This window comes from Nocardioides caldifontis, from assembly GCF_008087345.1.
Classification (GTDB): domain Bacteria; phylum Actinomycetota; class Actinomycetes; order Propionibacteriales; family Nocardioidaceae; genus Marmoricola_A; species Marmoricola_A caldifontis.
Window position 1 is genome coordinate 1 of record NZ_VHIB01000008.1, and the last position, 56,905, is coordinate 56,905.

General features: G+C 73.0%; 53 protein-coding genes and 1 tRNA gene (1 of these 54 cut by a window edge). 16 read left to right on the forward strand and 38 right to left on the reverse strand.

Annotated elements, in window-relative coordinates; translation table 11 throughout:
- The 3 genes from FIP57_RS14290 to FIP57_RS14300 all read right to left on the reverse strand — a co-directional run.
- The coding region (locus FIP57_RS14290; RefSeq protein ID WP_148574231.1) for a HAMP domain-containing protein at positions 1-970 on the reverse strand (970 nt) is incomplete at its 3' end.
- A gap of 74 nt (positions 971-1,044) precedes the next feature.
- Complete coding sequence (locus FIP57_RS14295; RefSeq protein WP_148574232.1) at positions 1,045-1,482, reverse strand: chemotaxis protein CheW; 438 nt, start codon at positions 1,480-1,482, stop codon at positions 1,045-1,047.
- Positions 1,483-1,494: 12 nt separating this feature from the next.
- Complete coding sequence (locus tag FIP57_RS14300) at positions 1,495-3,666, reverse strand: chemotaxis protein CheA (protein ID WP_148574233.1); 2,172 nt, start codon at positions 3,664-3,666, stop codon at positions 1,495-1,497.
- Positions 3,667-3,857: 191 nt separating this feature from the next.
- On the opposite strand from FIP57_RS14300, the gene FIP57_RS14305 reads away from it, so the two are divergent.
- Positions 3,858-5,048, forward strand: coding sequence for an MFS transporter (locus FIP57_RS14305; protein WP_148574234.1), 1,191 nt, complete (start codon positions 3,858-3,860; stop codon positions 5,046-5,048).
- A 10-nt stretch (positions 5,049-5,058) separates the two neighbouring features.
- Here FIP57_RS14305 and FIP57_RS14310 read toward each other — a convergent pair whose 3' ends face one another.
- Entirely contained in the window at positions 5,059-5,526 is a 468-nt protein-coding gene (locus tag FIP57_RS14310) for a universal stress protein (protein WP_148574235.1), read from the reverse strand.
- A 221-nt stretch (positions 5,527-5,747) separates the two neighbouring features.
- Between FIP57_RS14310 and FIP57_RS14315 the strand changes: the two genes are divergently transcribed.
- Positions 5,748-6,254: a YflT domain-containing protein gene (locus FIP57_RS14315; RefSeq protein ID WP_148574236.1), complete on the forward strand. Its 507-nt coding sequence runs from the start codon at positions 5,748-5,750 to the stop codon at positions 6,252-6,254.
- A 7-nt stretch (positions 6,255-6,261) separates the two neighbouring features.
- On the opposite strand, the gene FIP57_RS14320 is transcribed toward FIP57_RS14315, so the two are convergent.
- The 3 genes from FIP57_RS14320 to FIP57_RS24080 form a co-directional block, all read right to left on the reverse strand.
- Positions 6,262-6,510, reverse strand: coding sequence for a hypothetical protein (locus FIP57_RS14320; RefSeq protein ID WP_148574237.1), 249 nt, complete (start codon positions 6,508-6,510; stop codon positions 6,262-6,264).
- A 31-nt stretch (positions 6,511-6,541) separates the two neighbouring features.
- Positions 6,542-8,227, reverse strand: a complete 1,686-nt coding sequence (locus FIP57_RS14325) for a sodium:solute symporter family protein (RefSeq protein ID WP_148574238.1) — start codon at positions 8,225-8,227, stop codon at positions 6,542-6,544.
- Between the two features lie 122 nt (positions 8,228-8,349).
- Positions 8,350-9,702: a bifunctional adenosylcobinamide kinase/adenosylcobinamide-phosphate guanylyltransferase gene (locus tag FIP57_RS24080; RefSeq protein ID WP_148574239.1), complete on the reverse strand. Its 1,353-nt coding sequence runs from the start codon at positions 9,700-9,702 to the stop codon at positions 8,350-8,352.
- A gap of 43 nt (positions 9,703-9,745) precedes the next feature.
- Between FIP57_RS24080 and cobT the strand changes: the two genes are divergently transcribed.
- Both cobT and FIP57_RS14340 read left to right on the forward strand, forming a co-directional pair.
- The gene (gene cobT, locus FIP57_RS14335) at positions 9,746-10,795 is read left to right on the forward strand and encodes a nicotinate-nucleotide--dimethylbenzimidazole phosphoribosyltransferase (RefSeq protein ID WP_148574240.1); all 1,050 of its coding nucleotides are present in this window, start codon (positions 9,746-9,748) and stop codon (positions 10,793-10,795) included.
- The gene (locus FIP57_RS14340; protein WP_238993489.1) at positions 10,792-11,556 is read left to right on the forward strand and encodes an adenosylcobinamide-GDP ribazoletransferase; all 765 of its coding nucleotides are present in this window, start codon (positions 10,792-10,794) and stop codon (positions 11,554-11,556) included. The genes cobT and FIP57_RS14340 overlap by 4 nt, the downstream gene beginning before the upstream one ends.
- 83 nt (positions 11,557-11,639) lie before the next feature.
- Here FIP57_RS14340 and FIP57_RS14345 read toward each other — a convergent pair whose 3' ends face one another.
- Positions 11,640-12,857 (reverse strand): polysaccharide biosynthesis protein, encoded by a 1,218-nt coding sequence (locus FIP57_RS14345; RefSeq protein ID WP_162529818.1) that lies wholly within the window; start codon positions 12,855-12,857, stop codon positions 11,640-11,642.
- 69 nt (positions 12,858-12,926) lie between these two features.
- Between FIP57_RS14345 and FIP57_RS14350 the strand changes: the two genes are divergently transcribed.
- The 7 genes from FIP57_RS14350 to FIP57_RS14380 are packed head-to-tail and all read left to right on the forward strand — an operon-like array spanning position 12,927 to position 19,429.
- A complete protein-coding gene (locus FIP57_RS14350; protein WP_148574242.1) occupies positions 12,927-13,949 on the forward strand; it encodes a Gfo/Idh/MocA family protein in 1,023 nt (340 codons plus the stop codon).
- Positions 13,946-14,422 (forward strand): acyltransferase, encoded by a 477-nt coding sequence (locus tag FIP57_RS24340; protein ID WP_148574243.1) that lies wholly within the window; start codon positions 13,946-13,948, stop codon positions 14,420-14,422. Before FIP57_RS14350 ends, FIP57_RS24340 begins: the two co-directional genes overlap by 4 nt.
- A 13-nt stretch (positions 14,423-14,435) precedes the next feature.
- Entirely contained in the window at positions 14,436-15,542 is a 1,107-nt protein-coding gene (locus FIP57_RS14360; protein ID WP_148574244.1) for a DegT/DnrJ/EryC1/StrS family aminotransferase, read from the forward strand.
- A gap of 1 nt (position 15,543) precedes the next feature.
- Positions 15,544-16,533 (forward strand): GDP-mannose 4,6-dehydratase, encoded by a 990-nt coding sequence (locus FIP57_RS14365; protein ID WP_148574245.1) that lies wholly within the window; start codon positions 15,544-15,546, stop codon positions 16,531-16,533.
- On the forward strand, positions 16,530-17,675 hold the full coding sequence (locus tag FIP57_RS14370; RefSeq protein ID WP_148574246.1) for a DegT/DnrJ/EryC1/StrS family aminotransferase: 1,146 nt from the start codon (positions 16,530-16,532) through the stop codon (positions 17,673-17,675). Before FIP57_RS14365 ends, FIP57_RS14370 begins: the two co-directional genes overlap by 4 nt.
- Positions 17,676-17,678: 3 nt before the next feature.
- Complete coding sequence (locus tag FIP57_RS14375) at positions 17,679-18,464, forward strand: sulfotransferase family protein (protein WP_148574247.1); 786 nt, start codon at positions 17,679-17,681, stop codon at positions 18,462-18,464.
- The gene (locus tag FIP57_RS14380) at positions 18,461-19,429 is read left to right on the forward strand and encodes a glycosyltransferase family 2 protein (protein ID WP_148574248.1); all 969 of its coding nucleotides are present in this window, start codon (positions 18,461-18,463) and stop codon (positions 19,427-19,429) included. Before FIP57_RS14375 ends, FIP57_RS14380 begins: the two co-directional genes overlap by 4 nt.
- Before the next feature lie 5 nt (positions 19,430-19,434).
- On the opposite strand, the gene FIP57_RS14385 is transcribed toward FIP57_RS14380, so the two are convergent.
- From FIP57_RS14385 to FIP57_RS14450, 15 genes are all read right to left on the reverse strand, one after another.
- On the reverse strand, positions 19,435-21,618 hold the full coding sequence (locus FIP57_RS14385; RefSeq protein ID WP_148574249.1) for a hypothetical protein: 2,184 nt from the start codon (positions 21,616-21,618) through the stop codon (positions 19,435-19,437).
- A gap of 32 nt (positions 21,619-21,650) precedes the next feature.
- A tRNA-Ala gene (locus FIP57_RS14390) sits at positions 21,651-21,723 on the reverse strand.
- 55 nt (positions 21,724-21,778) lie between these two features.
- Positions 21,779-22,435 carry a histidine phosphatase family protein gene (locus FIP57_RS14395; protein ID WP_162529819.1) on the reverse strand — a complete coding sequence of 219 codons (657 nt, stop codon included), beginning with the start codon at positions 22,433-22,435 and terminating at the stop codon, positions 21,779-21,781.
- Positions 22,432-22,824, reverse strand: coding sequence for a ribosome silencing factor (rsfS, locus tag FIP57_RS14400; protein WP_148574251.1), 393 nt, complete (start codon positions 22,822-22,824; stop codon positions 22,432-22,434). The genes FIP57_RS14395 and rsfS overlap by 4 nt, the downstream gene beginning before the upstream one ends.
- Positions 22,821-23,489 (reverse strand): nicotinate-nucleotide adenylyltransferase, encoded by a 669-nt coding sequence (nadD, locus tag FIP57_RS14405; protein ID WP_275266166.1) that lies wholly within the window; start codon positions 23,487-23,489, stop codon positions 22,821-22,823. Before nadD ends, rsfS begins: the two co-directional genes overlap by 4 nt.
- A 25-nt stretch (positions 23,490-23,514) precedes the next feature.
- Positions 23,515-23,679 (reverse strand): hypothetical protein, encoded by a 165-nt coding sequence (locus tag FIP57_RS23715; RefSeq protein WP_203231273.1) that lies wholly within the window; start codon positions 23,677-23,679, stop codon positions 23,515-23,517.
- A gap of 5 nt (positions 23,680-23,684) precedes the next feature.
- Positions 23,685-24,323, reverse strand: a complete 639-nt coding sequence (locus FIP57_RS14410) for a CDP-alcohol phosphatidyltransferase family protein (protein WP_148574252.1) — start codon at positions 24,321-24,323, stop codon at positions 23,685-23,687.
- On the reverse strand, positions 24,307-25,563 hold the full coding sequence (locus FIP57_RS14415) for a glutamate-5-semialdehyde dehydrogenase (protein ID WP_148574253.1): 1,257 nt from the start codon (positions 25,561-25,563) through the stop codon (positions 24,307-24,309). Before FIP57_RS14415 ends, FIP57_RS14410 begins: the two co-directional genes overlap by 17 nt.
- 42 nt (positions 25,564-25,605) lie before the next feature.
- Positions 25,606-25,950 (reverse strand): hypothetical protein, encoded by a 345-nt coding sequence (locus FIP57_RS14420; protein WP_203231274.1) that lies wholly within the window; start codon positions 25,948-25,950, stop codon positions 25,606-25,608.
- A 109-nt stretch (positions 25,951-26,059) separates the two neighbouring features.
- Positions 26,060-27,178: a glutamate 5-kinase gene (proB, locus tag FIP57_RS14425; protein ID WP_148574254.1), complete on the reverse strand. Its 1,119-nt coding sequence runs from the start codon at positions 27,176-27,178 to the stop codon at positions 26,060-26,062.
- Entirely contained in the window at positions 27,175-28,764 is a 1,590-nt protein-coding gene (obgE, locus tag FIP57_RS14430) for a GTPase ObgE (RefSeq protein ID WP_148574255.1), read from the reverse strand. Before obgE ends, proB begins: the two co-directional genes overlap by 4 nt.
- A gap of 89 nt (positions 28,765-28,853) precedes the next feature.
- Positions 28,854-29,111, reverse strand: a complete 258-nt coding sequence (rpmA, locus tag FIP57_RS14435; protein WP_148574256.1) for a 50S ribosomal protein L27 — start codon at positions 29,109-29,111, stop codon at positions 28,854-28,856.
- 28 nt (positions 29,112-29,139) lie between these two features.
- Positions 29,140-29,451 carry a 50S ribosomal protein L21 gene (gene rplU / locus FIP57_RS14440; protein ID WP_148574257.1) on the reverse strand — a complete coding sequence of 104 codons (312 nt, stop codon included), beginning with the start codon at positions 29,449-29,451 and terminating at the stop codon, positions 29,140-29,142.
- A gap of 182 nt (positions 29,452-29,633) precedes the next feature.
- Positions 29,634-32,771 (reverse strand): Rne/Rng family ribonuclease, encoded by a 3,138-nt coding sequence (locus tag FIP57_RS14445; RefSeq protein WP_148574258.1) that lies wholly within the window; start codon positions 32,769-32,771, stop codon positions 29,634-29,636.
- Positions 32,772-32,970: 199 nt separating this feature from the next.
- Positions 32,971-33,711 (reverse strand): TIGR03936 family radical SAM-associated protein, encoded by a 741-nt coding sequence (locus FIP57_RS14450; protein WP_148574259.1) that lies wholly within the window; start codon positions 33,709-33,711, stop codon positions 32,971-32,973.
- Between the two features lie 74 nt (positions 33,712-33,785).
- Between FIP57_RS14450 and FIP57_RS14455 the strand changes: the two genes are divergently transcribed.
- Complete coding sequence (locus FIP57_RS14455) at positions 33,786-34,523, forward strand: hypothetical protein (protein WP_148574260.1); 738 nt, start codon at positions 33,786-33,788, stop codon at positions 34,521-34,523.
- Positions 34,524-34,539: 16 nt separating this feature from the next.
- Here the strand turns inward: FIP57_RS14455 and FIP57_RS14460 are convergent, their stop codons facing one another.
- From FIP57_RS14460 to FIP57_RS14510, 11 genes are all read right to left on the reverse strand, one after another.
- On the reverse strand, positions 34,540-36,498 hold the full coding sequence (locus FIP57_RS14460; RefSeq protein ID WP_148574261.1) for a TIGR03960 family B12-binding radical SAM protein: 1,959 nt from the start codon (positions 36,496-36,498) through the stop codon (positions 34,540-34,542).
- Between the two features lie 93 nt (positions 36,499-36,591).
- Positions 36,592-38,271: a S8 family peptidase gene (locus FIP57_RS14465; protein WP_148574262.1), complete on the reverse strand. Its 1,680-nt coding sequence runs from the start codon at positions 38,269-38,271 to the stop codon at positions 36,592-36,594.
- 85 nt (positions 38,272-38,356) lie between these two features.
- The gene (gene rodA, locus FIP57_RS14470; protein WP_148574263.1) at positions 38,357-39,577 is read right to left on the reverse strand and encodes a rod shape-determining protein RodA; all 1,221 of its coding nucleotides are present in this window, start codon (positions 39,575-39,577) and stop codon (positions 38,357-38,359) included.
- Complete coding sequence (gene mrdA / locus FIP57_RS14475) at positions 39,574-41,757, reverse strand: penicillin-binding protein 2 (protein ID WP_148574264.1); 2,184 nt, start codon at positions 41,755-41,757, stop codon at positions 39,574-39,576. The genes rodA and mrdA overlap by 4 nt, the downstream gene beginning before the upstream one ends.
- Positions 41,758-41,764: 7 nt before the next feature.
- Positions 41,765-42,280, reverse strand: coding sequence for a rod shape-determining protein MreD (mreD, locus tag FIP57_RS14480; RefSeq protein WP_148574265.1), 516 nt, complete (start codon positions 42,278-42,280; stop codon positions 41,765-41,767).
- Between the two features lie 3 nt (positions 42,281-42,283).
- Positions 42,284-43,192, reverse strand: a complete 909-nt coding sequence (gene mreC, locus FIP57_RS14485; RefSeq protein WP_148574266.1) for a rod shape-determining protein MreC — start codon at positions 43,190-43,192, stop codon at positions 42,284-42,286.
- A 3-nt stretch (positions 43,193-43,195) separates the two neighbouring features.
- Entirely contained in the window at positions 43,196-44,221 is a 1,026-nt protein-coding gene (locus FIP57_RS14490; RefSeq protein WP_148574267.1) for a rod shape-determining protein, read from the reverse strand.
- A gap of 89 nt (positions 44,222-44,310) precedes the next feature.
- Positions 44,311-44,745 carry a nucleoside-diphosphate kinase gene (gene ndk, locus FIP57_RS14495; protein ID WP_148574268.1) on the reverse strand — a complete coding sequence of 145 codons (435 nt, stop codon included), beginning with the start codon at positions 44,743-44,745 and terminating at the stop codon, positions 44,311-44,313.
- 27 nt (positions 44,746-44,772) lie between these two features.
- Positions 44,773-45,120 (reverse strand): DUF4233 domain-containing protein, encoded by a 348-nt coding sequence (locus FIP57_RS14500; RefSeq protein ID WP_148574269.1) that lies wholly within the window; start codon positions 45,118-45,120, stop codon positions 44,773-44,775.
- Positions 45,120-46,478 carry a bifunctional folylpolyglutamate synthase/dihydrofolate synthase gene (locus FIP57_RS14505; RefSeq protein WP_148574270.1) on the reverse strand — a complete coding sequence of 453 codons (1,359 nt, stop codon included), beginning with the start codon at positions 46,476-46,478 and terminating at the stop codon, positions 45,120-45,122. The genes FIP57_RS14500 and FIP57_RS14505 overlap by 1 nt, the downstream gene beginning before the upstream one ends.
- Positions 46,479-46,490: 12 nt before the next feature.
- Positions 46,491-46,973 carry a DinB family protein gene (locus FIP57_RS14510; protein WP_203231275.1) on the reverse strand — a complete coding sequence of 161 codons (483 nt, stop codon included), beginning with the start codon at positions 46,971-46,973 and terminating at the stop codon, positions 46,491-46,493.
- 64 nt (positions 46,974-47,037) lie between these two features.
- Between FIP57_RS14510 and valS the strand changes: the two genes are divergently transcribed.
- Positions 47,038-49,671 (forward strand): valine--tRNA ligase, encoded by a 2,634-nt coding sequence (valS, locus tag FIP57_RS14515; RefSeq protein WP_148574271.1) that lies wholly within the window; start codon positions 47,038-47,040, stop codon positions 49,669-49,671.
- A gap of 72 nt (positions 49,672-49,743) precedes the next feature.
- Here valS and FIP57_RS14520 read toward each other — a convergent pair whose 3' ends face one another.
- Both FIP57_RS14520 and FIP57_RS14525 read right to left on the reverse strand, forming a co-directional pair.
- On the reverse strand, positions 49,744-50,547 hold the full coding sequence (locus FIP57_RS14520) for an ABC transporter permease subunit (protein WP_148574272.1): 804 nt from the start codon (positions 50,545-50,547) through the stop codon (positions 49,744-49,746).
- A complete protein-coding gene (locus tag FIP57_RS14525; RefSeq protein WP_148574273.1) occupies positions 50,544-51,443 on the reverse strand; it encodes an ABC transporter ATP-binding protein in 900 nt (299 codons plus the stop codon). The genes FIP57_RS14520 and FIP57_RS14525 overlap by 4 nt, the downstream gene beginning before the upstream one ends.
- 159 nt (positions 51,444-51,602) lie before the next feature.
- Here FIP57_RS14525 and FIP57_RS14530 point away from each other — a divergent pair, with 159 nt between their 5' ends.
- Genes FIP57_RS14530 through FIP57_RS14540 form a run of 3 tightly spaced genes read left to right on the forward strand, consistent with a single transcriptional unit; the run spans position 51,603 to position 54,684 of the window.
- Positions 51,603-53,600 carry a S9 family peptidase gene (locus tag FIP57_RS14530; RefSeq protein ID WP_148574274.1) on the forward strand — a complete coding sequence of 666 codons (1,998 nt, stop codon included), beginning with the start codon at positions 51,603-51,605 and terminating at the stop codon, positions 53,598-53,600.
- A gap of 51 nt (positions 53,601-53,651) precedes the next feature.
- Positions 53,652-54,170 carry a cupin domain-containing protein gene (locus FIP57_RS14535; protein WP_148574275.1) on the forward strand — a complete coding sequence of 173 codons (519 nt, stop codon included), beginning with the start codon at positions 53,652-53,654 and terminating at the stop codon, positions 54,168-54,170.
- A 28-nt stretch (positions 54,171-54,198) separates the two neighbouring features.
- On the forward strand, positions 54,199-54,684 hold the full coding sequence (locus FIP57_RS14540) for a pyridoxamine 5'-phosphate oxidase family protein (protein WP_203231276.1): 486 nt from the start codon (positions 54,199-54,201) through the stop codon (positions 54,682-54,684).
- Between the two features lie 30 nt (positions 54,685-54,714).
- Here the strand turns inward: FIP57_RS14540 and FIP57_RS14545 are convergent, their stop codons facing one another.
- Entirely contained in the window at positions 54,715-55,356 is a 642-nt protein-coding gene (locus FIP57_RS14545) for a nucleoside/nucleotide kinase family protein (protein WP_238993490.1), read from the reverse strand.
- A gap of 3 nt (positions 55,357-55,359) precedes the next feature.
- Positions 55,360-56,905, reverse strand: partial view of a M3 family metallopeptidase gene (locus tag FIP57_RS14550; RefSeq protein WP_148574276.1) — the 3' portion only. The gene runs 407 nt beyond the window's last position; the window shows 1,546 of its 1,953 coding nt (coding positions 408-1,953); its start codon lies off the right edge, out of view; it ends in the stop codon at positions 55,360-55,362.

The window sequence follows — 56,905 nt, forward strand, 5'->3', positions numbered from 1 at the left end:
GCACGTTCCGCGTCACCTGCTCCGCCGCCGCCGAGACCAGCTCCGACTGCGACGCCGACTCCTGCGCCGACCCCGACATCTGCATCGACACGCTCGACAGCTCCTCCGACGCCGACGCCAACGCCTGCGAGTTCGCATCCATCGCCCGCATCGCCTCCGACAACGAGTCGACGGCGTCGTTGTACGCCGTCGCCATCGCCCCGATCTCGTCGGTGCTGTCGACCTCGACCCGTTCGTCGAGCCGGCCCTCGGCCAGGCTGGCGAGGGTGGTCTTGACCCGGGCCAGGCGGCCCGAGATGCCGCGCGCGATGACGACGGCAAGGAAGGAGGCGACCAGGAGGCCGACGACCAGGACCACCACGACGCTGCGCGTCGTGGCCGACTGGAGCGCCTCAAGCTGCTCACGCTCCCCCTCGACGAGCTCGTCGACGTCGGCGCGGATCTCGTCGACGATGTCACCCAGCGCGCTGTCCTTCTCGACGATCTCGGCCACGAGCGGCGTGTCCGCTGCGCCCGCGCGCGACTTCTCGATGACGGCGAGGATCGAGCTCTTGTACTCGTCCAGGTGGCCGCTCAGCACGTCGAGGTCGTTCTCCAGCTCGCGAGTGAGCGCGTCGGTGCCGGTCAGGTCGATCGACGCCAGCTCGGCGTTGACCTCGTCGACGGTGGCGACGTCCTCCTCCGCCTCGGCGACGAGGTCCGCGATCGTCCTGGCGTCGGTGGCGACCATGACCTTGAGGGCATCGACCTTGAGCTCGCTGTTGCGGTTGTCGAGGTGGTACAGCTTCGCGGAGACCTGCTCGAGCGACTGCGCCTCCTCGCTGGCGACGTCGAGCTTCTGCAGGCTGGTCAGTCCGAAGGCGCCGACGACCACCCCGGGGGCCATGCAGGCGGCGCCCAGGACGAGCAGCTTCTTCGTCGTGCTGAGGTTCCGGAAGCCGAAGGACTTCCGCGTGGTGCTCTTGATCATGGCGCGCCCCTTCAGTGGCGTGGATGTGGGATGGTGTGCGGCCGTTCGAGACGGCGTGGAGAGGGGTACGGCGGTCAGGCGACGAGCTCGGTCACGGTGACCGCACGCTCGGTGTCGAGGAGGAGCATCAGCCGGTCGTCGAGCTTGCAGATGCCCATGACCAGCTCGCGGACCTCGTGGGGCACGGTGTCCGGCGGCGGCTCGAGCAGGCTCTCCTCGGCCTCGAGGACGTCACCGATCTGGTCGACGACGAGGCTCACGGGGCCGCCGTCGGCGGCTCGGACCACGACGCTCACCGAGCTGCTGCCGGCCTCACGCGCGGACAGCCCGAGCCGGGCGCGGAGGTCGATCGTGGTGACGATCTGCCCGCGCAGGTTGATCAGCCCGGAGACCTCGCGGGACGCGAGCGGGACAGGGGTGACCTCCTGCTGCTTGAGGACCTCCTGGACCGACGCCACGGGGACGCCGAAGAGGTGACCGTCGAGCACGAAGGTGCAGTACTGGTGCGACATGGAAGCCTTCCGTCAGTGCGTCGGCGCGAGCAGCGCCGGGTCGAAGGAGCCGATGGCCCGGTCGATGTCGATCAGCTCGGTGACGTGGCCGCTCACCACGGCGGACCCGTGGTGGCCGCCGGTGTCGAGGTGGCTGCGGACCGCGAGCTCCTCCTCGACGATGTCGAGGATCGCGTTGACCACCACGCCGATGATCCGGCCGCCGCTGTGGCAGACGACCACCTGGAGCCGGGCGGCCGCGTCGTCGCCGTACCCGCCGTGGAGCGCCGCGTCGAGGCGGAGCAGCGGCAGGATCTGGCCGCGGTACTGCACGACCTCGTGGCCGCCGGTCCGCTCGACCCGCGCGGGGTCGAACTCCTCGAGCCGGTCGACGGTCTCCAGCGGGATCGCCGCGCGGCGTCCGTCGGCGAGCCCGACGACCAGCAGCGCGCTGCGCTCGGCGGCACCGGACTCGGCGGCCGAGGAGCTGACGGAGTCGCGGCCGTCGAGGGCCATGCCCGCCTTGCGGGCCAGCGCCATCGTGTCGAGGATCAGCGCCACGTTGCCGTCGCCCATGATCGTCGCGCCGGCGTAGAGGTCGATGCCGCGCAGCTGCTTGCCCAGCGGCTTGACGACGATCTCCTCGGTGTCCTTGATGTCGTCGACCACCAGACCGAACTGGCGGTTGTCGGCCTGCAGCACCGCGATGTAGGTCGTCGGCCGCTCCACCGGCGGGAGGTCGAGCTGCTCCCGGAGGTCCACCAGCGGCAGCAGCCGCCCGCGGAGCCGGTAGACCGGCGCCCCCTGGACGCTCTCGACCTGGGCCCGGCTGCTGCCCTCGAGGCGGACCAGCTCCAACAGGTTGACCTGCGGGATCGCGTAGCGGTTCTCCGCCGCGGTCACGACGAGCGCCGGGATGATCGCCAGCGTCAGCGGGATCCGGATCCGGACCGTGGTGCCCTGGCCGGGGGTGCTGGCCAGGTCGATCGTGCCGCCGATCTTCTCGATGTTGGTCTTCACCACGTCCATGCCGACACCGCGGCCCGAGACGTTGGTGACCGCCTTCGCGGTCGAGAACCCCGCGTTGAAGATGAGGTTGATCGCCTCGCGGTCGGAGAGCGCGGCGGCCGCCTCGCGGGTCATCATCCCGCGGTCGACCGCCTTCTCGCGGAGCTTGTCGGGGTCGATGCCGGCGCCGTCGTCGGCGATCTCGATGTTGACCTGACCGCCCTCGTGGAAGGCGCGCAGGACGAGCACGCCCTGCTCCGGCTTGGCCTTCGCGCGGCGCGCGTCGGGGGCCTCGATGCCGTGGTCCACCGAGTTGCGGACCAGGTGGGTCAGCGGGTCGCGGACCGCTTCGAGGATCGTCTTGTCGAGCTCGGTGTCGCGCCCCTCCATGCGGAGGTCGACGCTCTTGCCGAGCAGCAGGGAGAGGTCGCGGACGACTCGCGGGAGCTTGCTCCACACGTTGTCGATGGGCTGCATCCGCGTCTTCATGACGCCTTCCTGCAGCTCACCGGCGATCAGGTTCAGCCGGTGGGTGGTCCGCTGGAGCTCGATGTCCTCGCGGGTGGCGGCGCGCTGCAGCATCTGGTTGCGGGTGAGCACCAGCTCGCCGACCAGGTTCATCAGCGAGTCGAGGAGCGCGACGTCCACGCGGATCGTGCTGTCGGCGACGGTGCGGCGGTGCGGTTCGTCTGCCGCGGCATCGGCCGCGGCCGGGGCGACCGCCTCGACGACCTCGACAACCTCGACAGCCTCGACAACCTCGACAACCTCGACGACCGGCGCAGCAGCGGCCGCCGGAGCCGGCACGCTGCCGGTCTCGAGGACCTGGGTGATCCGGGCGACCAGCTCGGCGTAGTCGTCGTCGCCCTCGGCGCCGGTCTCCTCGATCTTGGCGAGGAGGTCCCGGACCGCGTCGACCATCTCGAGGAGCACGGTGGTCATCGCCGGGTCGAGCTTCATCTCGCCGTCGCGCAGCCGCGAGAGCAGGCTCTCCCCCACGTGGGTCACCGACTCCAAGGTGCCGAAGGCGAGGAACCCGCTGGTCCCCTTGATGGTGTGCAGCGTCCGGAAGACGCTGGAGAGCAGCTCCCGTGAGGCCGGGTCCCGCTCGAGCTCCACGAGGTCACGGTCGAGCTGGTCGAGGTTCTCGTGGCTCTCCACGAGGAACTCGCTGACGATCTCGTCCAAGTCGTCCAACGAACATGCCTTCCTTGTGACCGCGCGGTCCCCGCACGACGCGGTCCGCAGGACGAGCCCCGACAGGCACAGGCGCTCGCGGGGGCTCGTTCCTCTATTTCGGCACCGCGGCCCCGCACTTGAGGACTCTCCCGGGCGACGTCGAGGGAGCCACCTGCCCGCTCACGCGGTCGGCCCGCGATGATGGGCCGGTGACCCCACGCCGCCTCCTCCTGTACGTGGGGGTCGTCCTCCTCGCCTTCAACCTCCGTCCCGCCGCGTCCAGCGTCGGGCCGGTGCTCGAGGACCTCTCCTCCGCGCTCGCGATGGGTGAGGTCTCGACCTCGGTGCTGACCACGCTGCCGGTGGTGGCGTTCGGGATCTTCGGCGCGGCGGCCCCCTGGCTCGCCGCCGCCACCGGCATGCACCGGCTGACCTTCCTGGCGCTGCTCGCGGTGGTCGCCGGGCTGCTGTCGCGGGCGCTGACGGACTCCGTGACCGTCTTCCTCGTGATGTCGGTGCTGGCCCTGGCCGGGATGGCCACCGCGAACGTCCTGCTCCCCTCGCTGGTCAAGCTCCACTTCCCCGACAAGGTCGGCCCGGTCACCGCGGCGTACACCACGTCGCTGGCGGTCGGGCTCACGGCCGCCTCGATGCTGACCGTGCCGGTCGCCGACCTCGGCGGCTCCTGGCGCTGGGGGCTCGGCGCCTGGGCGGTGACCGCCCTGCTCGCCGCGGCGCCGTGGCTCTCGCTGGTCGTCCACGACCGCCCGGGGCCGGACCCCGAGGACACCGAGCGGCGGACCTCGCTGCGGCAGGTGGCGGGCACCCGGCTGGGGTGGGCGATGGCGCTGCTGTTCGGGATCCAGTCGGCGCACGCCTACACGATCTTCGGGTGGATGGCGACGATGTACCGCGACGCCGGCTTCTCGGCCGCGACGGCGGGGCTCCTGCTCGGCGTCGCCACCGGCATCACCATCCCCACCTCGCTGTGGCTCCCGGCGGCCGCGGCCCGGCAGCAGGACCAGACCCGGCTGATGCTCTGGCTGATCGCCTGCTTCCCGGTCGGCTACCTCGGGCTTGCGTTCGCGCCGGACGTGGTGCCCTGGCTGTGGGCCGCGCTGCTCGGCCTGGGGTGCGGCGTCTTCCCGGTGGTCCTGACCCTGATCGGGCTGCGCAGCCGCAGCCACGACGGTACGGCGGCCCTGTCGGCGTTCACCCAGGCGGCCGGGTACGTCATCGCGGCGTTCGGACCGTTCTGCATCGGACTGCTCCACGACGCGACCGGAGGGTGGACGTGGCCGCTCGTCGCGCTCGCGGTGAGCGCCCTGATGATGGCCGCGCTGGCACCCGGCGCGGGCCGACCGATGACGATCGAGGAGCAGCTCGAGGCACGGGGGTGACCGTCCCGGGTCAGCCGGTCGGCTGCTGACGGACCACGAGCACCGAGCACGCCGCGTAGCGCACGACCTGCTCGGCGACGGAGCCCAGCAGCATCTGGCGGAACCCGCCGCCCCCGCGGCTGCCGACCACGAGCAGGTCCGCGGTGTGCGAGGCATGGATCATCGCCTTTGCGCCGGCGCCGTGCACGACGTGCACCTCGGCCTGCGCGTCGGGCACCAGCGCGTCCACCCGCTTCCGGACGGCGGCGAGCGTGGCGTCCTGGAGCTCGAGCACGCTCGGCACGACGCCGCGCGGGACGTCGGTGGGCCACTCGGCGTTGACGATGGTCCAGGCGCGGAGCACGTGCAGCGGCAGTCCGCGCCGGGCGGCGTCCTCGGCCGCCGCCTTGATCGCGAGCGCAGCGCACGCCGAGCCGTCGTCACCGACGACCACGCCGCCCTCGGGGGTGAACTCGATGACCTCGCGCTTGTCCGTCATGACCCCATGATGGTGCACGACGTGGGAAGCGCCGACGATGACCCAGGTGGACGGCACCTCGACCGTGCCCCGAGACGGACCCTGCGGCCCGGCATCTGCGAGTGGTCCTGTGTCGACCACCGCCGGCTCTTCCTCCCAACTGCCCCCTTCGATACCGCGGCTCCTCCGGGGACAAACATCGCTACGTCGTAAGGCTTGCGGAACCGTGGAATGGTATGGACATGAGCAACCAGACGAACCTCCGCGGGCTGCGCTCCGGACTCACGTTGAACTACCCGCAGTCCCTCGGGGTGTTCGACGACTACGCCGAGGCGCAGAAGGTCGTCGACTTCCTCTCCGACCAGGAGTTCCCGGTCGAGAACTGCCTGATCGTGGGCACCGACCTGAAGCAGATGGAGCGGGTTACCGGACGGCTCACGATGTCCCGGGTCGCCGTGGGCGGCCTCGCCTCCGGTGCGTGGCTGGGGCTCTTCGTCGGGCTGATCTTCTCGCTGTTCGGCGAGGAGGACGTGCTGGCGATGATCCTCTCGACCGCGCTCTTCGGTGCGCTGTTCGGCGTCATCTGGGCGCTGGTCGGCTACGCCGCGACGCGGGGCCGCCGGGACTTCAGCTCGGTGAGCATGATCGTGGCGACGAAGTACGAGGTGCTCGTCGAGCACAAGCACGCGGCGCGGGGGCGCGAGCTGCTGGCCACGATGCCCGGCTACCGCAACCAGCAGCTGTCCTGAGCCCGGGTCACCCCTCGTCGGGGTCGTCGGGAACGACCACCGGACGGAGCCTGGACCAGACCACGAAGAGCGCGGCGCTCACCAGCAGCGCGATGCCGGTCCAGAGGTTGACGTTGAGCCCGTCGGACTTGGCCAGGTCCGCGTCGCTGGTGCCGAACAACCCCGTCAGCAGCAGGATCACGCCGTAGATCCCGAGCAGCGAGCCGATGAAGACCCGGATGTCGAAGGCTCCGGCCTCGTGCTTGCGCTCCGCCATCACTTCTCCTCACACCTCTCGTCGACCGGGCTCATGCGAACAGGACGTTCAGGCCGACCACCATCACCAGGGCGATGCCCGCGAGGATCGTCGGCTTCTGGTACCACGCCAGCTCCTGCTCGTCCGGGTCGTGGAAGTCCTTCCGCGGCGTCAGCGACCAGACCAGCCCGCGCAGCTCGGACTCCGGCTTCGGGGCGGTGACCACCGTGACCAGCACCGAGACCAGCACGTCGACGACGAACGCCGCGCCGGCCGCGACGAACGCACCGCCCTGGCCGCCGATCGCGATCGTGCCGGTGACGTCCTCGCTCAGCACCCAGACCGTGACCGCGGCCGCCGTACCCGCGACGAGGCCGGTCCACCCCGCCGTGGGGGTCATCCGCTTCCAGAACATCCCGAGGATGAACGTCGCGAACAGCGGCGCGTTGAAGAAGCCGAACAACGTCTGGAGGTAGTCCATGACGTTGGAGTACGACGCCGCGAACGTCGCCGTGCCGATCGCGATCACGGTGGCGGCGACCGTGGCCACCCGGCCGACGCCGGTGTAGTAGTCGTCCTCGCGCTCCTTGACGACGTAGGTCTGCCAGAGGTCGTAGGAGAAGACGGTGTTGAACGCGGAGATGTTCGCCGCCATGCCGGCCATGAACGACGCGAGCAGCCCGGCGATCGCGAGGCCGAGCATCCCGTTGGGGAGCAGGTCGCGCATCAGGTAGAGGATCGACTGGTTGTACTCGACCGAGCCCTGGCCGGTCTCCTTGAACTCCACGATCTCCTGCACCGAGATCGCCGCGATCATGCCCGGCACGATCACGATGAAGGGCACGAACATCTTGGGGAACGCGCCGATGATCGGCGACCGCTGCGCCGCCGACATCGAGCTGGACGCCATCGCGCGCTGCACCTCGACGAAGTTCGTCGTCCAGTAGCCGAAGGAGAGCACGAAGCCGAGGCCGAAGACGATGCCGATGACCGACAGCAGCTCGCTGTCGAAGCCGGCGAGCGCGGTGCCCGGCCACGACGAGAGCTGCTCCTCGCCGCCCGGCCCCTGGGCAACCTTGTCGGTGAAGCCGTCCCAGCCACCGACCTTGTGCAGCCCGACGAGGGTCAGCGGCAGCAGCGCGGCGACGATGATGAAGAACTGGAGGACCTCGTTGTAGATGGCCGCCGACAGCCCGCCGAGGGCGGTGTAGGTGAGCACCACCGCGGCGGCGACGATCAGCGAGACCCACAGCGGCCAGCCGAGGAGGATCTCGACGATCGAGGCCAGCAGGTAGAGGTTGATCCCGGCGATCAGCAGCTGGGCGACCGCGAAGCTGATCGCGTTGACGAGGTGCGCGGTCGGGCCGAACCGGCGGTTCATGAACTCGGGGACCGAGCGGACCTTGGAGCCGTAGTAGAACGGCATCATCACGATGCCGAGGAACAGCATCGCCGGGACCGCGCCGACCCAGAAGTAGTGGAACGTCGGGTAGCCGTAGTCGGCCCCGTTGGCGGACATCCCGGTGATCTCGACCGCGCCGAGGTTGGCGGAGATGAACGCCAACCCGGTCACCCACGCCGGGAGCGAGCGCCCGGAGAGGAAGAAGTCGATGCTGCTCGACACCGAGCGGCGGGCCATGATCCCGATGCCGAGGACGAAGGCGAAGTAGAACGCCACCAGCAGGTAGTCGATCCAGTTCGCGTCGAGCCGCAGCTGCGACTCGGCAGCCAGCACCATCCGCGCCTCCTCGTCACCGCAGCACCCGTGCCCCGGCCGTGGGGTCGGCCCACGGCCAACGAAGATGCTTCCCCCGTTGTCGGTTCTTCACGCCTCGGCGCCGGGCGCCCGGGTCGCGCGGCTCAGGCGAGCGGCACGACCCGTCCCGCCACGCACCACCGCACGTCCTCGGACTCCGCGGCCACGCGTGCGTTGAGCCGCCCCATGAGGTCGCGGAACCGGCGCACGGCCGCGCTCGGCGGGACGACCCCCTGGCCGACCTCGTTGGTGACCGCCACGACCCGGCGGGAGGTGCGGCGCCACGCCACCACCAGCTCGTCGAGGGCCGCGCCGACCGCGGCCTCCGCGCCATCGCTCCACGCGGCGTCGTCCCATGCGTCGTGCTCGTCCATCACGCGGGTGAGCCACAGCGTCAGGCAGTCGACGAGGAGCGGCCCGCCGTCGGTGCCCAGCAGCCCGGGGAGGTCGAGCGTCTCGAGGGTCTGCCAGTGGTCCGGACGCTCGGCGCGGTGGCGGTCGACCCGGGCCCGCCACTCGGGGTCGTCGTGGTCGACGTACGACGTGGCGACGTAGGTGACGTCGGGCTCGGCCGCGAGCAGCCGCTCAGCCTCCCGGGACTTGCCCGAGCGCGCCCCGCCGACGACGAGCGTGCGGCGCGCACCGGGGACGGGCGCGGGGGCGGCCCCGCCCGTGCTCAGCCGGGTGCCGTCCGGGACCGTCCGGGCGCCCCACGCCGCCAGCCGCCGGTCGAGCTCGCCGGTCGGCGGGTTGTGGTGGGAGAGGTGGACGGCCACGACGTCGGTCGCGTCGGTGACCGCGCCGACCGCCCGAAGCCGCCGCAGCTGCTCGGGGAAGCTCGCGAGGTCGAGGTGGTCGGTGCCGTGGTCGGTACGGTCGCCGAAGGTCTCCTCGAGGAACACCACGTCGAACGCCGCGCCGCGGACCGCCTCCACGGTGGCCTCGGGCAGCGGCCCGGTGTCGGTGGCGTAGAGCAGCCGGCCGGTCGGGGCGGTCACGTCGTAGAGGACGGTGGAGCCCGGGGTGCCGTGGTGGGCCGTGAGCACCCGCACGTCGTACGCCCCGACGGTCAGCCGCTCCCCCGGCCCGACCGCCCGGAAGACCACGTGGCTGCCGGGCGCGAGCCACATCCGGCACTGCTCGACCACCTCGGGCGGGCCGACGACCTCCAGCGGCTCCTCGGTCGTCCACGAGCGGTAGAGCAGGAACGACGGCGAGAAGTGGTCGGGGTGCTGGTGGGTGAGCAGCACGTGGCGGAGCCCGCGGAGGTCGGCGCCGGCGCGCTGGACGGCCGGTGGCGTCTCGGGACCGCAGTCGAGGAGCAGGCAGCCGTCGACGAGCAGGGCGGTCTGCCCCCGGTGGCGGCCGGCACCCCGCTCCGTGGAGCACGAGGCGCAGCCGCAGTACGGCGTCGGCCAGCCGTCGGCGGCGCCCGTCCCCGTCACCAGCACGTCCACCGGCGCAGCATAGGCTCGGCTCGCCCACCGACGAGGAGGTCCCATGGCGTCGCCGGCCACCAACCCCGCACCGCTCGACCCGCCGGACCCTGCCGTCGCCGCCGCGGCTGCCGAGCGGCTCGCCTCGCTCGCCGTCCCCGCCGGGGCGCTGGGCCGCCTCGGCGACCTCGCCGTGCAGCTCGCCGCTGCGCAGGGCGAGGTGCCGCCGCGGCCGCTCGACGACGTGCGGCTGGTGATCTTCGCCGGGGACCACGGGGTCGCCGCGCACGGCGTCTCTGCCTACCCCTCCGCGATCACGGCGGCGATGGTCCGCACCTTCGTCGCCGGCCGAGCCGGCGTCTCGGCGCTCGCCGCCACGCACGGCGTGCGCGTGCGGGTGCTCGATCTCGGGGTCGACGACGACCTCGCCGACGTGCCGGAGGCGGTGCGGGCCCACAAGGTACGCCGGGGCAGCGGGGCGATCCACGTCGAGGACGCCCTGACCCGTGACGAGGCCGAGCGGGCCTTCCGGGTGGGCCTCGAGACCGCGCACGCGGAGGTGGCCGACGGGGCGCAGCTGCTGCTCTCGGGCGACATGGGGATCGGCAACACGACGCCGGCGGCCGCGCTGGTCGCCTCGCTGCTCGGCCTCCCGGCCGCCGAGGTCACCGGCCGCGGCACCGGCATCGACGACGCGACCTGGGCCCACAAGGTCGACCTCGTGACCCGGGCGCTGCACCGGGTGGGGGCGCGCGTGGACGACGACCCCTTCGAGGCGCTCGTCGCCCTCGGCAGCGCGGACCTCGCGGCGACGACCGGCTACGTCGTGGGGGCGGCCGAGCGGCGGAGGCCCGTGCTCCTCGACGGGCTGATGTCGGTGGCCTGCGCGCTCGTCGCCGACCGGGTCCGCCCCGGTGCCGCAGCCTGGTTCGTCGCCGGCCACCGCTCCCCCGAGCCCGCCCAGGCGCTGGCACTGGAGAAGCTCGGGCTCGTCCCCCTGCTCGACCTGGGGCTGCGGCTCGGCGAGGGCAGCGGCGCGGTGGCGGCCGTCCCGCTGCTGCGCGGCGCGGTCGCGCTGCTCCGCGACGTCGCGCTCCTCGCCGACCTCGGGTGAGGGTGCGGGACGGCTGGCGGCTCTCCGTCGGCACCCTGACCGCCCTCCCCGTCGCGCCGCCGGCGGAGGTGACGAGGGGCACCGCGCGGCTGGCGGTGCTGCTCGCGCCGGTGGCGGTCGCCCCCCTGGCACTGCTCGTGGTGGCCGCCGGGCTGCTGGTCCGGGAGACCGCCGTGCCGGTGCTGCCGGCGGCGGTGCTCGCGGTCGGCGTGCTCGCGCTCGGGACCCGCGCGCTGCACTGGGACGGGCTCTCGGACGTGGCGGACGGGCTCACCGCCTCCTACGACCGGGAGCGGTCGCTGGCGGTGATGAAGTCCGGCACCTCGGGGCCGGCCGGCACCGTGGCGGTGCTCGTCGTGGTGCTCCTGCAGGTCACCGCCCTGGCAACGCTCCTCGGCGAGCTGCGCGGCGCCGTGCTGGCGGCCGCGCTGGTCTGCCTCTCCCGCGGGGCGCTCGCCGTGGTGTGCAGCTCGGGCGTGCCGCCGGCACGCACCGACGGGCTGGGCGTGGGGTTCACCGGGTCGGTGCCGGTGGCGGCCACGGCGGTGCTGTGGCTGGGGCTCGCCGCGGTCGCCTCCGCGGTCGGCGCGTGGGCCGGGCTGCCGTGGTGGCGCGGGGCCCTCGCGGCCGCGGTGACGCTCCTCGCCCTGCTGTGGCTGGTGCGCCGGACGACCGCCCGGTTCGGTGGGGTCACCGGCGACGTGATGGGGGCCGCCGTCGAGGTCGCACTCGCCACCGCGCTGCTGGTCTGCGCCGGCTGACCTCCACCGTCGTCAGGCTCCCGGGCGGGACGGGCACCGACCAGTCGACTGCCCGTGGCGCACGAGGTGGAGCAGCACGATCGTCACGGCCGCTCCCCCGCACGCCTTCGGGCGGTCACCAGCAGCAGGAAGGCGGCGGCCTCCGCCGCCGCGAACGCGCCCGCCACGGCGGTGTCGTCACGCTCGGTGACCAGGAGCACCACCGCGGCAGCGGCCAGGCCGGCGCCCCAGGCCCGGGCCAGTGCCCGGGTGGAGCCGCCCGCCATGACCAGCGCGGTGGCGGCCAGCCCGCCGAGCGCGAGCACGCTCCCGGCCGCGACCCAGCCGCAGACCGCCGCCGGCGCCACGACGTCGGCTCCGAAGACCAGCTCCACCAGCGGCGGGCCGAGCCACCCGCCGAGCGGGAGCGCGACCGCGGCGAGCGCGAGGGTCGCACCGCCGAGCAGCCACCGCTCCCGGGTCAGCGCCCCGGCGTCCCCGGCGACGGACTGCCGGGTGAACCGGGCGGTCAGCTGCGGCACCGCGCCCACCGCCACCGTGTACGGCGCCCGGAACAGCGCGAGGGCCGCGAAGAGCCCGGTCACCTCCCGGGGCGCCGCGCCGGAGAGCGCCAGGACGACCGGCCCCCCGGTCAGGACCAGCTGCGAGAGGAGCTGCCCCGACGCCGCCCCGCCCAGGAACGACCACCACCGGACGCCGGTGGGGCCACCGCCCCGCGACCGGAGGTGCAGCGTCGACGGCCACAGCACCCCGACGCCCTGCGCGGCGACCAGGACCACCCCGAACAGCAGCGGCGAGTCGACGCCGGTCACCAGCAGCACCCCGGCCGCGACCACCCGCACGCCGTTCTCCGCGACGAGCGCCAGCCCGGCGGCACCCCAGCGACGGCGACCGGCGAGGACCCCGCGCACCAGTCCGACGTACGCCGAGCCGAGCACGAGCACCCCGAGGAGCACCGGGAACCCGACGCCACCGACCCCGAACAGCGGGTCACGGCCGAGCAGCGCCACCAGCGTGCAGAGCACCGAGACCCCGAGCACCGTCGAGCCCAGCCCCGGCAGCGCCGCCCGTACGTCGTGCTCGTCGCCGCCGGCCGCGGTGACCGTGCGGACCACCCAGTGCTGGACCGGGAAGGCGAGCGCCGCACCGGCGAAGGACCACAGCGTCCAGAGGACGGAGACGGGGGCCGCGTCGTCGGCGCCGAGCGCCCGGGTGACCACCGCGAAGAAGACGTAGGCGAGGACGCCGCTCGCGAGCGACCCCAGAGGGAGCGCGAAGGAGCGGTCCCGGCGCAGCCCCATGGACGGGCACGATAGCCCCGCCGAGGCCCGGAACGGGACCAGGGACCCGGTCCGGGCTATGGTGCCGCGGTGCGTGCAGCGGTGGTGGGGCTCGGCTACTGGGGCCCGAACCTGGTCAGGAACATCGCGGGGTCTCCCGCCACCGAGCTGGTCGCGCTCTGCGACCAGGACGAGGGGCGGCTCGCCTCGGTGGGGGCGAGCTACCCGTCGGCCCGGACGACGACCGACAGCGCCGCGGTGCTGGCGGCCGACGACGTCGACGCGGTCTGCATCGCCACCCCGGTCTCGACCCACCACGACCTGGTCCGGGCGGCGCTCGAGAGCGGCAAGCACGTGCTCGTGGAGAAGCCGTTCGTGACCTCGGTCGAGGAGGCGGAGCAGCTGGTGGCGCTCGCCCGTGACCGCGGGCTGGTGCTGATGCTCGACCACGTCTTCCTCTACAGCCCGGCGGTCCGCCGGCTGGCGACGGCCGTGCAGGACGGCGAGCTCGGCGACCTGCAGTACATCGACTCCGTCCGCATCAACCTCGGGCTGGTGCAGCACGACGTCAACGTGCTCTGGGACCTGGCCGCCCACGACCTCTCGATCATCGACCACCTCGTCGGCCGGCTCCCCCGCAGCGTGTCGGCGTTCGGCGAGGCGCACCAGGGCCACGACCTGGTCGACGTCGCCTACCTCCACCTCGACTACGGCGACGGGCTGATCGCCTCGGTGCACGTCAACTGGCTCTCCCCGGTGAAGATCCGGCACTTCCTCGTCGGCGGCAGCCGGCGCAGCGCGCTCTACGACGAGCTCGACCCGTCCGAGCGGCTGAAGATCTACGACCGCGGCGTCGACTCGACCCCCGACCCGGAGAGCCGCCGGCGCATCCTGGTCAGCTACCGCTCCGGTGACGTCGTGGCTCCGGCCCTCGAGCCGGTCGAGCCGCTGCGCGCGATGGTCGAGCACTTCGCCGACTCCGTCGCGCGGGGCGCCGCCCCGCTGTCCGACGGCGAGCAGGGGCTCCGGGTGGTCCGGATCCTCGCGGCCGCCGACCGGTCCCTCGCCGCCGGAGGGGCCGCCGTGACCCTCGACGCCGGAGGTGGCGCATGACCGACCTGAACCGCATCGCCCCCGACGTCGTCCTCGGCGACAACGTCTCGGTCGTCGCGTTCGTGAACCTCTACGGCTGCACGGTCGGCGACGACACCAGGATCGGCCCGTTCGTCGAGATCCAGTCCGGGGTGACGGTCGGCGCGCGGTGCAAGATCTCCAGCCACACCTTCATCTGCGAGGGCGTGACGATCGAGGACGAGGTCTTCGTCGGCCACCACGTCTGCTTCACCAACGACCGCGACCCCCGGTCCACCAACCCCGACGGCTCCCTGCAGACCGCCGACGACTGGGAGCTGCTCACCACCGTGGTCCGGCGCGGCGCGAGCATCGGCTCCGGGGCGGTGATCCTGCCCGGTGTGGAGATCGGCGAGGGCGCGCTCGTCGGCGCGGGTGCCGTCGTCACCCGCGACGTCCCGGCGGGTACGGTCGTAGCCGGTGTGCCCGGGCGACCCCTGCGCCCCCGAGCTTGAGGAGACCCCCCGCGTGAAGGTGCCCTTCGTGGACCTGACGAGCCAGCTGGCATCGATCCGCCCCGAGGTCGACCGGGCCGTCGCGGAGGTGCTCGACCGCGGCGCCTTCGTGCTCGGCCCGGGCGTCGCCGAGTTCGAGGAGCAGTTCGCCCCCGCGACCGGGCGGCGCCACGCGATCGGCGTCAACTCGGGCACCTCCGCGCTCCACCTCGCGCTCCTGGCGGCAGGGGTCGGGCCCGGCGACGAGGTCGTCACCACCCCGCACACCTGGATCTCGACCACCTGGGCGATCAGCTACGTCGGCGCGACCCCGGTCTTCGCCGACGTCGACCCGGTGACCGGCAACCTCGATCCGGCCGCGGTCGAGGCCGTGCTCACCGACCGCACCCGGGCGATCCTCCCGGTCGACCTCTACGGCCACCCCGCTCCCCTGGTGGAGCTCGAGCGGCTCGCCGCCGACCGTGGAGTCGCGCTCGTCGAGGACGCCGCCCAGTCGCACCTCGCCACCCTCGACGGGAGGCCCGCGGGGAGCTTCGGCACCCTCGGCTGCTTCTCGTTCTACCCCGGCAAGAACCTCGGTGCGGTCGGCGAGGGCGGCGCGGTGGTGACCGACGACGACGAGCTCGCCGCGCGCGTCCGGCGGCTCCGCGACCACGCACAGGACGGCCGCCACCACCACGTCGAGGTCGGCTACAACTACCGGATGGAGGGGCTGCAGGGGGCGGTGCTCACCGTGAAGCTCCGCCACCTCCAGGAGTGGACCGACGAGCGCCGCCGGGCCGCCGCCCGCTACGCGGAGCTGCTCGCCGACGTCGAGCAGGTGACCCTCCCCGGCGTCGCCGAGGGCGTCGCGCCCGCCTGGCACCTCTACCCGGTCCGGGTCGCCGACCGCGACACGGTCGCCCAGAAGCTCGCCGAGGCGGGCATCGCCACGGGCGTGCACTACCCGACCCCGGTGCACCTGCAACCGGCCTACGAGCACCTGGGCCACGGCCCCGGGAGCTTTCCGAACGCCGAGCAGTACGCCGCCACCTGCCTGTCCCTGCCGATGTTCCCCGAGCTCACCGCCGAGCAGCAGGAGCACGTCGCCACCCAGCTGCGCTCCGCCGTAGGAGGCTGACATGACCCGCGTCCCTCTCGTGATCGGCGGCGCCGGCTTCATCGGCTCGGCCCTGGTCCGCGAGCTCGCCGAGCAGGGCCCGGTGCGGGTCCTCGACGACCTCTCCACCGGCAAGCGGGAGAACCTCGAGGGCGTGCCGGGCGTCGACCTCGTCGTCGGCTCGATCCTCGACGAGCAGCTCCTCGAGGCGACCGTCTCCGGCGTCGGCACCGTGTACCACCTCGCCTGCCTCGGGGTCCGGCACTCCATCCCGCACCCGGTGGCCAACCACCAGGTCAACGCCCTGGGCACGCTCGCGGTGCTCGAGGCGGCCCGACGCCAGCGGCTCGACCGCGTCGTCTACTGCAGCACCAGCGAGGTCTACGGCACCGCCGAGCGGGTCCCGATGGACGAGGGGCACCCCACCTGGCCGCACACCGTGTACGGCGGGTCGAAGCTCGCCGGGGAGGCCTACACCCGGGCCTACCACGTCACCTACGGCATGCCCACGGTGGTGCTCCGCCCGTTCAACGCGTTCGGTCCGCGCTCCCACCACGAAGGGGACAGCGGCGAGGTCATCCCGAAGTTCGTCGTACGCGCGAAGAACGGGTTGTCGCCCGTGGTCTTCGGCGACGGCACCCAGACCCGCGACTTCACCTACGTCGAGGACACCGCCCGCGCGATCGTGGCGGCCGGCACCAGCGAGCGGGCCGTCGGCGAGACGGTCAACGTCGGCAGCGGCCACGAGATCACCGTCCTCGAGCTGGCGAGGGTGGTCGCCGAGGTCGTCGGCCGCAGCGACCTGCAGCCGGAGTTCCACCCTCCGCGCCCCGGGGACGTGCTCCGGCTCTTCGCCGACTCCTCCAAGGCCGCCGACGTCCTCGGCTGGAAGCCGCAGGTCTCGCTCGCCGAGGGGCTGGGCCGGCTGGTGGCCTGGCACGACGAGCAGGGCACCGACTGGGCGAAAGCGCTGAGCGAGGACGTGACCCACAACTGGGAGACCCCCGCATGAGCGTGCGCATCCCGGTGGCCCGCCCCGAGATGGGCGAGCCGGAGTGGCAGGCGATCCGCGAGGTCGTCGAGTCCGGGTGGGTCACCCAGGGCCCGCGCGTCGAGGCGTTCGAGAAGGCGATGGCCGAGTACTGCGGCGCCGAGCACGGCGTCGCGGTCTCCTCCTGCACGACCGCGCTGCACCTCGCCCTCGTGGTGGCCGGGGTCGGCCCCGGCGACGAGGTGGTCGTGCCGTCGATGTCGTTCATCGCCACCGCCAACGCGGTCGCCCACACCGGCGCCACCCCGGTCTTCGCCGAGGTCGAGCCGGACACGTTCAACCTCGACCTCGCCGACGTCGAGCGCCGGATCACCGAGCGGACCCGGGCTGTCCTGCTCGTGCACCAGCTCGGGCTCCCCGCGGACATCGACGGGACCCACCGGCTGGCCGAGCGGCACGGGCTCGCGGTCGTCGAGGACGCCGCGTGCGCCGTCGGCAGCTCCTACGCCGGCGGCCGGATCGGCTCGCACTCCGAGCTCGTCTGCTTCTCCTTCCACCCCCGCAAGCTGCTCACCACCGGTGACGGGGGCATGGTGCTGACCTCCAGCGCCGAGCACGCCGAGCGGCTGCGCCGGCTGCGGCAGCACGGGATGAGCGTCAACGACCGGGTCCGCAGCTCCTCGACGTCGGTGATCCGCGAGTCCTACCTGGAGGTCGCCTGGAACTACCGGCTCACCGACCTCCAGGCGGCGATGGGCATCGAGCAGCTCAAGCGGCTGCCGGCGATGCTCGAGCGCCGGGCGGCCCTGGCGGCCCGTTACGACGCGGCGCTCGCCGACCACCCGCTGATCGACACCCCGCCGGTGCCGGAGGGCGTTACCTGGAACGTGCAGACCTACACCGCCCGGCTGCGGGGCGCCGACGCCGCCGCCCGGGACGCGGTGATGCAGCACATGCTCGACGCCGGGATCGCCACGCGCGCCGGAGTCATGACCGCCCACCGCGAACCGGCGTACGCCGATCGTGGCTGCTCGCTCCCCGTCAGCGAGCGGGCCAGCGACGGCTCGCTGGTGCTCCCGCTCTTCCCGGCGATGACCGACGACCAGGTCGACGAGTGCGCCCGGGCGCTCGTCGAGGCGGTCGCGGCGACCGGGCTGGGCTGACCCGTGGCCGCACGACGGCTCCCCGACTTCGTCATCGGCGGCGCCCCCCGCAGCGGGACGACCCTCCTGGCGAGCCTCCTCGACCGCCATCCGCGGCTGTGGCTGGCCAAGCCGCTGCGCCCGGAGCCGAAGTTCTTCCTGGTCGACGAGCTCTACGCCGAGGGGCTGGACCGCTACGCCCGGTGGTTCGACGACGCGCCCCCCGACGCGGTCGTCGGGGAGAAGAGCACCAACTACCTCGAGAGCCCGGTCGCCGCCGAGCGGCTCGCCCGCGCCCTCCCGGAGGCGCGGCTGGTGTTCGTGCTCCGCGAGCCCGCCGCGCGGACGGTCTCGAACTACCGGTGGTCGGTGATGAACGGCATGGAGGACGAAGAGTTCGAGCGCGCGCTCGAGCTCGAGGAGGAGCGGGAGGCCACGGTGCCGACCGACCTGCGCTACGCCCGGCCGCACGCCTACGCCTCGCGGAGCCGCTACGCGACCCTGCTCCGCCCGTGGCTCGACCGGTTCCCGCGCGACCACGTCCTCGTGCTGCGGTTCGAGGAGCTCGTCGGCGACCCGGGCGCCGCCACCGCGCGCGTCCATCGGTTCCTGGGCGTCGAGCCGCGCCCTGCGCTCGTCGACGACGTCGACCTCGACCCCGCCACGGTGAACCCGTCCTCGGGGCCGTGGACCCCCGACCCGGCGACCCTGCGCCGCCTGCGCCGGCAGTTCGCCGAGGAGAACGAGGTCCTGGCCGCGATGCTCGGGCCCGAGTTCGAGCCCTGGCCCGAGGAGGAGCCACCCCGATGAACAACGTGCCCCCCAAGGTGCTGGTCGTGACACCGGTGTTCAACGAGGAGGAGAACCTACCCGACTACGCCGAGACGGTCGGCCGCGTCCTCCTCGACGCGCCGGGGCTCGACGTCCGGGTGCTCCTCGTCGACGACGGCTCCAGCGATTCCAGCTGGCAGGTCATCGAGCAGCTCGCCGCACAGGACGACCGCATCCGGGGGCTCCGCCTCTCCCGCAACTTCGGGTCGCACGTCGCCCTCAGCGCCGGCTTCGCGCACGCCGACCCCGACTGCGACGCGGTGGCCACCCTCGCCTGCGACCTCCAGGACCCGCCGGAGGTGGTGCTCGAGTTCGTCGAGCGGTGGCGCGACGGCGCCGACATCGTCTGGGGCGAGCGGCGCACCCGCCAGGACTCCGCGTGGAAGGTCTGGACGAGCCGCGTCTTCAACCGCGCCCTGGAGCGCCACGCGATGCCGCGCGGCAGCCTCTTCACCACCGGCAGCTTCCTGCTGGTCGACCGCGCCGTCCTGGAGTGCTTCAACCAGTTCCGGGAGCACAACCGCATCACCTTCGCACTGGTCGCCTGGACCGGCTTCGACCAGGTGCGCGTCCCCTACGACCGGGCGGCGCGCACCAAGGGCGCCTCCGGCTGGACCTTCGCGAAGATGATGAAGGCGATGTACGACGCATTCATCGGGCTCTCCACCCTCCCGCTGCGGGTGATGAAGGTGGCGGCCGTCGGTGCGTTCCTGGTCTCGCTGCTGCTTGCCCTCTACGTGCTCGGGGTGGTGTCGCTCCAGGGCTCGCAGGTCCCCGGCTGGGCGAGCCAGGTCATCCTCGTCTCGGTCTTCTTCGGCGTGCAGTTCTCGCTGATGGCGATCGTCGGGGAGTACCTCCACCGGATCTACATCGAGTCGATGCGCCGCCCGCTCTACTTCGTCAGCCGGGACACCTCCGCGCCACCACACCCCCGTCGGGGCTGATCGGCTCAGCCGCCGGAGAGCTCGTAGACCGTGGCGTTGGCGGAGCGGAACCTCTCGACGGCGTGGTCGCCGATCGCCTCGTCGTACGGCGCGGTGTGGTCGACGAAGACCCAGCGGACGCCGCGCTCGTACAGCTCCTCGGCGGCCTGCCGGGTCGGGTCGGTGTAGAAGCCGTCGTTGAGCTCGAGCAGCTCCGGGTCCCAGAACGGCACCGTCCGCGGGTTCTCGTCGGGCGACTCCACCGAGGTGTTGGCGCGCATCGTGTAGGCCCACCCCTCGAGTAGCACCGACCGCTCGGTGTAGGCCGCGACGAAGAAGCGCCGGGCGTCGCAGGTCGCCTGGCGCCGCGGCGAACGGCAGTGCCGGTTCGACATCACGAGCTCGTCGGGGTCGGAGTGGTCGCGGACGTACCTCGCCGCCTCGACCTGGTCGGAGGCGAAGGCGCTGGGGGTGCGGGCGGTGGCCTCCGACGGCGTGCTCCGGCCGTAGGGGTCCACCGAGAGCGCTCCGGCCGCGCAGGCCGTCGCCGCGACCGCGGCAGCCAGGGCGGCCCCGCGGCCCCGGAGGAGGACGGCGGCCACGAGCCCCACGACCGCCAGGAACACCAGGAGCTGGACCCACGAACCGGTGAGGGAGCCGGCGGCACCGTCGCCGCCGGCGAGCCGCACGGCGAGGGCGACGGCCGCCCCGAGCACGGCGGCGCCGGCGAGGAGCCGCCACCCGGCCCGCTGCCACAGCCGGGCGAGCCCCCAGCCTGCTCCGACCGCGACCGCGACCTCGGCCGTCATCACGAAGTAGAGCTGGCTCAACCCGTAGTGGCGGAAGGCGACGAAGGCGCCGTACGCCGCCACCGCCGTGCCCAGCAGGAGCCACGGCCCCGGGTCGGTGCGGGTGGCCCGGTCGCCCAGGAGCGCGAACAGCGCGACGACCGGGACCACGGCCACCAGCAGGCTGAGCGCCGTGATCGCCAGCCCCGTGCCGAGGGTGAGGTCGTCGCCGAGGCCGAACCGCGTGGCGTTCACCCGGGCGAGCGACGTGAAGGGGGTCAGCACCATGCCGCCCTCGCCCCCGCCGAAGACCAGCCGCATCAGCACCAGCAGGACGGCGCCGGTGAGCACGGTGTCGAGGGCGACGGTGCGCAGCCGGCTCCGGTCGACCACGGCGACCACCACCGTGGCGACCAGGCAGCCCGCGAGCAGCACCGGGAGGACGGTGCCCTTCGCGCCGCCGCCGACGACGAGCAGCAGCAGGAGGACGAACAGCGACCCGCGGGGGGCCTCGCCGCGCCACCGCAGGACCAGCAGCGCCAGCAGGGCGGCGAGGACCAGCGAGCCGAAGCTCTGCGTCGGCGAGTGGAGGGCGAAGGGCGTCCACGCCTCCGGGAAGGCGCCGAGGTCGAGGGAGTGGGCGACGAAGGCGAACCCGGCCGCCAGCGGGCCGGCGACCGCGAGCCCCGACAGCCGCACGGCGACCACGGCGACGACCAGCGGCAGGGCCACGGTGAGAAGCACCGGCGCGAAGCGGAGCAGGACCTGGTCGAGCGAGGCTCCCGAGACGGTGCCCAGCTGCGCCATCCAGGCGTGGGCGAACCAGTGGTACTCCAGCGGCTCCCCCGCCACCTGCGGGTAGTGCGGCGGCCACCGGTGCGTGACCTCCCCCACGAGCGCCAGGTGGTAGGGCTGGTCCACGTAGCTCGCCCCCCACCCGTCCCAGGACACCGAGGTCGAGCGGAGCACCGGCACCGAGACCCAGACCGCGGCGACCGCGGGCACCACGGCGAGCGTGCCCCACCAGGCCGGCAACGGCGCCCAGCGGGCCGCGCGGACCCGCGCCCGGGTCCCCGGGACGGCGAGCAGCGCGCCGGCGACGAGCAGGGGCGCCGCGGCGGCCGCGGCCGCGAGGCCGGTGACCAGGGCCAGCAGCTGCGCGGGCACGGCGAGCGCCGCGCCGCAGCAGAGCCCCAGGGCGAGGTCCTCGACGAGCCACCCGTCCCGCGGGCGGACCGCCCGCCACACCAGGACCCCCGGGAGCACCTGCGTTCCGAGCAAGGTCAGGAAGGCGAGCAGCAGGTCGCCCGCGGCACCGTCGTCCGCGATCGCCAGGACCAGCAGGACACCGACGGCGAGCAGCGTCGGCAGAAGGGTGGGGAGCTCGCGCACGACGCTCGTCCCCCGAGTCTCGCGAGCCACGCGGTCATCATGCCGCACTCATCTCTCCTCGGTGGAGCTGAGGGGACTCGAACCCCTGACCCCCTCCATGCCATGGAGGTGCGCTACCAGCTGCGCCACAGCCCCGCCGCCCTGAGCAGGACCGGCCGGAGCCGTTCCCTCTCGAGCAACCTGGGTGATCCTAGCCAATGCCCTCACGGGTTGCGAAATCGCCCACCCCGTAGTCGAGCAGCTTGGGGGCCCGTCCCTCCGGGAGGACCACCGTCGTCCACTGGCAGTTGCCCAGCACCGCGAGGGTGCGGGCCGCCGCCTGGTCCCACCCGAGCAGCCCGACGAGCGCCAGCTTGATCGCCGCCCCGTGGGACACCGCGACCCCCGTCTCCCCCGGCTCGAGCACCGCCGCGAGCTCCCGCACCGCAGGGACGACGCGGCCCGCCACGTCCTCGTCGGACTCCGCCCCGGGCACGCCGCGCAGCTGCTCGCCGAGCCCGACGCCGTCGGCGGTCCACGGGAACCGCTCGACGGCCTCGTCCCAGGTCAGCCCCTGCCGCTCCCCCACCGAGAACTCCCGCAGCCGGGGGTCCTCCTCGACGTGCAGGCCGGAGGCGGCGGCCACCGCGTCGGCGGTCTGCCGGGCCCGGGGCAGGTCGGAGGACCAGAGCCGCGCGGGGCGCAGCGCGGCGACGAGCGGCGCGACGGCGCGCGCCTGGGCCTCGCCGACCTCGTCGAGCGGGACGTCGGCGTGGCCCTGGGCACGCCGGACGTGGTTCCAGTGGGTCCGGCCGTGGCGCAGCAGCACCAGCCGCCGCGCCGGGCGGTCGTGGGGGTGGGTGGTCACGCGCCCGGGGTGCCGTCCCGGCCGCTGGTCACCGTCTCGGGCAGCTCGATCAGCGGGCAGTCGCGCCAGAGCCGCTCGAGGGCGTAGAAGGCGCGCTCCTCCTCGTGCTGGACGTGCACGACGATCTCGACGTAGTCGAGGAGCACCCAGCGGCCGTCACGCTCGCCCTCCCGGCGTACAGGCTTGGCGCCGCAGGCGCGCAGCCGGTCCTCGACCTCGTCGACGATCGCCCGCACCTGGCGGTCGTTCGAGGCCGAGCAGAGGAGGAACGCGTCGGTGATCACCAGCTGCTCGCTGACGTCGAAGGCGATGATGTTCTCGGCGAGCTTGTCGGACGCCGCCTCGGCGGCGGCGCGGACGAGCTCGAGCGCGCGGTCGGTTGCAGTCACGGGGTGCTCTCGGTGATCGGTTCGTCGGACTCGTGGACGGTGGGCGGCTCGGGACGGTAGAGCCGGTGCTTGCTGATGTACTGGACCACCCCGTCCGGGACGAGGTACCACACCGGCTCCCCCCGCTTGGTGCGCTCACGGCACTCGGTGGAGGAGATCGCCAGCGCCGGTATCTCGACGATAGCCACCCGGTCCGAGGGCATCCCCTCGAGGACCGAGGTGTCGGTGTCGTAGCCGGGCCGGGTGCAGCCGACGAAGTTCGCCAGCTCGAACATCTCCTGGGCCGAGCGCCACTGCAGGATGTTCGCCAGCGCGTCTGCGCCGGTGATGAAGTAGAGCTCGGAGTCCGGGTGCTGCCGGGCGAGGTCCTGCAGCGTGTCGATGGTGTACGTCGGACCCGGCCGGTCGATGTCGACGCGGGACACGGTGAACCGGGGGTTGGAGGCGGTCGCGATGACCGTCATCAGGTAGCGGTGCTCCGCCGGGGCGACCTCACGGTCGGACTTCTGGTAGGGCTGGCCGGTCGGCACGAACACGACCTCGTCGAGGTCGTACCACGCCTGGACCTCGCTCGCGGCGACGAGGTGGCCGTGGTGGATCGGGTCGAAGGTGCCGCCCATGATCCCCAGCCGCCGCGGGCGCGGGGACTCCGCCGGGCCGGTCACGGGCGCCGAGCCGAGGGCTCGCCCGTCAGGAGTGCTCGCGGCCGCCACCGAAGAAGATCAGGACGGCGAGCAGGAAGAGGAGCACGACGAGCGTGCCGCCCCCGATGAGGTAGGGCGTGCTGCCCGCCGACTCGTGGTGCTCCCCCGCCTCGGAGGCCAGGACGACCAGCGTGTGCGCGACTGACGACATGGGCGTCACCTTATCGCGCCCGGCTGCTCCGGCTGCGCAGGCACCGGGAGTCCGAGCCGCCCCAGCCGGACCAGCCCGGCACACTTGAGGACGAGCAGCGCGGTCGCGATCACCACGCCCACCTCGACCCACCCGGTGACCAGGAGCAGCACCGCGAAGAGCGAGGAGTTGACGGCCTTCCCCGGCTTCGACCAGTTCCACAGCCACAGCGGGCGGTCGACGACGAAGAAGTAGTTCGGGCTCCGGATCGGCCACGCCAGGAAGGCCAGCGACAGGAAGCAGTCGACGACCATGAACTCGGCGAGGTAGATGAGGATCGCCGGCGTGTAGTCCGGCTCCAGCCACATCAGCCCGATGTAGAACGCCGCCGCGCAGAACCGGTCGCAGAGGATGTCGAGGGCGGCGCCGATCCGGGTCTCGCAGCCGCGGACCCGGGCGACGAACCCGTCGAGCATGTCGCCGACCCAGTAGACGACGAGCGCCGCCACCAGCCAGGAGAGCTCCTGCTCGTGGGCCGCCCAGCCGGCCAGCGCCACCGCCACGACGGTCCGGACCCCGGTGACGACCGTGGCCGAGGTGGCCACCCGCTCCGCCTCGACGTCGGTCCAGACGTCGAGCGTGCGGGGGTCAGCGAGTGTGTCCATGCCCGGTCACGACGTACTTGGTGGAGGTGAGCTCGGGGAGCCCCATCGGACCGCGCGCGTGGAGCTTCTGCGTCGAGATGCCGATCTCGGCGCCGAACCCGAACTCCCCGCCGTCGGTGAACCGGGTGCTGGCGTTGACCATCACCGCCGCGGAGTCCACCGCCGCGGTGAACCGCTGGGCAGCGCTCTGGGAGTCGGTGACGATCGCCTCGGTGTGGCCCGACGAGTAGCGGCGGATGTGCGCGACGGCCGCCTCCAGGGACGGTACGACGGCCGCGGAGATGTCGAGGGAGAGGTACTCCGCCTCGTGGTCCTCCTCGGTCGCGGCCACCACGCCGTCGTGCTCCTGGAAGGCGGCGTCGCCGTGGATCGTCACGCCGGCGTCCTGGAGCGCGCGGACGATCCGCGGGAGGAACTCGCCGGCGACCGCCTCGTGGACCAGCAGCGACTCGGCGGCGTTGCAGACCGAGGTGCGGTGGGTCTTGGAGTTGAGGACGATCCGCTCGGCCATGTCGAGGTCGGCGGCCTCGTCGACGTACACGTGGCAGTTGCCGGTGCCGGTCTCGATGACCGGCACCGTCGACTCGAGGACCACCGAGCGGATCAGCCCGGCGCCGCCCCGAGGCACCAGCACGTCCACGAGGCCGCGGGCCCGCATGAGGACCTTCGCGGCGTCGTGGCCCTCGCCGGGCACCAGCTGGACGACGTCGGCGGGCAGCCCCCCGCTCTCGACCGCCGCGCGCAGGACCTCGACGATCGCGGTGTTCGAGTGCAGTGCGCTCGAGGAGCCGCGCAGCAGGGCGGCGTTGCCGGACTTCAGACAGAGCCCGGCGGCGTCGGCGGTCACGTTCGGGCGGGCCTCGTAGATGATCCCGACCACCCCGAACGGCACCCGCACCTGCCGGAGCTGGAGCCCGTTGGCGAGCGCGGAGCCGCGGACGACCTCACCGACGGGGTCGGGCAGCCCGGCGACCTGGCGGAGCCCGTCGGCCATCCCCCGCACCCGCTGCTCGTCGAGCCGCAGCCGGTCGATGATCGACTCGGGCGTGCCGCCGGCGCGGGCGGCCGCCACGTCCTGCTCGTTGGCCGCGAGGAGCTGCGGGACCGCGGCGACCAGCGCGTCGGCCATGGCGTGCAGCGCGGCGTCCTTGCGGTCACGGGTGGCCACCGCCAGCTCGTGCGCGGCCTCGCGGGCACGCACCGCGACAGCGGTGACGGCGGTCTCGACGTCGGTGGACATGGGGCAAGCCTAGGTGCCGGTGCGCCCGCGGGGCGCGCGGGTTCAGAGGTGGAGCGGGAGGACGGCGAGGTCGGGGCCGTTGTCCGGCTCGAGCCGCTCCTGCCAGGTGTCCTGCTCGACGACCTCGAGGCCGACGACCTTCCAGGACGGCAGGGCTGCCTCGTCGCGGTACTCGTTCCACAGCCGCAGCGCGAGCGAGGCCGCATCGACGAGCGTGGCCGCCTCGTCCCAGTAGACGATCTCGGCCCGGTCCGCGGAGAAGCGGAGCGAGGTCAGGAAGGGGCGGAGCGCGCTCAGCCGCTGCAGCGCACCCCGCACGATCAGCGGCTCCATCGGCGAGCCGGCGACCGTGACGGTCACGTGCCACAGACGTGCGTCGTCGGTCACGGTCTCCCCATCCAGTCCTGCAACTACCACCCGCGACCCAGTGTTGCGCCTCCGCCGGGGTCGCGTCTCCGGAAGTGGCGGATTTTCGGCCCAGGAAGGACCGATCCGGTCAGAGGCGGACCAGGACCAGGTCGTCGCGGTGGATGACCTCGCGCTCGTAGCCGCTGCCCAGCTCGCGCGCCAGGTCGCGGGTGCTGCGGCCCAACAGCGCCGGCAGCTCGCCGGAGTCGTAGTTCACGAGCCCCCGGCCCACCAGCGCCCCGTCGGCCGCGACGACGTCGACCGGGTCGCCGGCCGTGAACGAGCCGGTCACCGCGGTGATCCCCGCGGGCAGCAGCGACGCCCTGCGGTCGCGGACCGCGCGGACCGCGCCGTCGTCGAGGACCAACCGCCCCTTGCCCTCGGTGGCGTGCGCCAGCCAGAGCAGCCGGGTCGAGCGGCGCCTGCCGGTGGCGCGGAAGAGGGTGCCGACCGGCTTGCCGGCCAGCGCCTCCCCCGCCAGCTCCGCGGAGGTGAGCACCACGGGGATCCCCGCGCCGGTGGCGATGCGGGCGGCCTCGACCTTGGTCACCATGCCGCCGGTGCCCACGCCGGCGGAGCCGGCACGGCCGATGTCGATGCCCTCGAGGTCCTGGGCGCCGCCCACCTCCTCGAGGAGCCGGGAGCCGGGGCGTCCGGGCTTGCCGGTGTAGAGCCCGTCGACGTCGCTGAGCAGCACCAGGAGGTCGGCGTGGACCAGGTGCGCGACGAGAGCGGCGAGCCGGTCGTTGTCGCCGAACCTGATCTCGGTCGTCGCGACGGTGTCGTTCTCGTTCACGATCGGGAGCACGCCGAGCTCGAGCAGCCGGGCGAAGGTCCGGTGGGCGTTCTGGTGGTGGCTGCGCCGGGTCACGTCGTCGACGGTGAGCAGCACCTGGGCAGCGGTGATCCCGTGCTGGGCGAGCGCCTCGGTGTAGCGGTGCACCAGCAGCCCCTGGCCGACCGACGCGGCGGCCTGCTGGGTGGCGAGGTCGCGGGGGCGGCGGGGCAGCCCCAGCGGGGAGAGGCCGGCGGCGATCGCACCGCTGGAGACGAGCACGACCTCGGCGCCGCGGGCACGGGCGGTGGCCAGCGTGTCGACCAGCGCACGGAGCCGGCCGGGGTCGATCCCGCCGGCGGCCGTGGTCAGCGACGACGAGCCGACCTTCACGACGACCCGGCGCGCTGCCGAGACCACCTCCCGGTTCACCTCGGCCCCTCCTGACCGTCCTCCGTCGAGCCCTCCCCCGGGTCCCGCTCGGTCCACACGCTGTTCTGGTCCCACTCCGCGCCGCTCTCGTCGCTCACGCCGCCCTCGCCGGCCAGCGCCTGGCGGCGGGCCACGTCGGCCCGGGACTCGCCCTCGCCGCGCTCGGCGTACGCGGCGTCGATCGCGCGGCGCCGGCGCACCGACGGCCGCTCCTCGGCGAACCGGGCGTCCTCGCCGCGCCGGTCGCCGAGCGCCGTGGCACCGGCGTCGACCATCGGCCGGAAGTCGAACACGACCGCGCTGTCCTCCGGGCCGATGACGACGGCGTCGCCCTCGGCGGCACCGAGGGCGAGCAGCCGCTCCTCGACGCCGAGCCGGTTGAGCCGGTCGGCGAGGAAGCCCACCGCCTCGTCGTTGGAGAAATCGGTCTGCCGGACCCACCGCTCGGGCTTCTCGCCGCGGACCCGCCACATCGGCTGGCCGGACGGGTCGGAGGTCTCGGTGACGGTGAAGTCGGGCGCCCCCGAGGCGGCGGGCGGCCGGATGACGATGCGGACCGGCTCCGGGGCAGGGCGCTCGGCGCGGGCCCGGGCGACCACCTCGGCCATCGCGAAGGAGAGCTCCCGCAGCCCCTCGTGGCTGGCCGCGGAGACCGGGACGACCGTGAGCCCGCGACCACGGAGCTCGTCGATCACCAGGTCGACCATCTCGCGGCCGTCCGGCACGTCGATCTTGTTGAGGGCGACCAGCCGGGGCCGGTCCTCGAGGCCGCCGTACTTCGCCAGCTCGTTCTCGATCGTGTCGAGGTCGCTGACCGGGTCGCGGCCGGGCTCCATCGTCGGCAGGTCGATGACGTGCACCAGCGCGGCGCACCGCTCGACGTGGCGGAGGAAGTCGTGGCCCAGCCCGCGCCCCTCGCTGGCCCCCTCGATCAGCCCGGGTACGTCGGCCACGGTGAAGGTGGTCTCGCCGGCGGTGACGACCCCGAGGTTCGGCACGAGGGTGGTGAAGGGGTAGTCGGCGATCTTCGGCCGGGCCCGGCTGAGCGCGGCGATCAGGCTCGACTTGCCGGCGCTGGGGAAGCCGACCAGCCCGACGTCCGCGACGACCTTGAGCTCGAGGGCGATGCTCACCTCGTCGCCGGGCTCACCGAGCAGCGCGAACCCCGGCGCCTTCCGCTTGGAGCTGGCGAGCGCCGCGTTGCCCAGCCCGCCGCGGCCGCCCTGGGCGACGACGACCTCGGTCCCCGCGCCGACGAGGTCGGCGACCACGTCGCCGTCGAGGGTCTTCACCACGGTCCCGTCCGGCACCGGGAGCACGAGATCGGCGCCGTGGGTGCCGTTGCGGTGGCCGCCGGCACCCTGACCACCGTGCTCGGCGCGCCGCTTGGGGCTGTGGTGGTAGTCGACGAGCGTCGTGACGTCGGGGTCGACGCGCAGGATCACGCTGCCGCCGGGGCCGCCGTTGCCGCCGTCGGGGCCGCCGAGCGGCTTGAACTTCTCGCGGTGGACGCTCGCGACGCCGTTGCCGCCGCGCCCGGCAGAGACGTGCAGCACGACGCGGTCGACGAAGGTCGGCACGGCCATCGTGGTCTCCTCGGGGTCAGGGGGTGGAAAAGCGACAGACGCCCTGCTGGCTCAGCAGGGCGTCTGGCAGGTGATCGGTCCGGCTGAGCTCACTCAGCGGCCGGGACGATGTTGACCACGCGGCGGCCACGCTTGGTGCCGAACTCGACGGCGCCCGCCACCAGCGCGAACAGCGTGTCGTCGCCGCCGCGGCCCACACCGGAGCCGGGGTGGAAGTGGGTCCCACGCTGGCGGACGATGATCTCGCCGGCGTTCACGACCTGGCCGCCGAAGCGCTTCACGCCGAGCCGCTGGGCATTCGAGTCGCGACCGTTCTTGGTGGACGCGGCGCCCTTCTTGTGTGCCATGTCAGTTCCTCGCTCGGGATGTGGTGAGTCAGCTTGCGGAGATGTCGGTGACCTTGACCTGGGTGTACTTCTGACGGTGCCCCTGGCGCTTCCGGTAACCGGTCTTGTTCTTGTACTTGAGGATCGTGATCTTCGGACCCTTGGCGGCGCCGAGGACCTCGGCGGTCACGGACGCCCCGGCCAGCCGGTCGGCATCGGCGGTGACCTTCTCGCCGTCGACGAGGAGGAGCACCGGCAGGGTGACGGACTCGCCCACACCGTTGGTCACCTTGTCGATCTCGATGACGTCACCGACGGCGACCTTCTGCTGGGTTCCGCCACTGCGCACGATCGCGTACACCGCGACTCACTCTCCTCGGTCGTTCAGTTCCTGGTCAGCCGCACCGACGCAGCACGCGTCACCGACCGAGAGGTTGGGAGCGGCTGAAGCACGCGGCGAAGGGCACGCAGCGCGCGCCAAGGGTCAAGTCTACGGAACACCGGAGGGGCGGTCAAAACGGGCCCCTCCGGTGCTCCGCTGGGTCACTCGGAGGGGTCCGCCGCGGCGACGGCCCCCGCCGCGGCACCCGAGGGCGGCCCGGCCGGCCGGCGGGCACCGATGCGCCGCACGGAGGTGACGATGCGGGGCGCGGCCGGGGGCGGCGGGCTCACCGGCTCCTGCTGCTGCTCTCCCGCCGACTCGTCCGCCGACGTCTCGGCAGCCGCCTCAGGAGTCGCCTCAGGAGTCGGCTCAGGAGTCGGCTCAGGAGTCGGCTCAGGAGTCGGCTCAGGAGTCGGCTCAGGAGACGGCTCCGCGGTCGCATCCGCGGTCGGCGCGTCCGCCGACGGCTCGGACGACTGTCCCGGCTCGGAGGCCGGCAGCTCGGCCGTGTCGACCTCCGCCTCGCGGTGGTGGTGGTCGGACTCCTCGGCCGCCGCCGCCATCGCGGCGAACTCGGCCGGGGTCGGACGGCGCACGGCCGGCTTCGAGTCAGGCTGGTCCGTGCCCTGGTCCTTGCCCTGGTCCTTGCCGCCCTGGTCCTGGTCGTCCGACCGCCCGCGACCGCCACGGCCGCGCCGGCTGCGCCGCGGCTCCTCCTCGGTCTGCTTGCGCTTCTGCTCGACCGGCTCCTGGTGGACGTGGAGCCCCCGGCCCTGGCAGTGCTCGCAGGGCTCGCTGAACGCCTCGAGCAGCCCGGTGCCGATCCGCTTGCGGGTCATCTGCACGAGCCCCAGCGACGTCACCTCGGCCACCTGGTGGCGGGTGCGGTCGCGGCCCAGGCACTCGATGAGCCGGCGGAGGACGAGGTCGCGGTTGTTCTCGAGCACCATGTCGATGAAGTCGATGACGATGATGCCGCCGATGTCGCGCAGCCTCAGCTGGCGGACGATCTCCTCGGCCGCCTCGAGGTTGTTCTTGGTGACGGTCTCCTCGAGGTTCCCGCCGGAGCCGGTGAACTTGCCGGTGTTCACGTCGACGACGGTCATCGCCTCGGTGCGGTCGATGATCAGCGAGCCACCGGAGGGGAGCCAGACCTTGCGGTCGAGCGCCTTCGCGATCTGCTCGTCGATGCGGTACTCCGCGAACGCGTCGCCGTGGGAGTCGTCGTGCCGCTCGAGCCGCTCGACGAGGTCCGGGGCGATGTGCTCGACGTACTGCTGGACCATGTCCCAGGCGTCGTCGCCGGAGACGACCAGCTTGCCGAAGTCCTCGGTGAAGAGGTCGCGGACCACCTTGAGGGTGAGGTCGGGCTCGGCGTACAGCACCTGGGGCGCGTTGCCGCTCTCGACCTTGCTCTCGATGTCGGCCCAGAGCGCCTTGAGCCGCTCGACGTCGCGGGTCAGCTCGTCCTCGCTGGCGCCCTCGGCGGCCGTGCGCACGATCACGCCGGCGCTCTCGGGCACGATCTCCTTCAGGAGCGTCTTGAGCCGGCTGCGCTCGTTGTCGGGGAGCTTGCGCGAGATGCCGCTGGTGGAGCCGCCCGGCACGTAGACCAGGAACCGCCCCGGGAGGCTGATCTGGCTGGTCAGCCGGGCGCCCTTGTGGCCGATCGGGTCCTTGGTGACCTGCACCAGGACCGCCTGGCCGGGCTTGAGCACCTGCTCGATCTTGCGCTGGTTGCCCTCCTTGGCGCCGAGGGACTCCCAGTTCACCTCACCGGCGTAGAGCACGGCGTTGCGGCCGCGGCCGATGTCGATGAAGGCGGCCTCCATCGAGGGCAGGACGTTCTGCACGCGGCCGAGGTAGACGTTGCCGATCAGCGACGTCTGCGACTCGCGCGCCACGTAGTGCTCGACGAGCACCTTGTCCTCGAGGACCGCGATCTGGGTCAGGTCGCGCTTCTGCCGGATGACCATGGTGCGGTCGACCGACTCGCGGCGGGCGAGGAACTCCGCCTCGCTGATGATCGGCGCACGACGGCGGCCGGCCTCGCGGCCCTCGCGGCGGCGCTGCTTCTTGGCCTCGAGCCGCGTGGAGCCGGAGAAGCTGGTGATCTCGTCCTCGGCGGAGCGCGACTTGCGCACCCGCGTGACGGTGCCCTCGGCGTCGTCGCCGTCGGTGTCGGAGTCCCCCGACCGGCGACGGCGGCGCCGGCGGCGGCTGCTGCCGCCACCTTCCGACTGGCCCTCGGACGCCCCGTCCGACGTGCCGTCGGCCTGGCCCTCCGCGTCGGAGTCCTCCGACGACTCGTCGGCCTGCTCGTCTCCGGACTCGTCGTCGGTCGAGCCGGACTGGTCGCCCGAGCCCTCGCCACCGGAGCCCCGGCGCCGGCGACGGCCGCCACGACGACGGCGGCGGCGCGGGCCGGAGTCGCCCTCGCTCTCCGCGGACTCGTCCTGCTGGTCCTCCTGCTCGTCGTCCTCGGAGCCGGACTCGTCCGGGGCTCCGTCGGTGGTCTCGACCTCGGCGTCGACCGTGGGCGCGCCGTCGGCCTCGTCAGGAGCACCGGCCGCGACCGCGGCGGCCTCCTCGACGTCCTCCGGCTCGGCGGCCGGCTCGGTGGCAGCGGCGGCCTCGTCGGTCGCCGAGGTGGTCGCCTTGGCGGCGGCCGTCTTCTTCGTGCTGCGGCGGCGCGTCGTCTTCACCGGCTCCGGCGGCTGGAACAGCGGCGCGGTCGCGCTCGGCGCGCCCGTGGCCGCGGTGTCCGTGCTGTCCGCGGTGTCCGCGGCCGCGGGGTCGACGTCGGCGTCACGCGTGGGCTCCGGCTGCTCCGGCGGTGCAGCGGCGGCCTTCTTGGCGGGCGCCTTCCGGGTCCGCTTCGCGGCCTTCTTCGCCGGCTTGGCTGCAGCCTCACCCTCGGTGGCTCCGTCGGTGGCGGTGTCGGTGGCGGTGTCGGCGGCGGCAGCGGTGGCGTCACCGCCCTCGGCGGGTGACTCGGCCGCGGGCGGCGCGGCGGCGGTCTTGCGGGTCCGCCGGGCGGCGGTCTTCTTCGCCGGGGGTGGGGTCTCACCCGCCTCGTCGCCGGCGGGCGGCTGGTCGCCGTCGACGGCGGCGGCTGCGGCCTTCTTGGTGCTCTTGCGCGGCGCCCGCTTGCGGGGGGCCGGGCGCTCGGCGGCCGGCTGGTCGGCGGCCGCCTCGGCGGCAGGCTGCTCGGTCGGCGCCTGCGGCTCGGTGGTGCTGTTCGGTTCCTGGTCAGTGGTGCGGTTCCCGGCGTCTGCCTGGGACTGCTCGTCGAGCATGTAACTCCTCGGACCGCGACGCCTCGGGCGCACGCGGTGCGTGTCGGTCGCCCGGACGTTGCCGCCCGAGCGCAAGCCTGCGGGTCGCTCCACGGGTTCGCGGAGCGAGCGGCGACCTCCACCGCCTGAGCGTCGACGAGGGAACTGTCGGCTCGACCGCGGTCAGCGGCGTCTGCGTCCCGGAGCTGTCACCATCCGGTCACACCGCGTCGCGGTCGGGCGCCAACGGGTCCCCCACCGTGCCGGTCCCTTCGTCCAACGGACCCTGCGCGAGCCGCTCGAAAAGTGCAGCGGAGCCTGCGTGGAGCCCGGAGGCCTCGCGGATGCCGGCGAGGACGTCGTCGGGTCTCACGGACGGCGAACCGTGCCGTAGGACCACCTCGAGTATCGCACACCGGTCGTCATTGTCCGTGATGTCGGCTACACGGAGCGTCACGACGGCGTGCCGGGCGTCGAACCCGCGCACCCCCTTCTTGGTCATCCGCTCCACCACGACCTCGTCGCGGGCGAGGAAGGCGGCGACCGCTTCCTCGAGCGCGGACCGGTCGGCCTCGAGCCGGTGGATCCGCCACACGCTGGCCTCGAGCCGGTCGGCGAGCGCCCCGCCGGAGGACTCGACGACGTCCAGCACGTCGAGCCCGGGGGGCAGCGCCTCGTCGAGCCGCCGTGCCACCTCCGTCGGGTCGACCTCCTCGCGGAGCCCGATCTCGAGGTACTCCGCCTCGCTGGCCGAGCCCGTGGGCGCGGCACCGCCGTACGAGATCCGCGGGTGGGGGTTGAACCCCGAGGAGTACGCCATCGGCACCCCTGCGCGCACCAGCGCACGCTCGAAGGCGCGCGAGAAGTCGCGGTGGCTGGTGAAGCGCAGCCGCCCCCGCTTCGCGTAGCGGATCCGGAGCCGCTGCACCGGTGGGGCCTGCTGCTCGGGCTGGTCACGCACGGTCCTCGACCCTAGCCGCTGCCGGAGGAGCCGCCGAGACACGGGTCGGGGCCGCGGCTCTAGGCTGGCTCCCCATGGGCCCGCTCGTCGTCACCTCCGGCCGGATCACCCTGCCCGAGCAGCTCGAGGACCAGGCGTTGACGGTCCTCGAGGTCGAGCTCGGCGGCAAGGACGGCCCGTTCGACCCCGACCGGCTCGTGGTGGGCACGGCGCACGTGGAGACGCTCGCCGACCTCGCGTCCGTCGCCGGGGTCTCGGTGGTCCGGGAGGGCGACGCGCTGCTGTTCTCCACCGACCGTCAAGGCGACCCGCGCTGGTGCGAGCAGGCGGCGGCGTTCTGGCAGGGGCTGGGCCGCTTCGCCACCGGTGGCGAGATCCACCTCCGGGGCGCCGACGGCACGACCTGGTCCTACCGCTACTCCGCGGACGGGGTCGAGCAGGTCGGCTCGCCCGCCGATCCGGCCGCCGTGCCGGGCCCACCCGCCGCCGAGCCACCACCGGTCGCCGCCGCGGACGCCGGCCCCACGACCGACGCGCCGCCGGCCGACGTACCGCCGACTGCGCCGCCCGCGGACGCCCCGCCCCCGTCGGGACAGGACCAGCCACCGGTCGGGTGGCCGCCGCCGGTCGAGCCGCCGCGCGGCCCCGGCGACCCGCGCGTCGGCGGGCCCGCGGACCCCTACGCCTCGCTCTTCGACCCCGAGGCCCCCGAGCCCCGCTCCCCCGGCCGTACGGCGGCCATGGCCGCGCTGCTCGTCGTCGGCGTGGTCCTCATCGTCGGTGTGGCGATGCTCACCGCCGGACTGTTCTGAACCGTCCTCGACCGGCTCAGACGACCGAGAGCGGCAGCAGCTTCCGGCCGGTGGGGCCGATCTGGATCTCGGTGTCCATCTGCGGGCAGACGCCGCAGTCGTAGCACGGGTTCCACCGGCAGTCCTCGACCTCGGCGCCGTCCGGGTCGATGGCGTCCTGCCAGTCCTCCCAGAGCCAGTCGCGGTCGAGCCCGGAGTCCAGGTGGTCCCACGGGAGCACCTCGGCGTAGTCGCGCTCGCGGGTGGTGTACCAGTCGAGGTCGACCGGCGTGCCGGCCAGCGCCTTCTCGCACGCCTCGACCCAGCGGTCGAAGGAGAAGTGCTCGCTCCACCCGTCGAAGCGCCCGCCGTCGCGCCAGACCGCCTCGATCACGCGGCCCACGCGCCGGTCGCCGCGCGAGAGCAGCCCCTCGATGATGCCGGGGCGGCCGTCGTGGTAGCGGAACCCGATCGCCCGCCCGTACTTCTTGTCCGCCCGGACGTCGTCGCGGAGCTTCTTCAGCCGCTCGTCGGTGGTCTCCCAGTCGAGCTGCGCGGCCCACTGGAAGGGGGTGTGCGGCTTGGGCACGAACCCGCCGATCGAGACCGTGCACCGGATGTCGTTGCGCCCGGAGACCTCGCGCCCCTTAGCGATGACCTTCTTCGCCAGGTCAGCGATGCCGAGGACGTCCTCGTCGGTCTCGGTGGGGAGCCCGCACATGAAGTAGAGCTTGACCTGCCGCCAGCCGTGGGAGTACGCCGCCGCCACCGTCCGGATCAGGTCCTCCTCGGTGACCATCTTGTTGATCACGCGGCGCATCCGCTCCGACCCACCCTCCGGGGCGAAGGTGAGCCCGGACCGGCGCCCGTTGCGTGAGAACTCGTTGGCGAGGTCGATGTTGAACGCGTCGACCCGCGTCGAGGGCAGCGAGAGCGACACGTTGGAGCCCTCGTAGCGGTCCGCCAGCCCCTTGGCCACGTCACCGATCTCGGAGTGGTCGGCGCTGGACAGCGAGAGCAGCCCGACCTCCTCGAACCCGGAGGAACGGATGCCGTTCTCCACCATGTCGCCGATCGTGGTGATCGAGCGCTCCCGGACCGGCCGGGTGATCATCCCGGCCTGGCAGAACCGGCAGCCGCGGGTGCAGCCGCGGAAGATCTCCACGGAGTACCGCTCGTGGACGGTCTCGGCCAGCGGCACCAGCGGCTTGCGGGGGTACGGCCAGGCGTCGAGGTCCATCAGGGTGTGCTTCGCGACCCGCCACGGCACCCCGGAGGTGTTCGGCACGACGCGCCGGATCCGGCCGTCGGGGAGGTACTCGACGTCGTAGAACTTCGGGACGTAGACGCCGCCGGACACGGCGAGCCGGTAGAGCAGCTCGTCGCGGGGCGAGCGGCCGCCCGCGCCGGGGCACCCCTCCTCCTTCCACTCGCGGACCACCTCGGTGATCGCGAGCACGACCTCCTCGCCGTCCCCGAGGACCGCCGCGTCGACGAACTCGGCGATCGGCTCGGGGTTGAAGGCGGCGTGGCCCCCGGCGAGCACCAGCGGGTCGGCCTCGGTGCGGTCGACGGCGTGCAGCGGGATGCCGGCCAGGTCGAGCGCGGTCAGAAGGTTGGTGTAGCCCAGCTCGGTCGAGAAGGAGACGCCGAGCAGGTCGAAGGCGCGCACCGGCCGGTGGGCGTCGACGGTGAACTGCGGGATGCCGTGCTCCCGCATCGCCTGCTCCATGTCCGGCCACACCGCGTAGGTGCGCTCGGCGAGGACCCGGTCCTGCTCGTTGAGCACCTCGTAGAGGATCTGGACGCCCTGGTTCGGCAGCCCCACCTCGTAGGCGTCGGGGTACATCAGCGCCCAGCGCACGTCGGTCTCGTCCCACTCCTTGCTGGTCGAGTTGAGCTCACCGCCGACGTACTGGATGGGCTTCTGCACTCCCGGCAGCAACGGCTCGAGCCGGCCCCAGACGGAGTCGTGGGCGGCAGCGGTCGCGGGCATGGGTCAACCTCGTGATTCTCAGGGGCGGGGACTTCCCCCAGGGTACGACGGGGTGGCGACCCGGTTCAGCGCCGAGGCGGACGGGTCAGCCGGTCAGCGGGTCGACAGCCCCACGTTGTCGATGACGAAGTTCGTCAGGTCGCCCTGGTCCTCGGTCGCCCGGAACCGCACGGTGACGGTGCGGCCGGCCCAGGCGCTGAGGTCGTAGGTCCGCCGGACGTAGCCGAGCCCGGACGCCCGGTTGGAGTACGTCGCCAGCGTGGTCGTGGTGCCGCCTCGGACGACCTGCACGCTGACCGTGTCCTTGGTCCGCGTGATGTCGTCGTTGGTGTTGATCCGCAGGTAGACGCTGAGCCGGGCCCGGACCCCGGCAGGGACCGCCACCTGCTGGCTGAGGTTGTCGGTGTGCGCCTTGCCGGTGCCCCCGAGCCAGGCCTTCCAGGCACCGGTGTAGCTGCTCTCCCCGGTGTCCTTGGTGATCACCCCGGCGGAGGCGGACCACCCGGTCGCTCCCGCCTCGAACCCGGGGTTGCGCAGGATGTTGTTCGGCGGGGCGGCCTTCACGCGGGTGAAGAGCAGCCGGTTCGGCGAGCCGGCCTTCCGGCCCTTCACCTTGCCCTTGGTCGCGCCGTCGAGGAGCACCGCCTTCACCTGCTCCGGCTTCGCACGCCGGTGCTTCTGCAGGTAGATCGCCGCCGCCCCGGCGACGTGCGGGGAGGCCATCGAGGTGCCGCTGATCGTCTGGGTGTCCTTGTCGTTGCGGTACCACGACGAGGTGATGTTGTTGCCCGGGGCGAAGATGTCGACGCAGGTGCCCCAGTTGCTGAACCCGGAGCGGCCGTCGTTGCTGCGGGTGGAGCCGACCGTGATCGCCGACGGGGTCCGGCCCGGCGAGAAGTAGCAGGCGTCCTCGCGCTCGTTGCCGGCGGCGACGACGAACGACACGCCGTCGGCGACGGCCCGCTGCACGGCGGCGTCCATCGCCCGCGACTCGCCGCTGCCCAGGCTGAGGTTGGCGACCGCCGGGCCGCCCTTGTGGTGGCGGGTCACCCAGTCGATGCCCGCGATCACGCCGGAGTTGCTGCCCGCCCCGCTGCAGCGCAGCACGCGCACCGGACGGAGGGTGACCTTCTTGGCGACGCCGTAGGTCTTGCCGCCGAGCGTGCCGGCGACGTGGGTGCCGTGACCGTTGCAGTCCCGGGTGCCGCGGCCGTCCTTGATGACGCTGAACCCCTTGCTGACCCGCCCACGGAGCTCACGGTGGCTCGACCGGATCCCGGTGTCGATCACGTAGGCGGTGACCCCCTTGCCGTTGCCGGTGAAGCGGTACTTCCCGTTGAGCTTGTTCCCGCGCTGGTCGACCCGGTCGAGCCCCCAGGGCGCGCGGCGCTGGACGTCCCACGCCTCGACGCGCTGGTCGGCCTCGATGAAGGCGACGTCGGGGTCCTCGCGCAGGGTCTCGACCGCGTCGTCGGTCAGCTCGGCGGTGAAGCCGGTGAGCGCGGTGTCGAACGACTGGTCGACCTCCCCGCCCTCGGCGACCGCCGCGTCCTCGACCGTGGCGGCGTCACCCGCGGAGGCGTCCGGCTCCATCACCACGATGTAGCGGCCCTCGATCGCGGTGTCCCGCTCGGTGCCGACCAGCGGCGCGAGGTCGGGGCCGGGATCCTTGCTCGGCGCTGCCGACGCGGTCGTGGCGGTGGCGGTCAGCGCGCACGACGCGGCGAGCGTCGAGAGCGCGAGTGCCCACCGTGCGGGCGTGGCGATGCGCATGGAGTTCCTTCGGGGGTTCGTGGCCGCGGGACGACCAGGGACGTCGGCAGAGCGCCTGCCGTACCTTGCCACATCGAGTGTCGGCTCAGAAGCGTGAACGCTGCAGCTGCGAGCGCGCCACGCCGAGCCCCATCGAGCGCTGGGTGCGCAGGTGGATGGTCTGCAGCAGCCCGATCGCCATCAGCGTGGCGAACATCGAGGTGCCGCCGTACGACACGAGCGGGAGGGGCACGCCGGTGACCGGCATGATGCCGAGGCACATGCCGATGTTCTGGAACGACTGGAAGCCGAACCAGCAGGCGACGCCGGCCGCCGCGAGCCTTCCGAAGAGGTCGTCGGCCTGGGCGGCGATGGTGAGCGCGCGCCAGATGACCACGCCGAGCACCAGGATGACCGTGGCTGCACCGACGAGCCCGAGCTCCTCGCCGGCCACCGTGAAGATGAAGTCGGTCTGCTGCTCGGGGACGAAGCCGGACTGCGTCTGGGAGCCGTCGAACAGCCCCTGGCCGAACACCCCGCCGTTGCCGATCGCGATGCGCGCCTGCTCGGTGTTGTACCCGGCGCCCCGCGGGTCAAGGGTCGGGTCGGTGAACGCCATGAACCGGTCGATCTGGTAGTCGGCGAGCATCCCGAGCTTGACCGCGAGCAGCGCCGCCAGCGCCCCGCCGCCGGCCAACCCGGCCAGCCACACCCGGGGGGCGCCGGAGGCGGCGATCACGCCGAAGACGGTGGCGAGCAGCACCAGCATCGTGCCGAGGTCGGGCTGGGCGAGGATCAGCAACGCGGGCAGGGCGGCGACCGCCAGCATCAGCACCACGTCGAGGTGGCCGACGTCGCGGTTGCGCCAGGAGCCCTCCGTCCGCTCGGCCACGATCAGCGCCATGCCGGCGGCGACCGCCAGCTTGGCGAACTCCGCGGGCTGCACGGACATCCCCGCGAGCACGATCCAGGAGCGCGACCCGTTGATCGTCGACCCCATGACGAGCACCAGCACCAGCCCGACCAGCGAGGCGAGGTAGAGCAGCGGCGCCAGCATCCGGATCCAGCGGTGGTCGGTCGCGGCGACCAGCACCGCGAGGACCAGCCCGATCGCGATGTTGACGAGGTGACGCTTGAGGAACGCCTGAGGGTCGCCGCCGGTCAGGGCGTCGCGCTCGACGGTGGCCGACCACACCAGCACGGTGCCGATCGCGAGGAGCACCGCGGCTGCGAGGAGCAGGAGCCAGTCGAGCCGGGGCACCCGGGCGTGCGAGGAGGGGGCGGGGACGTGGCCGCTGCGGACGCGGTGGCTGCTGAGGAGGCTCACTGGTCGCCCTTCCGCGGGGAGGTCGCCGGCGGCAGGATCGAGCCGTCGTCGGCGAAGACCGGGAGCTTCTTCGGCGGCACGACCCCGGGGATGGCGGCGAGCGCGGTGCGGACCTGCTCGCCCTTGATGCCGTAGAGCGCCTCGTAGATCTTCCGGATCGCCGGCCCCGAGGTGCCGGAGCCGGTGCCGCCCTGCGACACCATCATCACCACGACGTAGTCCTCGGTGTACGACGCCACCCACGACGTGCTCTGCTTGCCGTAGACCTCCGCCGAGCCGGTCTTCGCCCGGATCCGGACGTCGTCGAAGGGGAACCCCTGGAGCCGCCAGTTCATGGTCCCCTGCGGGTTGCGGGCGACCCCGAGCAGCGCCTCGTCGATGTACTCCAGGTCGCTCTCGGAGATGTCGAGCTCCGCCTGCACCGTGGGCTCGATCTCGCGGACCAGCTCGCCCTCGGGGCTGACGATCGCCTTGCCCACGCGGGGCTCGTAGAGGGTGCCGCCGTTGGCGAAGGCCGCGTAGCCGCGGGCCAGCTGGAGCGGCGTGACGACCGTGTCGCCCTGGCCGATCGCGAAGTTGACCGCGTCGCCGGCCCGGTAGGCGAACCCCTCGACGCAGAACTCGCGCGCGAACCGGTGCAGGAAGTCCGAGCCGTCCTCCTTGCCGACCTTGCAGTAGTAGTCCTTCATCGACTCGTAGTAGTCGCGCTTCCACTGCCGGTCGGCGATCCGCCCGGTGGCCTCGCCGGGCAGGTCGAGCCCGGTCTCCTTGCCGAACCCGAAGACCTGGGCGATCTCGACGAGCGGGTCCTTCGCGTCGACGTCGTCGACGTCGGAGCCGAACTTCTGCCAGAAGTCGTAGCCGATCCGGTAGAAGAAGGTGTTGCAGGAGACCTCCAGCGCCTTCGCGAACCCGATGTAGCCGTGCGAGGCGGACTCCATGTTCTTGAAAACCCGGTTGCCGACCTGGAACCCCGAGGAGCAGGGCAGCGCGGTGCTCTGCGAGTAGCCGTTCTGCAGCGCCCCGACCGTCATGAACGGCTTCCACGTCGAGCCGGGGGCGAACTGCCCCTGGGTGGCGCGGGAGAGCAGCGGCGTCCCGGCCTCCTCGGAGTAGAGCCGGTCGAGCTGCTCCTTGCCGATCCCGCCGACCCACACCTTCGGGTCGTACGTCGGCTGGCTGGCCATCGCCACCACCCGGCCGGTCTGCGCCTCGAGCACGACCACCGCACCGGAGTCGGCGACGTAGGGGCGACCGGTGACGGTGTCGATCTCGCCGCGGGCGTTCTGGATCGTCTGCGCGAGCTGGCGCTCGACGACCGACTGGACGCGGGCGTCGATCGAGGTGACGAGGGTGTCCCCCACCCGCCCCTCGATCTCGCCGGAGTCGCCGACGACCCGGCCCATCGAGTCGACGGTGACCTGCTTGTAGCCCGGGAAGCCGCGGAGGTACTCGTCGTACTGCTTCTCGAGCCCGGCGCGGCCGACGACGGAGCCGCCGTGCAGCGAAGCGTCGTCGGTCTCCTCCGCGTGGTCGAGCTCGTCCTCGGTGACCGGGCTGAGGTAGCCGAGCAGGTGGGCGGCATTGATCCCGAACGGCGTCGGGTAGGAGCGGACGCTCTGGGACTCCACGATCACCGCGGGGAAGTCCTCGTTCTGCTCCATGATCATCAGCGCGGTCTGCTGCTCGATGTCCTTGGCGACCGGCACCGGCTGGTAGGGCGAGCCGTTCCAGCACCTCCCGGCCTTCGCGTCGGGGGCGCCGCAGAGCACCAGGCTCTCCCGGATCGCCTGGTACGGGCGGTCGACCGAGCGGGCGATGCGGCGCAGCAGCCGCTCCTGCACCGCGTCGTCCATCCGGCCGAGCAGCGTCCGGTCGACGGTGACGACCCACGAGGTGCGGTTGGCGACGAGTGGGCGCCCCATGTCGTCGACGATCAGGCCGCGCGCCGGCTGCACGACGATGTCGCGGATCGACTGGTCGGCGGCCTTCGCCTGGTAGTCGTCGCCGCTGAAGACCTGGAGGTACCACAGCCGCCCGAAGAGGGTCAGGAACAGCGTGAGCACGAGCACCTGGATGACCCCGAGCCGGAGCCGGCCGCGCACGTGGGTGCGGACCTTGGGGCCGGAGCGGGTGAGGAACCCCGACGGCTCGAGACGGGAGGTGCTGGTGCTGGCCATCGGCGGCTCAGTAGGCGACCTGCGGCGCCGGCTGCACGCGCCGGAAGAGCCGCATCGCCGCCGGCAGGACGAACGGGGACAGGAGCAGGTCGTAGAGGACCGACGGGGGGATCACCGCGAGCGCCTCCCCCACGGGGACCGCGGGGTCGTCGAGGAGCAGCCCGCTGAGGGTGAAGAGCGAGACACCGGCGAACGAGCACGCCGCGACGGTCGCCAACGCTGCCAGCGTGGAGCGGCCGGCGTCGTGGCGCACCCGCCCCGCGGCGTAGCCGACGACCACCAGTGCGAGCGCCCAGCGGCCGGCCACGTGGTCGGCCGGCGGGGCCAGGTCGATCGCGAGGCCGCCGACCAGCCCGAGCACCGCGGCGAGCTCCGGCCCGCGGCTCAGCCCGGCGGCGACGACGACGAGCAGCACCAGGTTGGGGACCACGCCGTCGTAGGAGAAGTAGCCGAAGAAGGTCACCTGGAGCACCACGGCGACGAGCAGCAGCACGGTGAAGAGCAGCCCGCGGGCGAGCGCCATCGCTCAGTCCTCCTCGTCGGGGTCGGGGAGCTCTCCGGCCTGGATTACCGGCCGGTCGCCCTCGGTGGCGGCGTTGACCACCACGCCCACGAGGTCGAGCGAGGAGAAGTCGACGAAGGGGGTGATCACCGCGTGCTTCGCCTGGTCGCGCGGGCTGGAGAAGACCGCCTCGACGATCCCGATCGGCACCCCGGCGACGTACGGCGTCCCGTTGCGGCTCCCCCACGTGACCACGACGTCGTCCTTGCCCGGCGTCTCGGCGTCGTCGACCAGGTCGAGGTCGAGCCGGGCGTCGCCGTCGACGGTGCCGCGGCCGCGCAGGAACCCGACCTCCGAGCTGGAGCCGAGCCGCGCGCCGACCACCGACTCGGCGTCGGCGAGGAGCAGCACGGTGGCCGACCTCTTGGTGGCGGCGATGACCCGGCCGACGAGCCCGCGGTTGTTGATCACGGTCATGTCGGGGTAGATCCCGGAGCTGGTCCCGGCGTCGATCGTCACGGTGTGGGTGAACGACTGCGCGGGCTCCATGGCGACGACCCGAGCAGGCACGAGCGCGAGCCCGCTCTCCTTGCCGGCGTTGAGCAGCCCGTCGAGCTCGGCCGCGCGGCGTCGTACGACGGAGGTGGTGGCGAGCTCCCCCCGGAGGTTCTGGTTCTCCGCCTCCAGCTTCGCGATGTCGTCGCGCAGCGACTTGTTGCTCGTGAAGAAGTCGGGGATCTCGGTGAGCGGCCGGGCCACGACCGCGGCGCTCTCCTGGGCCGGCGCCAGCGTGTTGCCGAGCGCGTCGCGCACCGGCTCGAACGGCGAGTCCTCGCCCCCCTGGTGGTCGACGGTGATCGCGGTGACGCTGGCGAGGCAGAGCACGGCGAGCACCGAGCGGGACGGGCGGCGGCGGGGGTCCTTGAGGCTCACCGGCTACCTCCGCGGCTCGGAGACGAGGACCTGCTGCAGCGCCTCGAACTCCTCGACGCACTTGCCCGCGCCCATCGCCACGGAGTGCAGCGGCTCCTCGGCGACGTGCACCGGCATGCCGGTCTCGTGGCGCAGCCGCTCGTCGAGGCCGCGCAGCAGAGCGCCTCCCCCGGTGAGGACGACGCCGCGGTCCATGATGTCGCCGGCGAGCTCGGGCGGGGTCTGGTCGAGCGTGGTGCGCACCGCGTCGACGATGTCGTGGAGCGGCTCCTCGATCGCGTGGCGGATCTCGCTGCTCGACACGACGACGGTCTTCGGCAGCCCCGAGACCATGTCGCGGCCGCGGATCTCGGCCTCGGGCTCCTTGGTCAGCGGGAAGGCGGTGCCAAGGGTCATCTTGATCTCCTCGGCGGTGCGCTCCCCCAGCATCAGGGAGTGCTCCTTCTTCATCCACGCGATGATCGCCTGGTCGACGTCGTCGCCGGCGGTCCGCACCGAGAGGCTGGTGACGATGCCCCCGAGGGAGATCACCGCCACCTCGGTGGTGCCGCCCCCGACGTCGACGACCATGTTGCCGGTGGCCTCGTGGACGGGGAGCCCGGCGCCGATCGCCGCGGCCATCGGCTCCTCGATGATGTAGACGCGTCGCGCGCCCGCCTGGTAGCCGGCCTCCTTGACCGCCCGCTGCTCGACCGCGGTGATGCCGCTCGGGACGCAGATCACCAGGCGAGGCTTGGCGAAGTAGCGGCGTCGGTGGACCTGCTGGATGAAGAACCGGAGCATCTGCTCGGTCGAGTCGAAGTCGGCGATCACGCCGTCCTGAAGGGGACGGATCGCGGTGATGTTGTCGGGCGTCCGCCCGATCATCCGCTTCGCCTCGTGGCCGACCGCGAGGATCTCGCCGGTCGTGGAGTTCAGCGCGACGACGCTGGGCTCGTCGAGGAGGACGCCCTTGCCGCGCACGTAGACGAGGGTGTTGGCGGTGCCGAGGTCGACGGCCATGTCACGGCCGATGAAGCTGTTCGCCATGATCTCCCGCCACTTCCGTCACACGTGTCGTGAGGAGCGTAAGCAGCGGGAGGGGCTGCAGCGGGGAGGACACGCCCCCGCGGGGCGGGTCAGACGAGGTCGGGGAACCAGAGGCCGATCTCGCGCTCGGCCGACTCCGCGGAGTCCGAGCCGTGGACGAGGTTCTCGCGGTTCGACAGCGAGAAGTCACCGCGGATGGTGCCGGGGGCGGCCTTGCGACCGTCCGTGGCCCCGTTGATGCCCCGGACGACCTCGACGGCGGAGTCGCCCTCCAGGACCAGCGCGACCAGGGGCCCCGAGGTGACGAACGCCCGCAGCGGCGGGTAGAAGTCGCGCTCGACGTGCTCCGCGTAGTGCTTGTCGGCCTGCTCCCCGTCGATCGTGCGCATGTCGAGGGCGACGATCGTCAGCCCCCGCTTCTCGAAACGGCTCAGGATCTCGCCGACCAGCCCGCGACGGACGGCGTCGGGCTTGAGCAGGACGAGCGTGCGCTGTGCCGTCTTCTGGATGGTCGGGTCAGCCATGGGCGGCAGCCTAGTGGTGGCCCCGGCTCAGGCCGCCGCGGCCTCCCGCTCGGCGCGCTCGCGGTCGATCTTCGCGCCGAGCACCCACGAGCCGCCGTAGAGCGCGAGGAAGACCGCACCGAGGCCGTACATCACCGGCACGACCAGCCCGAACGCGATCGTGGCGACCTCGACCAGCCAGCCGAGGAGCCCGCCGACCGGGGTGCGCATCGTGCCGGCCGCGACGAGGCAGGCGAGGATCAGCCCGACCCCGATGGCGATCGCCGGGCCGGTGCCGACGTCGGTGAGGCTGAGCAGCACCGGGGTGAACGGCACCAGCGCCATCGCCTGGAGCCCGAGGATCCCCGAGCACATCGCGCGCTGGACGCGGCCCATCACCGCTCCCGCTTCAGCAGCCGCCGGGCCTCGCCGACGGTGACCACCGAACCGGTGACCAGCACGCCGCCGGAGCCGATCGACTCCCCGAGCGCGCCACCGGTCTCGGCCAGCGTGATCGCCCGCTCGATCGCGTCGTCCATCCGGGGCACCACCTGGACGCGGTGATCCCCGAAGAGGCCGCTGGCGATCTCCGCCAGCTCCTCCGCGGGCATCGAGCGGCTGGTGGCGTTCTGGGTGACCACGACCTCCGACAGCACCGGCTCGAGCTCGGCGAGCAGCCCCTCGGCGTCCTTGTCGGCCATCACGCCCACGACGCCGACGAGCGGGTCGAAGGTGAAGGAGTCCCGGATCGCCTCGACGGTCGCTGCCGCGCCGTGCGGGTTGTGCGCGGCGTCGAGCAGCACGGTCGGGCCGCGGCGGACCACCTCGAGCCGTCCCGGTGAGGTGGCCGCGCCCAGCGTCTCGTGGACCAGCTCGTGGCCGAGCGGCTCGTCGCCGGCCATCGACTCGACGGCGGCGAGCGCGAGCGCGGCGTTCTGCGCCTGGTGGGCGCCGTAGAGCGGGAGGAAGACGTCGGTGTACTCCCGGTGCACACCGCGCAGCGACACCACCTGGCCGCCGACCGCCGGCACCCGGGCGGTCACGCCGAAGTCGTAGCCCTCGCGGAGCAGCGTCGCGCCGACCTCCGCCGCGCGCTCGGCGAGCACCGCCATCACCTCGGGCGCCTGCTCGGCGACGACCGCGACCGCACCCGGCTTGATGATCCCGGCCTTCTCGACGGCGATCACCTCGGCGCTGTCGCCCAGGTAGCGGGCGTGGTCGACGGCGATGGGCGTGAGGACGGCGACGGTGCCGTCGGCGACGTTGGTGGCGTCCCAGGAGCCGCCCATGCCCACCTCCACGACCGCGACGTCGGCGGGTGCGTCCGCGAAGGCGGCGTACGCCATCCCGACGACGGTCTCGAAGAACGACAGCGGGTGCTCGTTGGCGGCGTCGACGATGTCGAGGTACGGCGCCACGTCGAGGTACGCGCGGACGAAGGCCTCCTCACCCAGGGGCTCCCCGTCGACGCTGATCCGCTCGGTCATCCGCTCGACGTGGGGGCTGGTGAACCGCCCGGTCCGGAGCCCCCGCGCGCGGAGCAGGTCGTCGACCATCCGCGCGGTGCTGGTCTTGCCGTTGGTCCCCGTCAGGTGGACGACCCGGTACGCGCGCTGCGGGTCGCCGAGCAGCTCGACCAGCGCCTCGATGCGGTCGAGGGAGGGCTCGAGGCGGGTCTCGGGCCAGCGGGCGAGCAGCGCCGCCTCGACCTCGGCGTACGTCGGGAGGGGCGATCGGTCGGCGGGCTCAGTCATGTCCCGTCGAGTCTAGGGGGCGGCCGGGCGGCCGGTGGCCCGGAGCAGGTCGCGGGTGAGCTCCACCTGGCCGAGGTGCTGGGCGAGCTCGTGGAAGACGTGCACGAGCACCCCTGCCTGGCTCCGGTCGAACGGCAGCCCGGCGTCCTCCGGCGGCAGCGGGCGGGTCGGGCGGGACCGGGGCTCGAGCCGCTCGAGGTCGGCGACGAAACGGGCGCGGGAGCGCGCGACCCGCTCGCGCACCTCCGCCACCGGGCCGGTCGCACGGAACTCGGCGTCGCGGTCGCGCTCGATCGGGCGGCCGGCGACCATCTCGCCGCCCCAGAACTCCATGACGCCGAGGCAGTGCGTCAGGACCGCGTACGGCGAGTTCGCGTCCGGCAGCTCCGGGCGGGTGTTGGCCAGCTCGTCGCCCAGCTCCTCGACGATGGTGGTCATCGTCTCGAGGCAGTCGTCGACGAACCAGAGGTACTCCTCCAGCGTCAGCTCGATCACCGACCCAGGCTAGGGCGACGGAACGGGTTCGCGGGGGCGCGGCGGCGCTTCGTAGGATCGCCCCATGTCTTCCACGCCGCAGCACGCCCCGTCCGCGACGACGCCGCCCCGCGTCGCCGTACCGGACGGGCCGGCCGGCGTCCCGGAGAAGCCCGCCCTCGAGGGGCTCGAGGCGAAGTGGGCCGAGCGGTGGAAGGAGCAGCGCACCTACGCCTTCGACCGCACGAAGAGCCGCGAGGAGATCTACTCGATCGACACCCCGCCGCCGACGGTGTCGGGCTCGCTCCACGTCGGTCACGTCTTCTCCTACACCCACACCGACCTCGTCGCGCGTTACCAGCGGATGCGCGGCAAGGAGGTCTTCTACCCGATGGGGTGGGACGACAACGGGCTGCCGACCGAGCGGCGGGTGCAGAACTACTTCGGCGTGCGGTGCGACCCCTCGCTCCCCCACGACCCCGACTTCGTCCCGCCGGCCAAGCCGGACCCGAAGCGGCAGGTGCCGGTCGACCGCCCGAACTTCATCAAGCTGTGCGAGCAGCTGGTCGTCGAGGACGAGAAGGTCTTCGAGTCGCTGTGGCGCACCCTCGGGCTGAGCGTCGACTGGGAGCAGACCTACACGACGATCGGCCAGGAGTCGCAGACCGTCTCCCAGCGGGCGTTCCTGCGCAACTTCGCGCGCGGGGAGGCCTACCTGCAGGAGGCGCCGACCCTCTGGGACGTCACCTTCCAGACCGCCGTCGCGCAGGCCGAGCTCGAGGCCCGGGAGTACGCCGGCCACTACCACCGGGTCGCCTTCCACCCGGTCTCGACGGAGCTCGCCCACGGTGAGCCGGTCCACATCGAGACGACGCGTCCCGAGCTGATCCCGGCCGTCGTGGCGCTGATCGCCCACCCCGACGACGAGCGCTACCAGCCGCTGTTCGGGTCGACGGTGTCGTCGCCGGTCTTCGGCGTCGAGATCCCGGTCCTCCCCCACCCGGCGGCCGAGCCCGACAAGGGCGCCGGCATCGCGATGTGCTGCACCTTCGGTGACCTCACCGACGTGCAGTGGTGGCGCGAGCTCCAGCTGCCGGTCCGCACCGTGGTGGGCCGCGACGGCCGGCTGCTGCGCGAGACCCCGCCGTGGCTGGCGGCCGAGCCGGCCGCGTCGGCGTACGCCCAGCTCGCCGGGAAGACCACCTTCAGCGCCCGCGAGGCGATGGTGGGGCTGCTCCGCGAGTCCGGCGACCTGGTGGGCGAGCCGACACCGACGACCCGGATGACCAACTTCTACGAGAAGGGCGACAAGCCCCTCGAGATCGTCTCGACCCGGCAGTGGTACGTCCGCAACGGCGGCCGCGACGCCGAGCTGCGCGACGAGCTCGTCGCACGGGGCGGGGAGATCACCTGGGTCCCCGAGCACATGCGGCACCGCTACGACAACTGGGTCGGCGGGCTCAACGGCGACTGGCTGATCTCGCGGCAGCGGTTCTTCGGCATCCCGTTCCCGGTCTGGTACCCCCTCGACGGCGACGGCGAGCCCGACTACGCCCACCCGCTGCTCCCCACCGAGGCCGAGCTGCCGGTCGACCCCTCGACCGACGCGCCCCGCGGCTACGAGGAGTCGCAGCGGGGCAAGCCGGACGGCTTCATCGGCGACCCCGACGTGATGGACACCTGGGCGACCTCGTCGCTGACCCCGCACATCGCCGGCGGCTGGGAGTCCGACCCGGACCTGTTCCAGCGGGTCTTCCCGATGGACCTGTGCACCCAGGCGCACGACATCATCCGCACCTGGATGTTCTCCCGCGTGGTCCGGGCGCACTTCGAGAACCACGTGGTGCCGTGGTCCCACGCGATGCTTTCCGGCTTCGTGGTCGACCCCGACCGCAAGAAGATGTCGAAGTCCAAGGGCAACGTCGTGGTGCCGACCGAGATCCTCGACAAGTACGGCGCCGACGCGGTCCGCTGGCGCGCGGCGATGGCCCGGCCGGGGCTGGACTCGCCCTTCGACGAGACCCAGATGAAGGTCGGCCGCCGGCTCGCCATGAAAGTCCTCAACGCCTCGAAGTTCGCCCTCGGCGGCGTCGGGGCGACCACGATCGACCCGGCGGCGGTGACCGAGCCGGTCGACCGGGCGATGCTCGCCGGGCTGGCGACCGTGGTGCGCCGGGCGACCGAGGCGTTCGACGCCTACGACTACACCTCGGCGCTCGAGGTGGCCGAGCGGTTCTTCTGGCAGTTCTGCGACGACTACGTCGAGCTCGTCAAGGAGCGGGCGTACGGCGGAGCGGGCGAGGCGGCCGCCGCCTCCGCGAAGTCCGCCCTCGCCCTCGCCCTCCACGTCCAGCTCCGGCTGCTCGCGCCCTTCCTCCCCTACGTGACGGAGGAGGTCTGGTCCTGGTGGCAGGAGGGGTCGGTGCACCGGCAGCCCTGGCCCACGACCGACGAGCTGCCCGCGACCGACGCCCCCGACCAGATGCTGGAGGCGGTCGCGGCCGCGCTGGCCGGCATCCGCGGCGTGAAGTCGACGGCGAAGGTGTCGATGCGCACCGAGCTCTCCGCCGCGACCGTGTCGGGCCCGGCGGCCCTGGTCACGCTCGCCCAGGAGGCCGCGGCCGACCTCGCCGCGGCCGGCAAGGTCACCGGTCCGCTGACCTTCGACACCACGGAGGCCGCCGAGATCACCGTCGAGGCGCAGATCGCCGACGCATGACGCGCGGCCGGGTGGATGTCAGGCACGACGTGCCCGACGTCCACCCGGCAGTGTCGTGTCTCGCGTCCCGGGTCACTTGACCTCGGAGCGCATCACCAGGGCGGTGCCGACGGCCAGCGGGAGCACCAGCCACAGCAGCGTCGAGGTGCCGAGCTGCGCCCACTCCTGGCCGGTCAGCGTGCCGTCCTCGAAGAGCCGCGACTGGGCGAAGGTGAAGTCGACCCACGCCTGGGCGTCCCGGAACCCCTCCTGCGTCGATGCCAGCAGCGACGACAGCGGCGGCAGCACCAGCGTGTAGACGAAGTAGGCGACGACCGCGGCGGCGGAGCTGCGGGTCACCACGCCGAGCATGAAGCCGACGATCAGCCCGAGGACGTTGGCCAGCACGATGTTGCCGAGCTCGGCAGCGCTGACGTTCCACACCGGGTCGGTGCCGGCGATCGCCGTGCCGACGACGTTGCCGAGCGCACCGACCGCGGCGGCGACCGGGATCGCGACGACGCCGACGCCCACGGCGCAGACCGCCTTCGCCAGCATCACGCGACCGCGGCTCGGGAAGTGGGTGAAGGTGGTCAGCCCGGTCCGCTGGCTCCACTCGCTGGTGACCGACAGGATCGCGATGACCGGCAGCACCACCGTCATCGGGATGCCGATCGCGCTGGCGAACATCTCGTAGGTCAGCTCGTCCTCGGGTGCCCACAGCACCACGGCGGAGGTCGCGAGCACCGACAGGATGACGATGCTCGCCATCAGCCAGGCGCCGGACCGGGTGTCGAACATCTTGCGCAGCTCGACGCCGAGGATCCGGCCGAACGAGGCGCGCTTGTGGACGGTGGCGACCTGCGCTGCCGGCCGGGTGACGGTGAGGGCGGTCATGCCGCGACTCCTTCTCTCTGGGTGGAGGCGGTGAGCTCGAGGAACATCTCCTCGAGGCCGGCGCCGTCCGCGGTCTTGAGCTCGGTGAGGGGGATGCCGGCGTGGAGGGCGACCATGCCGACGAGGGCGGCGTCGGCGTCGGTGCGCACCGCGCCGTCGGGCGAGACGGCGGCCTCGTGGCCGGCCGAGGTGAGCGCCCGGGCCAGCTCCTCGGTGCGCGGGCTGCGGGCCACGGTCCCCGCGGCCGCGAGCAGCTCGGCCTTGGTGCCGGAGGCGACGATCCGCCCGTTGCCGATCACGACGAGGTCGTCTGCGACCACCTCGATCTCGTGGAGCAGGTGGGAGGAGAGCAGCACGGTGCCGCCCTCGTCGGCGTAGCCGCGGAGCAGGTCGCGCATCCACCGGATGCCGGCCGGGTCGAGCCCGTTGGCGGGCTCGTCGAGGACCAGCACCTGGGGGTCGCCGATCAGCGCGGTGGCGATCCCGAGCCGCTGCCGCATGCCGAGCGAGTAGTGGCGCACCCGCCTCCGCGACTCCTTCTCGGTGAGGCTGACGCGCTCGAGGAGCTCCCCCACCCGGCGGGTGGGCACGCCCATCGAGCGGGCGGCGAGCGTGAGCACCTCACGCCCGGTCCGTCCTGCGTGCTGGGCGGAGGCGTCGAGGAGGACCCCGACCTCGCGGCCCGGGTTCGGCAGGTCGGCGAAGCGACGGCCCGCGACGAGCGCGCCCCCTGAGGTCGGCGGGGTCAGCCCGACCATCATCCGCATCGTGGTCGACTTGCCGGCGCCGTTGGGCCCGAGGAAACCGGTCACCCGGCCGGGGGGCGCGGTGAACGACACGTCGTCGACGGCGGTGAACCCGCCGTACTTCTTGGTGAGTGACTCGACTGTGATCATGCCGAGAAGCCTCGCCGTCGGCGGGGCAGGCCGGTATCCGGGAAGGTGCTGGTCGGACCCCCGGCCGACCCCGGGGTCCCCTGGTCCAGACCCTGAGCCGTCTCAGGGTCGCCGGGTCAGGGACCGGGTCAGCCGACCGTCCGTGCCAGGGTGAGGACCATGCGTGTTCCCTGCGGCTCCTGGCCCTCCCCGCTCTCCGCCCGCGACGTCTACGCCGCCGACACGGTGCGGGCGACGCCCCAGGTGGACGGCGGTTCGGTGTACTGGCTCGAGGCGCGCCCCGCCGACGCGGGCCGGCTCACGCTCGTGCGGCTCGGAGCCGACGGACCGGTCGACGTCTCTCCCGGCGGCATGAACGTCCGCACCCGCTTCCAGGAGTACGGCGGTGGCGCATACGCGGTCTCCGGCGGGCTCGTGCTGGCCGTCGACTTCGCGACCCAGCAGGTGTGGCGGATCGTCGAGGGCGAGGAGCCGAGGGCGGTCACGCCGGCGAGCGGAGGCGCGGTCCGCTACTCCTGCTTCCGCATCGACCACCGGCGCCGGGCCGCGTTCTGCCTGCGCGAGGACCAGCGCGACGAGACCGTGGAGCCGGTCGCGGAGCTGGTGCGGCTCGACCTCGACGGGCCGAACGACGACTTCGGCACCGTGGTCGTCGCCGGCCGGGTCCGCCCCCGCGACGCCGACCGCGAGCTGCCCGCGACCGTCGACTCGCCGCCCGACTTCCTCTCCGACCCGGTGCTCTCCCCGGACGGTCGCCGGGTCGCCTGGCTCTCCTGGAACCACCCCGGCATGGCGTGGGACGGCACCTGGCTGCACGTCGGCACGCTCGACGAGACCGGCGACCTGCTCGACAGCCGCGTGGTCGCCGGCGCCGTCGACGAGGCGGTGGAGCAGCCCCGGTGGCTCGACGACGACCGGCTCACCTTCCTCACCGACCGCAGCGGCTGGAGCAACCACGCGGTGGTCGACCTCCGCGACGAGACGCCGACGACGGTCCCGCTCCACACCGAGGAGCACGACTTCGGGGTGCCCCGCTGGGTGCCGGACATCTCCTCCTACGACGTGCTGCCCGACGGCCGGTTGCTGACCGCACGCACGGTCGACGGGTTCCAGGCGCTCGGCGTGCTCGACCCGGGAACCGGTGTCTTCGAGGTGCTCGGCTCCCCGCTCACGGCGGTGCACGACATCCGCCTCGTCGACGGCTCCCGGGCGGTCTGCCGGGGGCACTTCCGGGACCGACCGGCCGAGCTCGTCACGGTGGAGCTGCCGACCGGGCAGCCCAGTCCGGTCGTCGACCCGGCACCCTTCACCCTCGACCCCGGGTTCGTGTCCGCGCCGGAGGCCGTCAGCTGGACGAGCGAGGACGGCGCGACCGCGCACGGTTTCCTCTACCTGCCGGCCCACCCGGAGGCGGAGCCCACCGAGGGGGAGCTCCCCCCGCTCCTGGTCACCCTCCACGGCGGCCCCACTGCCGCGGCCCGCCCGGCGTGGAGCGACCAGCGCGGCTTCTGGACCTCCCGCGGCTTCGCCGTGCTCGACGTCAACTACGCCGGCTCCACCGGCTACGGCCGGGCCTACCGCAAGCGGCTGGACGGCGCCTGGGGTGTCGCGGACGTCGCCGACGTCGCGTCGGGCGTGCGTCACCTCGTCGCCGAGGGGCGGGTCGACCCCCGCCGGGTGGCGATCACCGGGGGCAGCGCCGGCGGGTTCACCACCCTGGCCTGCCTGGTGTTCACCGACGCGTTCGCGGCCGGCGCCAGCCACTTCGGCATCGGCGACCTCGCGACCCTCGCCCGCGACACCCACAAGCTCGAGTCGAGGTACCTGTGGGGGCTCGTCGCGCCGTGGCCCCAGGGCGAGGAGGTCTACACGGCCCGCTCGCCCGTCCACCACCTCGACCGGCTCTCGGCGCCGTTGATCCTCCTCCAGGGCACCGACGACCGCGTGGTCCCGCCCGCCCAGGCCGAGCAGATGGCCGAGGCGCTGCGCCGCAAGGGGCTGCCGTTCGCACTGGTGATGTTCGAGGGCGAGGGGCACGGGTTCCGGACCCTCGAAGCGCAGGTCCGTGCCCTCGAGAGCGAGCTGTCGTTCTACGCCCAGGTGTTCGGCTTCGAGCCGGCCGACGACCTGGAGCCGGTGACCGTCGAGCGCCCCTGACCAGCCCGTCGGTCCCTGGCGTCCCGGGTGCGGTGCCCCTAGCGTCGCCCCATGAGCTACCCGGACCCGCGGTACGACGGATCGGCGTACCCCCCTCCGACGTACCACGGGGAGGGCGGCGAACCGACCGCCCGGCTCCGCCGCCACGACCATCCGGCCGAGCTGCGCACCGGCGCCGGCTTCGCCCACTACCTCGCCACCGGCGCGTCGACCGGCGGCCAGTTCGGGCTCTACCGCTGGGACATGGGTCCGCGGGCCGGCGGCCCCGGCCCGCACTTCCACCGCACGATCTCCGAGTCGTTCTTCGTCCTCGAGGGCCAGGTCACCTTGTACGACGGGACCCGCTGGACGCCCACCTCGCCGGGCGACTTCTGCTTCGTGCCCGAGGGCGGCGTCCACGGCTTCCGCAACGACACCGACGAGGCCGCCTCGATGCTGATCCTCTTCTCCCCCGGGGCTCCCCGGGAGGGGTACTTCGAGGGGCTCGTCGAGATCGCGCAGTCCGGGCGGGAGCTCTCCCAGGAGGAGTGGGACGCGTTCTTCGCGAAGCACGACAACATCTGGGTCTAGGGCCCGCGGCTCCGGGTACGACCCACCCGTGACCGACACAGACGCCAGCAAGGACACCGCCAAGCTCGTCGAGCTCCTCGACGACAAGCCGATCGCGATGATGACCACCTTCGGTCCCGAGGGGCCGCGGAGCATCCCGATGGCGCGCCAGGAGGTCGAGCCGAGCGCCGAGCTGTGGTTCATCACCGCACGCGACACCGAGCACACCCGGGCGGTCCAGGCCGACCCTCGGGTGTCGCTGACCTTCTCGGCCCGGGACTCCTGGGTCGCGCTCACCGGCCACGCCCAGGTCGTCGACGACGACGCGAAGCTCGAGGAGCTCTGGAACACCTTCGCCGAGGCGTGGCTCCCCGAGGGGCCCGACTCCGCCCGCGCGGTGCTGATCCGTGTCGACGTGGAGAAGGCGGAGTACTGGGACACCCCGGGCGGGAAGATCGCCTCGCTGCTCAGCTTCGCCAAGGTGAAGCTGACCGGCGACACCTACGACGCCGACCACGGGACGATCGAGCCCTGACGGCCAGCCCCCGACGGTCAGCCCTGACGATCAGTCCAGCGCGACCACCAGGTCGGCCCGGGGGCGGGACGCCCGCACCCGGGCCGCGTTGGGCTCGTCGACCCGCTCGACCCACCGACGGGCCTCGTCCGGTGCCTTGCCGAATGTCTCGTGGCGGGCCACCAGCCGCCGGCGCCGCACCGCGTCGTCGACCTCGACGAACCAGACCACGTCGAGGTGCTCCCGCGCCGCGCGCCAGGGCACCTCGTCGAGCAACAGGTAGTTGCCCTCGGTGACCACCAGCTCGACGTCCTCGGCGACGACGAGCGCCCCGGCGAGCGGCTGCTCCAGCACCCGCTCGAACGCCGGGGCGTAGACCGGGTGGTCGGGGTGGGCGCGGAGCCGGCCCAGCAGCGCGGCGTACCCCCACGGGTCGAAGGTCTCCGGCGCCCCCTTGCGGTCGCGGAGCCCGAGCCGGTCGAGGGTCACGTCGGCGAGGTGGAACCCGTCCATGGGGACGACGGCGGCGCGTGCGCCGTACGCCTCGGCCACGGCGGCGGCGAGGGTCGACTTCCCGGCTCCCGGCTCCCCGGCGATCCCCAGCAGCACCCGCCCGCCGGGTACGGGGCGCAGCCGCTCCGCGAGCCGGCGCAGCTCTTGCTCGCCGCCCGCGAGCCGCACCACCTCGGGCACGGGTCAGCCCGCCGCGAGCCAGGCCTCGAAGGCGTCGAAGCCGTAGGGGCGGCCGAGGAACGACGCGACCAGGTCGGCGGCGTCGCGCGAGCCTCCCGGGGCCAGCACCGCGTCGCGGTACCGGCGGGCCACCGCCCGGTCGAGGAGGTCGTCACGGTCGAACGCAGAGAAGAGGTCCTTCGCGATCACCAGCGACCACATGTAGGTGTAGTACGCGGAGGTGTAGCCGCCCAGGTGGCCGAACGAGGTGTGGAAGTGGGTGCCCTCGAGCGGCGCGAAGAGGTCGTAGCGCCGCTGCAGCTCGCGCGAGGCGGCGGTCAGGTCCTCGGGGACGTCACGGTGGAAGGCGTAGGAGAGCGCCGCGTAGAACATCTGCGTCCGGGCGAGGTATCCCTTGCCGAACTCCTCGGCCGCCCGCATCCGCTCGACGAGCTCCGCCGGGATCGGGGTGCCGTCGGCGTCGGTCGCGAACGTCGAGAGCACCGCGTGGTCCCAGGCCCACTCCTCCAGCATCTGCGAGGGAGCCTCGACGAAGTCCCACTCGGTGGCGACCCCGGAGAACCGCACCCACTCCTGGTGGCCGCCGAGGACGTGGTGCACCAGGTGGCCGAACTCGTGGAAGAGCGTGACCACCTGGTCGTGCTCCATGAGCCCGCGCGGGAAGTTGCAGACCAGCACCCCCTCGGGCAGCTGGCGTCCCCGGACCCCGTCGGTGAGGGTGAACTGCGCGGCGTGGGAGTACTTCCCCGGCCGCGGGTGCAGGTCGAGGTAGATCCGGCCCAGCACCGGGCGGTCGGGCCGGTCGGCGGCCACCACGTCGTGCACCGTGACCTCGTCGTGCCAGACCGGGGCGTCGGGCACCTCGACGTACTCGACGCCGAACAGCCGGCCGGTGACCTCGAGGAGCCCACGGCGCACCTTGGTGAAGTCGAGGTAGCGCCGCACCTCCTGGGCGTCGACCGCGAACTGCTCGCGCCGGATCACCTCGGCGTAGAAGACCTTGTCGACGCTGGTCAGCCCGGTGGCGTCGGGGTGGTCCTGCCGGACCCGGTCGAGGAGCACCTGGAAGTCCCGGCGTGCCGGGCCGTCGGCGAGCTCGGTGATCCGGTCGACGAACTCGCCGATCGCCGCCCCGGAGCCGATCATCTTGACCTCGGCGTCGTAGGACGGCCAGTCCTCGTAGCCGAGGAGCTGTGCGGTCTCCCGGCGGACCTCGAGGAGCTCGCGGAGCACGGCGTCGTTGTCGGGCCACCCCCGGTCGAGGTACGCGCGGACGAGCTCCTCGCGCAACGTCCGGTCGGTGCCGAACGTCATCACCGGGACGTAGTCGGGGTAGTCGGTGGTGACCTCGACGAGCCCGTCGGTGTCGGGCGGGTGGGCGTCCAGCCAGTCGTCGGGGAGCCCCGCGAGCCGCTCGGGCTCGACCCTCAGCCGCCGGACGTCGTCGCGGATCGTGCGGGAGAACTGCTGCCCCAGCACGGTCTGCCGCTCCGACAGCTCGCGGAGCCGCTCCCGGGTCCCCTCGTCACGGTCGACGCCGGAGCGGTGG

Coding starts and splice junctions, on each gene's coding strand:
- FIP57_RS14295 (WP_148574232.1), bottom strand. CDS start 1,482: ATGTCGCACCAGTACTGCACCTTCGTGCTCGACGGTCACCTCTTCGGC.
- FIP57_RS14310 (WP_148574235.1), bottom strand. CDS start 5,526: ATGACGGACAAGCGCGAGGTCATCGAGTTCACCCCCGAGGGCGGCGTG.
- FIP57_RS14315 (WP_148574236.1), top strand. CDS start 5,748: ATGAGCAACCAGACGAACCTCCGCGGGCTGCGCTCCGGACTCACGTTG.
- FIP57_RS14320 (WP_148574237.1), bottom strand. CDS start 6,510: ATGGCGGAGCGCAAGCACGAGGCCGGAGCCTTCGACATCCGGGTCTTC.
- FIP57_RS14325 (WP_148574238.1), bottom strand. CDS start 8,227: ATGGTGCTGGCTGCCGAGTCGCAGCTGCGGCTCGACGCGAACTGGATC.
- cobT (WP_148574240.1), top strand. CDS start 9,746: ATGGCGTCGCCGGCCACCAACCCCGCACCGCTCGACCCGCCGGACCCT.
- FIP57_RS14345 (WP_162529818.1), bottom strand. CDS start 12,857: ATGGGGCTGCGCCGGGACCGCTCCTTCGCGCTCCCTCTGGGGTCGCTC.
- FIP57_RS24340 (WP_148574243.1), top strand. CDS start 13,946: ATGACCGACCTGAACCGCATCGCCCCCGACGTCGTCCTCGGCGACAAC.
- FIP57_RS14365 (WP_148574245.1), top strand. CDS start 15,544: ATGACCCGCGTCCCTCTCGTGATCGGCGGCGCCGGCTTCATCGGCTCG.
- FIP57_RS14370 (WP_148574246.1), top strand. CDS start 16,530: ATGAGCGTGCGCATCCCGGTGGCCCGCCCCGAGATGGGCGAGCCGGAG.
- FIP57_RS14380 (WP_148574248.1), top strand. CDS start 18,461: ATGAACAACGTGCCCCCCAAGGTGCTGGTCGTGACACCGGTGTTCAAC.
- FIP57_RS23715 (WP_203231273.1), bottom strand. CDS start 23,679: ATGTCGTCAGTCGCGCACACGCTGGTCGTCCTGGCCTCCGAGGCGGGG.
- FIP57_RS14410 (WP_148574252.1), bottom strand. CDS start 24,323: ATGGACACACTCGCTGACCCCCGCACGCTCGACGTCTGGACCGACGTC.
- FIP57_RS14415 (WP_148574253.1), bottom strand. CDS start 25,563: ATGTCCACCGACGTCGAGACCGCCGTCACCGCTGTCGCGGTGCGTGCC.
- obgE (WP_148574255.1), bottom strand. CDS start 28,764: ATGGCCGTGCCGACCTTCGTCGACCGCGTCGTGCTGCACGTCTCTGCC.
- rpmA (WP_148574256.1), bottom strand. CDS start 29,111: ATGGCACACAAGAAGGGCGCCGCGTCCACCAAGAACGGTCGCGACTCG.
- FIP57_RS14445 (WP_148574258.1), bottom strand. CDS start 32,771: ATGCTCGACGAGCAGTCCCAGGCAGACGCCGGGAACCGCACCACTGAC.
- FIP57_RS14455 (WP_148574260.1), top strand. CDS start 33,786: ATGGGCCCGCTCGTCGTCACCTCCGGCCGGATCACCCTGCCCGAGCAG.
- FIP57_RS14460 (WP_148574261.1), bottom strand. CDS start 36,498: ATGCCCGCGACCGCTGCCGCCCACGACTCCGTCTGGGGCCGGCTCGAG.
- FIP57_RS14465 (WP_148574262.1), bottom strand. CDS start 38,271: ATGCGCATCGCCACGCCCGCACGGTGGGCACTCGCGCTCTCGACGCTC.
- mrdA (WP_148574264.1), bottom strand. CDS start 41,757: ATGGCCAGCACCAGCACCTCCCGTCTCGAGCCGTCGGGGTTCCTCACC.
- mreD (WP_148574265.1), bottom strand. CDS start 42,280: ATGGCGCTCGCCCGCGGGCTGCTCTTCACCGTGCTGCTGCTCGTCGCC.
- FIP57_RS14490 (WP_148574267.1), bottom strand. CDS start 44,221: ATGGCGAACAGCTTCATCGGCCGTGACATGGCCGTCGACCTCGGCACC.
- ndk (WP_148574268.1), bottom strand. CDS start 44,745: ATGGCTGACCCGACCATCCAGAAGACGGCACAGCGCACGCTCGTCCTG.
- FIP57_RS14500 (WP_148574269.1), bottom strand. CDS start 45,120: ATGGGCCGCGTCCAGCGCGCGATGTGCTCGGGGATCCTCGGGCTCCAG.
- FIP57_RS14505 (WP_148574270.1), bottom strand. CDS start 46,478: ATGACTGAGCCCGCCGACCGATCGCCCCTCCCGACGTACGCCGAGGTC.
- valS (WP_148574271.1), top strand. CDS start 47,038: ATGTCTTCCACGCCGCAGCACGCCCCGTCCGCGACGACGCCGCCCCGC.
- FIP57_RS14520 (WP_148574272.1), bottom strand. CDS start 50,547: ATGACCGCCCTCACCGTCACCCGGCCGGCAGCGCAGGTCGCCACCGTC.
- FIP57_RS14525 (WP_148574273.1), bottom strand. CDS start 51,443: ATGATCACAGTCGAGTCACTCACCAAGAAGTACGGCGGGTTCACCGCC.
- FIP57_RS14530 (WP_148574274.1), top strand. CDS start 51,603: ATGCGTGTTCCCTGCGGCTCCTGGCCCTCCCCGCTCTCCGCCCGCGAC.
- FIP57_RS14535 (WP_148574275.1), top strand. CDS start 53,652: ATGAGCTACCCGGACCCGCGGTACGACGGATCGGCGTACCCCCCTCCG.